This is a genomic window from Xenorhabdus littoralis, assembly GCF_033949345.1.
GTDB classification, from domain to species: domain Bacteria; phylum Pseudomonadota; class Gammaproteobacteria; order Enterobacterales; family Enterobacteriaceae; genus Xenorhabdus; species Xenorhabdus littoralis.
In genome coordinates this window covers 1-57,671 of record NZ_VCDP01000033.1, presented here as the reverse complement: position 1 = coordinate 57,671, position 57,671 = coordinate 1, and the positions used below count along the sequence as shown (strand labels likewise).

General features: G+C 42.6%; 53 protein-coding genes and 1 pseudogene (1 of these 54 running past the window's edge). 19 read left to right on the top strand and 35 right to left on the bottom strand.

Annotated features, from left to right (window positions below; translation table 11 throughout):
- Together FE394_RS09860 and FE394_RS09855 are read left to right on the top strand one after the other, a co-directional pair.
- Positions 1 to 1,650: the 3' portion of a fimbria/pilus outer membrane usher protein gene (locus FE394_RS09860; RefSeq protein WP_319926212.1), read on the top strand. It extends 918 nt beyond the left edge of the window; only the last 1,650 of its 2,568 coding nucleotides appear in the window; its start codon lies beyond the left edge, outside the window; the stop codon is at positions 1,648 to 1,650.
- 48 nt (positions 1,651 to 1,698) lie between these two features.
- Positions 1,699 to 2,709, top strand: coding sequence for a fimbrial protein (locus FE394_RS09855; protein ID WP_319926211.1), 1,011 nt, complete (start codon positions 1,699 to 1,701; stop codon positions 2,707 to 2,709).
- A gap of 183 nt (positions 2,710 to 2,892) precedes the next feature.
- On the opposite strand, the gene hrpA is transcribed toward FE394_RS09855, so the two are convergent.
- On the bottom strand, positions 2,893 to 6,813 hold the full coding sequence (gene hrpA, locus FE394_RS09850; RefSeq protein ID WP_419836326.1) for an ATP-dependent RNA helicase HrpA: 3,921 nt from the start codon (positions 6,811 to 6,813) through the stop codon (positions 2,893 to 2,895).
- 266 nt (positions 6,814 to 7,079) lie between these two features.
- On the opposite strand from hrpA, the gene FE394_RS09845 reads away from it, so the two are divergent.
- A complete protein-coding gene (locus FE394_RS09845) occupies positions 7,080 to 7,718 on the top strand; it encodes an FMN-dependent NADH-azoreductase (RefSeq protein WP_319926210.1) in 639 nt (212 codons plus the stop codon).
- Between the two features lie 28 nt (positions 7,719 to 7,746).
- On the opposite strand, the gene FE394_RS09840 is transcribed toward FE394_RS09845, so the two are convergent.
- Genes FE394_RS09840 through FE394_RS09830 form a run of 3 tightly spaced genes read right to left on the bottom strand, consistent with a single transcriptional unit; the run spans position 7,747 to position 10,950 of the window.
- Positions 7,747 to 8,067 carry a YdbL family probable chaperone protein gene (locus FE394_RS09840; RefSeq protein WP_319926209.1) on the bottom strand — a complete coding sequence of 107 codons (321 nt, stop codon included), beginning with the start codon at positions 8,065 to 8,067 and terminating at the stop codon, positions 7,747 to 7,749.
- Between the two features lie 10 nt (positions 8,068 to 8,077).
- Positions 8,078 to 8,257 carry a YnbE family lipoprotein gene (locus FE394_RS09835; RefSeq protein WP_319926219.1) on the bottom strand — a complete coding sequence of 60 codons (180 nt, stop codon included), beginning with the start codon at positions 8,255 to 8,257 and terminating at the stop codon, positions 8,078 to 8,080.
- Between the two features lie 41 nt (positions 8,258 to 8,298).
- Complete coding sequence (locus FE394_RS09830; RefSeq protein ID WP_319926208.1) at positions 8,299 to 10,950, bottom strand: YdbH family protein; 2,652 nt, start codon at positions 10,948 to 10,950, stop codon at positions 8,299 to 8,301.
- A gap of 245 nt (positions 10,951 to 11,195) precedes the next feature.
- On the opposite strand from FE394_RS09830, the gene FE394_RS09825 reads away from it, so the two are divergent.
- Entirely contained in the window at positions 11,196 to 12,191 is a 996-nt protein-coding gene (locus tag FE394_RS09825) for a 2-hydroxyacid dehydrogenase (protein WP_319926207.1), read from the top strand.
- Between the two features lie 24 nt (positions 12,192 to 12,215).
- Entirely contained in the window at positions 12,216 to 12,650 is a 435-nt protein-coding gene (locus tag FE394_RS09820) for an META domain-containing protein (protein WP_319926206.1), read from the top strand.
- Positions 12,651 to 13,381: 731 nt separating this feature from the next.
- Here the strand turns inward: FE394_RS09820 and ghoS are convergent.
- The 5 genes from ghoS to FE394_RS09795 all read right to left on the bottom strand — a co-directional run bounded on the left by ghoS (position 13,382) and on the right by FE394_RS09795 (position 16,429).
- The gene (ghoS, locus tag FE394_RS09815) at positions 13,382 to 13,693 is read right to left on the bottom strand and encodes a type V toxin-antitoxin system endoribonuclease antitoxin GhoS (protein WP_319926205.1); all 312 of its coding nucleotides are present in this window, start codon (positions 13,691 to 13,693) and stop codon (positions 13,382 to 13,384) included.
- A 155-nt stretch (positions 13,694 to 13,848) separates the two neighbouring features.
- A complete protein-coding gene (locus FE394_RS09810) occupies positions 13,849 to 14,286 on the bottom strand; it encodes a YcgN family cysteine cluster protein (RefSeq protein WP_319926218.1) in 438 nt (145 codons plus the stop codon).
- A gap of 18 nt (positions 14,287 to 14,304) precedes the next feature.
- A complete protein-coding gene (locus FE394_RS09805; protein WP_319926204.1) occupies positions 14,305 to 14,961 on the bottom strand; it encodes a fumarylacetoacetate hydrolase family protein in 657 nt (218 codons plus the stop codon).
- 64 nt (positions 14,962 to 15,025) lie between these two features.
- A complete protein-coding gene (locus tag FE394_RS09800) occupies positions 15,026 to 16,111 on the bottom strand; it encodes a lytic murein transglycosylase (protein WP_319926203.1) in 1,086 nt (361 codons plus the stop codon).
- Positions 16,112 to 16,156: 45 nt separating this feature from the next.
- Positions 16,157 to 16,429 (bottom strand): YcgL domain-containing protein, encoded by a 273-nt coding sequence (locus tag FE394_RS09795; protein ID WP_319926217.1) that lies wholly within the window; start codon positions 16,427 to 16,429, stop codon positions 16,157 to 16,159.
- 159 nt (positions 16,430 to 16,588) lie between these two features.
- Here FE394_RS09795 and minC point away from each other — a divergent pair, with 159 nt between their 5' ends.
- The 3 genes from minC to minE are packed head-to-tail and all read left to right on the top strand — an operon-like array spanning position 16,589 to position 18,381.
- A complete protein-coding gene (gene minC / locus FE394_RS09790; RefSeq protein ID WP_319926202.1) occupies positions 16,589 to 17,272 on the top strand; it encodes a septum site-determining protein MinC in 684 nt (227 codons plus the stop codon).
- 23 nt (positions 17,273 to 17,295) lie between these two features.
- On the top strand, positions 17,296 to 18,108 hold the full coding sequence (gene minD / locus FE394_RS09785; protein WP_319926201.1) for a septum site-determining protein MinD: 813 nt from the start codon (positions 17,296 to 17,298) through the stop codon (positions 18,106 to 18,108).
- Between the two features lie 3 nt (positions 18,109 to 18,111).
- Entirely contained in the window at positions 18,112 to 18,381 is a 270-nt protein-coding gene (gene minE, locus FE394_RS09780) for a cell division topological specificity factor MinE (protein WP_010845755.1), read from the top strand.
- A gap of 127 nt (positions 18,382 to 18,508) precedes the next feature.
- Here minE and rnd read toward each other — a convergent pair whose 3' ends face one another.
- The 7 genes and pseudogenes from rnd to FE394_RS20115 form a co-directional block, all read right to left on the bottom strand.
- The gene (rnd, locus tag FE394_RS09775; RefSeq protein WP_319926200.1) at positions 18,509 to 19,639 is read right to left on the bottom strand and encodes a ribonuclease D; all 1,131 of its coding nucleotides are present in this window, start codon (positions 19,637 to 19,639) and stop codon (positions 18,509 to 18,511) included.
- Positions 19,640 to 19,810: 171 nt separating this feature from the next.
- Positions 19,811 to 21,502, bottom strand: a complete 1,692-nt coding sequence (fadD, locus tag FE394_RS09770; RefSeq protein WP_319926199.1) for a long-chain-fatty-acid--CoA ligase FadD — start codon at positions 21,500 to 21,502, stop codon at positions 19,811 to 19,813.
- A 382-nt stretch (positions 21,503 to 21,884) separates the two neighbouring features.
- Positions 21,885 to 22,469 carry a Slp family lipoprotein gene (locus FE394_RS09765; protein WP_319926198.1) on the bottom strand — a complete coding sequence of 195 codons (585 nt, stop codon included), beginning with the start codon at positions 22,467 to 22,469 and terminating at the stop codon, positions 21,885 to 21,887.
- Positions 22,470 to 22,602: 133 nt separating this feature from the next.
- Positions 22,603 to 23,298, bottom strand: coding sequence for a tRNA (adenosine(37)-N6)-threonylcarbamoyltransferase complex dimerization subunit type 1 TsaB (tsaB, locus tag FE394_RS09760; protein ID WP_319926197.1), 696 nt, complete (start codon positions 23,296 to 23,298; stop codon positions 22,603 to 22,605).
- Positions 23,299 to 23,362: 64 nt separating this feature from the next.
- On the bottom strand, positions 23,363 to 25,279 hold the full coding sequence (locus FE394_RS09755) for a DNA repair helicase YoaA (RefSeq protein WP_319926196.1): 1,917 nt from the start codon (positions 25,277 to 25,279) through the stop codon (positions 23,363 to 23,365).
- A 106-nt stretch (positions 25,280 to 25,385) separates the two neighbouring features.
- The gene (locus FE394_RS09750; RefSeq protein ID WP_474068163.1) at positions 25,386 to 26,177 is read right to left on the bottom strand and encodes a Thoeris anti-defense Tad2 family protein; all 792 of its coding nucleotides are present in this window, start codon (positions 26,175 to 26,177) and stop codon (positions 25,386 to 25,388) included.
- A pseudogene (locus FE394_RS20115) lies at positions 26,169 to 26,450 on the bottom strand (Thoeris anti-defense Tad2 family protein); the annotation flags it as partial. The pseudogene FE394_RS20115 and the gene FE394_RS09750, both read right to left, overlap by 9 nt.
- Positions 26,451 to 26,942: 492 nt before the next feature.
- On the opposite strand from FE394_RS20115, the gene FE394_RS09745 reads away from it, so the two are divergent.
- A complete protein-coding gene (locus tag FE394_RS09745) occupies positions 26,943 to 27,287 on the top strand; it encodes a RidA family protein (protein ID WP_319926194.1) in 345 nt (114 codons plus the stop codon).
- Between the two features lie 108 nt (positions 27,288 to 27,395).
- On the opposite strand, the gene mdtI is transcribed toward FE394_RS09745, so the two are convergent.
- The 4 genes from mdtI to zwf all read right to left on the bottom strand — a co-directional run bounded on the left by mdtI (position 27,396) and on the right by zwf (position 30,962).
- Positions 27,396 to 27,728 (bottom strand): multidrug/spermidine efflux SMR transporter subunit MdtI, encoded by a 333-nt coding sequence (gene mdtI, locus FE394_RS09740; protein WP_319926193.1) that lies wholly within the window; start codon positions 27,726 to 27,728, stop codon positions 27,396 to 27,398.
- Position 27,729: 1 nt separating this feature from the next.
- Positions 27,730 to 28,116, bottom strand: a complete 387-nt coding sequence (gene mdtJ, locus FE394_RS09735) for a multidrug/spermidine efflux SMR transporter subunit MdtJ (RefSeq protein WP_319926192.1) — start codon at positions 28,114 to 28,116, stop codon at positions 27,730 to 27,732.
- 439 nt (positions 28,117 to 28,555) lie between these two features.
- Positions 28,556 to 29,287: a hypothetical protein gene (locus FE394_RS09730; protein ID WP_319926191.1), complete on the bottom strand. Its 732-nt coding sequence runs from the start codon at positions 29,285 to 29,287 to the stop codon at positions 28,556 to 28,558.
- Positions 29,288 to 29,486: 199 nt separating this feature from the next.
- The gene (gene zwf, locus FE394_RS09725; RefSeq protein ID WP_319926190.1) at positions 29,487 to 30,962 is read right to left on the bottom strand and encodes a glucose-6-phosphate dehydrogenase; all 1,476 of its coding nucleotides are present in this window, start codon (positions 30,960 to 30,962) and stop codon (positions 29,487 to 29,489) included.
- Positions 30,963 to 31,389: 427 nt separating this feature from the next.
- Here zwf and FE394_RS09720 point away from each other — a divergent pair, with 427 nt between their 5' ends.
- On the top strand, positions 31,390 to 32,238 hold the full coding sequence (locus FE394_RS09720) for a MurR/RpiR family transcriptional regulator (RefSeq protein ID WP_319926189.1): 849 nt from the start codon (positions 31,390 to 31,392) through the stop codon (positions 32,236 to 32,238).
- A 225-nt stretch (positions 32,239 to 32,463) separates the two neighbouring features.
- Positions 32,464 to 33,906, top strand: coding sequence for a pyruvate kinase (pyk, locus tag FE394_RS09715; RefSeq protein WP_319926188.1), 1,443 nt, complete (start codon positions 32,464 to 32,466; stop codon positions 33,904 to 33,906).
- Between the two features lie 69 nt (positions 33,907 to 33,975).
- Here the strand turns inward: pyk and lpxM are convergent, their stop codons facing one another.
- The 3 genes from lpxM to znuA form a co-directional block, all read right to left on the bottom strand.
- The gene (gene lpxM / locus FE394_RS09710) at positions 33,976 to 34,944 is read right to left on the bottom strand and encodes a lauroyl-Kdo(2)-lipid IV(A) myristoyltransferase (protein ID WP_319926187.1); all 969 of its coding nucleotides are present in this window, start codon (positions 34,942 to 34,944) and stop codon (positions 33,976 to 33,978) included.
- A gap of 123 nt (positions 34,945 to 35,067) precedes the next feature.
- On the bottom strand, positions 35,068 to 36,381 hold the full coding sequence (gene mepM / locus FE394_RS09705) for a murein DD-endopeptidase MepM (protein ID WP_319926186.1): 1,314 nt from the start codon (positions 36,379 to 36,381) through the stop codon (positions 35,068 to 35,070).
- 20 nt (positions 36,382 to 36,401) lie between these two features.
- Complete coding sequence (znuA, locus tag FE394_RS09700) at positions 36,402 to 37,358, bottom strand: zinc ABC transporter substrate-binding protein ZnuA (RefSeq protein ID WP_319926185.1); 957 nt, start codon at positions 37,356 to 37,358, stop codon at positions 36,402 to 36,404.
- A gap of 77 nt (positions 37,359 to 37,435) precedes the next feature.
- On the opposite strand from znuA, the gene znuC reads away from it, so the two are divergent.
- Positions 37,436 to 38,194, top strand: coding sequence for a zinc ABC transporter ATP-binding protein ZnuC (gene znuC / locus FE394_RS09695; RefSeq protein WP_319926216.1), 759 nt, complete (start codon positions 37,436 to 37,438; stop codon positions 38,192 to 38,194).
- Positions 38,191 to 38,976 (top strand): zinc ABC transporter permease subunit ZnuB, encoded by a 786-nt coding sequence (gene znuB, locus FE394_RS09690; RefSeq protein WP_319926184.1) that lies wholly within the window; start codon positions 38,191 to 38,193, stop codon positions 38,974 to 38,976. The genes znuC and znuB overlap by 4 nt, the downstream gene beginning before the upstream one ends.
- A gap of 204 nt (positions 38,977 to 39,180) precedes the next feature.
- Here the strand turns inward: znuB and ruvB are convergent, their stop codons facing one another.
- The 6 genes from ruvB to aspS form a co-directional block, all read right to left on the bottom strand.
- Positions 39,181 to 40,188, bottom strand: a complete 1,008-nt coding sequence (gene ruvB, locus FE394_RS09685) for a Holliday junction branch migration DNA helicase RuvB (RefSeq protein WP_319926183.1) — start codon at positions 40,186 to 40,188, stop codon at positions 39,181 to 39,183.
- Between the two features lie 16 nt (positions 40,189 to 40,204).
- Complete coding sequence (gene ruvA, locus FE394_RS09680; protein WP_319926182.1) at positions 40,205 to 40,822, bottom strand: Holliday junction branch migration protein RuvA; 618 nt, start codon at positions 40,820 to 40,822, stop codon at positions 40,205 to 40,207.
- Positions 40,823 to 40,902: 80 nt separating this feature from the next.
- Positions 40,903 to 41,424, bottom strand: coding sequence for a crossover junction endodeoxyribonuclease RuvC (gene ruvC, locus FE394_RS09675; protein ID WP_319926181.1), 522 nt, complete (start codon positions 41,422 to 41,424; stop codon positions 40,903 to 40,905).
- 106 nt (positions 41,425 to 41,530) lie between these two features.
- Positions 41,531 to 42,274, bottom strand: a complete 744-nt coding sequence (locus FE394_RS09670) for a YebC/PmpR family DNA-binding transcriptional regulator (RefSeq protein WP_319926180.1) — start codon at positions 42,272 to 42,274, stop codon at positions 41,531 to 41,533.
- A 30-nt stretch (positions 42,275 to 42,304) separates the two neighbouring features.
- On the bottom strand, positions 42,305 to 42,739 hold the full coding sequence (gene nudB / locus FE394_RS09665; RefSeq protein WP_319926179.1) for a dihydroneopterin triphosphate diphosphatase: 435 nt from the start codon (positions 42,737 to 42,739) through the stop codon (positions 42,305 to 42,307).
- A complete protein-coding gene (gene aspS, locus FE394_RS09660; RefSeq protein WP_319926178.1) occupies positions 42,739 to 44,508 on the bottom strand; it encodes an aspartate--tRNA ligase in 1,770 nt (589 codons plus the stop codon). Before aspS ends, nudB begins: the two co-directional genes overlap by 1 nt.
- Positions 44,509 to 44,776: 268 nt before the next feature.
- Here aspS and FE394_RS09655 point away from each other — a divergent pair, with 268 nt between their 5' ends.
- The 3 genes from FE394_RS09655 to cmoB all read left to right on the top strand — a co-directional run bounded on the left by FE394_RS09655 (position 44,777) and on the right by cmoB (position 47,113).
- A complete protein-coding gene (locus FE394_RS09655; protein WP_319926177.1) occupies positions 44,777 to 45,175 on the top strand; it encodes an MAPEG family protein in 399 nt (132 codons plus the stop codon).
- Between the two features lie 181 nt (positions 45,176 to 45,356).
- Entirely contained in the window at positions 45,357 to 46,145 is a 789-nt protein-coding gene (gene cmoA, locus FE394_RS09650) for a carboxy-S-adenosyl-L-methionine synthase CmoA (RefSeq protein ID WP_319926176.1), read from the top strand.
- Entirely contained in the window at positions 46,142 to 47,113 is a 972-nt protein-coding gene (gene cmoB / locus FE394_RS09645) for a tRNA 5-methoxyuridine(34)/uridine 5-oxyacetic acid(34) synthase CmoB (RefSeq protein ID WP_319926175.1), read from the top strand. Before cmoA ends, cmoB begins: the two co-directional genes overlap by 4 nt.
- 103 nt (positions 47,114 to 47,216) lie before the next feature.
- Here cmoB and cutC read toward each other — a convergent pair whose 3' ends face one another.
- Together cutC and FE394_RS09635 are read right to left on the bottom strand one after the other, a co-directional pair.
- Positions 47,217 to 47,969 (bottom strand): copper homeostasis protein CutC, encoded by a 753-nt coding sequence (cutC, locus tag FE394_RS09640; RefSeq protein ID WP_319926174.1) that lies wholly within the window; start codon positions 47,967 to 47,969, stop codon positions 47,217 to 47,219.
- A gap of 378 nt (positions 47,970 to 48,347) precedes the next feature.
- Positions 48,348 to 48,902, bottom strand: a complete 555-nt coding sequence (locus FE394_RS09635) for a VOC family protein (RefSeq protein WP_319926173.1) — start codon at positions 48,900 to 48,902, stop codon at positions 48,348 to 48,350.
- A 266-nt stretch (positions 48,903 to 49,168) separates the two neighbouring features.
- On the opposite strand from FE394_RS09635, the gene argS reads away from it, so the two are divergent.
- Entirely contained in the window at positions 49,169 to 50,899 is a 1,731-nt protein-coding gene (argS, locus tag FE394_RS09630; protein WP_319926172.1) for an arginine--tRNA ligase, read from the top strand.
- Positions 50,900 to 51,314: 415 nt separating this feature from the next.
- Here the strand turns inward: argS and murJ are convergent, their stop codons facing one another.
- Together murJ and rimJ are read right to left on the bottom strand one after the other, a co-directional pair.
- Positions 51,315 to 52,850 carry a murein biosynthesis integral membrane protein MurJ gene (gene murJ, locus FE394_RS09625; RefSeq protein WP_319926171.1) on the bottom strand — a complete coding sequence of 512 codons (1,536 nt, stop codon included), beginning with the start codon at positions 52,848 to 52,850 and terminating at the stop codon, positions 51,315 to 51,317.
- Positions 52,851 to 53,016: 166 nt separating this feature from the next.
- Positions 53,017 to 53,604, bottom strand: coding sequence for a ribosomal protein S5-alanine N-acetyltransferase (gene rimJ / locus FE394_RS09620; RefSeq protein WP_319926170.1), 588 nt, complete (start codon positions 53,602 to 53,604; stop codon positions 53,017 to 53,019).
- 173 nt (positions 53,605 to 53,777) lie between these two features.
- Between rimJ and mdtH the strand changes: the two genes are divergently transcribed.
- Together mdtH and FE394_RS09610 are read left to right on the top strand one after the other, a co-directional pair.
- On the top strand, positions 53,778 to 54,983 hold the full coding sequence (gene mdtH, locus FE394_RS09615) for a multidrug efflux MFS transporter MdtH (protein ID WP_319926169.1): 1,206 nt from the start codon (positions 53,778 to 53,780) through the stop codon (positions 54,981 to 54,983).
- A gap of 29 nt (positions 54,984 to 55,012) precedes the next feature.
- Positions 55,013 to 55,597 carry a lipoprotein gene (locus FE394_RS09610; RefSeq protein WP_319926215.1) on the top strand — a complete coding sequence of 195 codons (585 nt, stop codon included), beginning with the start codon at positions 55,013 to 55,015 and terminating at the stop codon, positions 55,595 to 55,597.
- 170 nt (positions 55,598 to 55,767) lie between these two features.
- On the opposite strand, the gene FE394_RS09605 is transcribed toward FE394_RS09610, so the two are convergent.
- Together FE394_RS09605 and ghrA are read right to left on the bottom strand one after the other, a co-directional pair.
- A complete protein-coding gene (locus FE394_RS09605; protein WP_319926168.1) occupies positions 55,768 to 56,310 on the bottom strand; it encodes a TorD/DmsD family molecular chaperone in 543 nt (180 codons plus the stop codon).
- Between the two features lie 84 nt (positions 56,311 to 56,394).
- On the bottom strand, positions 56,395 to 57,336 hold the full coding sequence (gene ghrA, locus FE394_RS09600) for a glyoxylate/hydroxypyruvate reductase GhrA (protein ID WP_319926167.1): 942 nt from the start codon (positions 57,334 to 57,336) through the stop codon (positions 56,395 to 56,397).
- Positions 57,337 to 57,671 lie beyond the last annotated feature (335 nt).

Below are 57,671 nucleotides of genomic sequence, written 5' to 3'. Positions count from 1 at the left end.
AATGCCAAAGTAACCATTAAACAAAATGGTTATATTATCTATGAATCTTACGTTTCTCCCGGACCTTTTGTGATCAATGATCTTTATCCAACAACGTCCACCGGCGATTTAGAAGTCATCGTCAAAGAGGCTGATGGGAAAGAACATCGTTCTGTGCAAACTTTCTCTACTGTACCTATCATGTTACGGGAAAATAGCCTGCGACATTCCTTAACGCTAGGAAAATACAAATCCAACTCTCATCGTGGCAGAGAACCCTATTTTATGCAGGGAACGGTGATATATGGTATTTCCAATCATGTCACTGCATATGGCGGGACGACAATCGCAAAAAATTATCAATCTGTCGCTTTGGGGACGGGCTACAGCTTTTCTGATTGGGGCTCTCTTTCTTTTGATGCAACCTACGCCAAAACCAATTCAATATCCAACGGCAGTCATTATGGTCAATCTTATCGTTTCCAATATGCCAAAGATCTCACTCAAACCGGCACTAACCTTACTCTGGCAGGTTATCGTTACTCAACTCACAATTTCTATGATTTTAAAGAAGCAAATGAATCAGATGTTATGAATGGTGAGAGTCTCCATAATAGCATCAACAAGCGCAGCAAATTACAGCTACACATTAACCAGACTATGGGTGATTGGGGTGCCGTCTATTTATCTGCTTTACAGCAAGATTATTGGCATCAGAAAGGTTATGAAAAAAGCATCAGTGCAGGTTATAGCACAAGTTATAACTCAATCAATTATAACCTGAACTATTCCTATAATGCTTTCCCAGGCGCAAATCACAATGAACAGATTATTTCATTGAGTGTTCAAATCCCTCTGGAGCGTTGGCTGAAGAACAGCTGGGTAAGCTATAACATGACTAACAGCAAAAACAGCGATACTTCTCACCAGCTCAGTTTGACTGGTACTGCTCTTGAAGATAACAAGCTAACTTATAACATTCAGCAAAATTATACTAACCATAATAAAAATAGCGGCGGAAATATCAGTACTGAATACAAAGGAGCATATAGCCAAGTTAACGCAGGTTACAATTATGATAAACACTCCAGTCAGCTGACTTATGGCTTAAATGGAGGGATCGTGGCCCATCCTTATGGTATTACTCTCGCTCAATCTTTGGGAGACACGCCGGTATTGGTACGTGCCAATGGTGCTAAAGGTGTTAAAGTGCAAAATTACGCTGGTGTTAAGACTGACTGGCAAGGTTATGCCATCGTCCCTTATGTCAGCAGTTATCGAAAAAATCGCATTGCGCTGGATACGAATTCAATGGGCAACAACGTTGATATTGATATCAACACCCAAACCATTATCCCAACCCGTGGTTCATTAACTCTGGCCAATTTCCAGACTCGCATTGGTCATCGCGTTTTATTAACTATTACCCATAAAGGTAAAGAAGTTCCCTTTGGTGCAACGGCTACATTGGAACAAAAAAATGAGATAGATGAACCCAATAGCGCCATTGTCAGTAATGATGGGCAAGCTTATCTCAGTGGTATTCCTGATTCAGGCCAGATATGGGTGAAATGGGGTCACAAAGAGGCTCAAAAATGCCATGTTAAATATCAACTTCCAGACCAAATGCCCGAATCTGGTCTGTACACGCTGAACGCATCCTGTGAATAACAAAATCAACCACCTTTTTGATATTTTTATATATTATGGAAATTATTTATGGCTAGCAGATTAAAATTATTATTAGCGGGTTTATTTATCGTCGGCATGATAAGTAGTTTTGCCAGTCAAGCAGACAACCGTTGTGACTATTATCCAGGTGTTACCGCCAAAACAGCGGTAGTCTCTTTTGGTACTATCGTAATCCCTCGGGATCATCCTATCGGAACACACATTAAAGAAATTAGGTTGGATCAAGTCGATACACAAGGCAATCTGGCCTATTGCAATTACCAGCCCCAAGCCACATGGGATAAACCCGATTTTGAACGAGCACACTACAACTATGACTCGATTTATGAATCCGGAATACCCGGTGTTGGCATACGTATCAATACTTGGACTCAGGGATCCAATTTTGGCATTGATTGGTTTCCCAGAACTGTAAATCCTGCATTCAATTGTCACCTGTCACAAGAACCGCCTGGTAAGCTACAATATTGTGGTAAAACATGGGGTTATTTAACAGTACAATTAATCAAAATTGCCCCTATTACAGACTCAGGTAAAATTCAAAGAAAATTATTAACCAGAGCGAGATTAGGTAGTGATATTGCTATTCATACTTTTTATTTGGCAGATACTAACATTGTGACTCAAGGTTGTTCTCTCAAACAAACCACAACATTCGTTGATATGGGAAATATCAAAACCAGCGAGTTTAGCGGTATTAATAGTACAACCGGAACAACAGGTTTCGACCTGACATTGGATTGTGATGCAAACCTGAGTGTCGCGGTTTCTCTGGATGGACGCCCGGCCAAAAGTAACTCAAATAATATTTGGGCGCTAGATTACAGTAGTGACAACGTCACAGCAAAAGGGATTGGGGTGCAAATTTTGTGGCTCAATCGACCGTTATCGATGCGTGAACCTTTTATAGTCCGCTCTGGCCAAAAAACGATAAGACATTTTTCTCTTCCAATGCAGGCTCGTTATATCCAGACTGAGGCGAAAGTCATTCCCGGTAAAGCGGATGCGACAGCAGCAATTACGCTGACTTATCAATAATTCACTATTGCGGCATTGCGATATTTAGGGTGGTAGCTCACCCTTTTTGTTTTTTTAGATTATTAGTGTAGTGCTGATAAGTATAGTTTGTTTAATATAGAAGTATGTTGTAACTATACTTTGGTATCAGGCAACTATTTAGCGAGGCGGTAGTAAATAATAATCACTACCGCCCACAACATATTATGATGCTATATTTTCCATTACCTGAAAAATACGTTTGTCAGATATCGGATATGCAGTACCTAATTGTTGGGCAAACAGGCTAATCCGAAGTTCTTCGATCATCCAACGAACTTCTTTTACTTCCGGCAATTGTTTCTGCTGAACAGACAGTTTCGCCAGCCATTGTTGCCACTGACGCTGGATATGCTCAATCCGACTCATATGCGCCCTATCCTTGTGAGGATCAACCGCCAGTTTTTCCAACCGACGCTCAATACCATTCAGGTAACGCAGAACCTCCGCCAGACGCTTCCAGCCGTGAGAGGTAACAAATCCAGTAAAGACCAGACCGGAGATTTGTTCTTTAATATCAGATAATGCCAGTGCGAGTGAAATATCAATCCGCCCTTTCAGACGTTTATTAATGTTAAATACCGCCGTCAGGATCTGTTCCACTTGTTTGGCAATATCAACAACCGCCTCGTTCAAATCAGCACGCACTTTATCCTGCAAACTGGAAAATGCCTGTTTATTCCACGCAGGCCCACCATTTTCAGCGATTAATCGATCGACGCCGCAAGAGATACAATCATCGATCAAATCCAATACTTTTCCATATGGGTTGAAGTACAGACCCAGTTTAGATTTGTTGGGTAATTTTTCATGCAGATATTTAATAGGCGATGGAATGTTCAGCAATAACAGGCGGCGCGTTCCTTCCCACATGGCATTTTGTTGTTCGGTTTCAGTTTCGAACAGTTTAATGCCAATACTGTCTTTCTCATCCACCAGAGCCGGAAATGCTTTAACGGAATAACCGCCGCGTTTTTGCTCGTAACGCTCAGGTAATTCACCAAAGCTCCAGATATGCAGGCCACTTTGTTCAATACCATCATCTGCAACCGCCGAAAGTGTTTCCTGAACTTTCCCTTTCAATTTGAGTTTCAGTACTGATAAATCTTTTCCTTCCGCCAATGCCTTATTTCTCTCACCCGTTTTTTTCTCGCCAAGAACGCGGAATGTTATCTTCAGATGATCAGGTACTTGTTCTAACTGCCAGTCATCACGTAACACGGTCACACCCGTCATGCGACGTAATTCTTTTTCAAGGCTATCCAATAGTGTCGCTTGGGGTTGTGTAATCCGCTCTAAAAATGCTTGTGCATAATTAGGTGCTGGGACAAAATTACGGCGTATTGGTTTTGGCAGTGATTTGATCAACGCAATAACTAATTCATGACGAATACCCGGAATTTGCCAGTCGAACCCTTCATCTTTAACCTGATTCAATACTGGTAGTGGGATATGTACCGTAACACCATCCGCATCAGTGCCCGGCTCAAATTGATAGCTCAAGCGGAATTTTAAATTATCCTGATGCCAGTAATTAGGGTAATCCAATGCACTGACTTTATCTGCATCCCCCTTAATCAACATGCTCTTTTCAAAGTTGAGCAATTCCGGCTGATCTTGGCTTGCCGTTTTCCACCAGCGATCAAAATGACGAGATGAAACAACATCTTTGCCGATTCGTTGATCATAGAAACTGAACAGGGTTTCATCATCCACCAAAATATCCCGGCGGCGAGATTTATGTTCCAGTTCCTCAACTTCTTCACGTAATTTCAGGTTAGCGCGAAAGAATGAATGACGAGTCTGCCAATCCCCTTCAACCAGCGCATGACGGATAAACAGTTCACGGCATAACATTGGATCTATCTGGCTATAATTCACTAAACGTCCTGCTACAATCGGTAAGCCATATAACGTGACTTTTTCCGTTGCCATCACCGCTCCCTGAGATTTTTGCCAGTGCGGTTCATTATAATGGTGCTTAATTAAATGTCCGGCCAGCGGCTCTATCCATTCAGGTTCGATACGCGCGGCAGTACGTCCCCACAATCGGCTGGTTTCCACCAATTCAGCGACCATTCCCCATTTAGGGGGCTTTTTAAATAAGCCAGAGCCCGGAAAAATAGAAAAACGGGCATTACGTGCACCAGTATATTCCTGCTTATCCGTATCTTTTTGTCCGAGATGGGATAGCAAGCCGGTCAGCAAGGCAATATGGATACTACGATAATCTGCTTCCTGACTGTTGATTGGTAATCCAATTTCTTTAACGACTTGTCGGAGCTGGGTATAAACATCCTGCCATTCTCTGACACGAAGGTAATTCAGATAATCCTGACGACAAAGTTTGCGGAATTGGGAACTAGACAGCTCTTTCTGCTGTTCCACCAGAAAATCCCACAGCTTCAGGAATGCAATGAAATCCGAATCTTTGTCTGCAAAGCGACGGTGTTTTTCATCAGAAGCTTGTTGCTTTTCGAGCGGCCTTTCTCTTGGATCTTGAATCGATAACGCCGAGGTAATGACCATCACTTCACGAACGCAACCATATACTTTGGCTTCCAGCACCATGCGGGCCAGACGTGGATCGATAGGCAACTGCGCTAATTGACGCCCCATTGACGTTAATCGGTAAGCACCTTCTGACAGGGATTCCGGATCTATAGCGCCCAGCTCTTCCAATAAGCGAACACCATCTTGGATATTGCGTTTATCTGGCGCTTCAACAAACGGAAATGCGCTGACATCGCCCAATCCAATAGAAGTCATCTGTAAAATAACAGAGGCCAGATTGGTGCGCAGAATTTCCGGATCAGTAAATTCTGAACGTGATAAATAATCATCTTCGGAATAAAGACGAATACAGATCCCGTCAGAAACACGACCACACCGCCCTTTTCGCTGATTGGCAGATGCCTGGGAAATAGGCTCTATCGGCAAGCGCTGCACTTTGGTGCGATAACTGTATCGGCTGATACGCGCATACCCGGTGTCGATCACGTATTTGATACCCGGTACAGTCAACGATGTTTCAGCTACGTTGGTTGCCAATATAATTCGACGACCAACATGGGATTGAAATATCCGGTTTTGTTCGCTGTTAGACAATCGTGCAAAGAGTGGCAGAATTTCGGTATGTAGGAAATTTTGCTTGCTGAGTGCATCCGCTGTGTCGCGGATTTCCCGCTCTCCACTCATGAAAACCAGTATATCGCCCGCGCTTTCACGCCCCAACTCGCCCACAGCATCAATAATGGCTTCAAGCTGATCGCGATCACTGTCATTATCATCACCCGCCACTGGGCGGTAACGCACCTCCACCGGATAGGTACGCCCCGACACTTCAACAATGGGTGCATTGTTAAAATGACGAGAGAAACGTTCCGGATCAATCGTTGCAGAGGTAATGATGACTTTCAGATCAGGACGTTTTGGCAACAACTGACGCAGATAGCCAAGAATAAAATCGATATTCAGGCTCCGTTCATGAGCTTCATCGATAATGAGCGTATCATATTGCAGCAACAAGCGATCTTGTTGTAATTCCGCCAGCAAAATACCGTCAGTCATCAACTTGACCAATGTATTTTCACTTACCTGATCATTAAAACGGACTTTGTATCCGATCGTAGAACCAAGTGGCGTCTCCAATTCATCCGCAATACGGTTGGCAACTGAACGGGCGGCCAAACGACGGGGTTGGGTATGTCCGATCAGCCCTTTGATCCCTCTACCTAATTCAAGACAGATTTTTGGGATCTGGGTAGTTTTCCCTGAGCCGGTTTCACCCGCAATGATAACAACCTGATTATCCCGAATCGCTTTATAAATATCGTCTTTTTTCTGGCTGACAGGTAAGTTTTCAGGGTAGTTAATTGAGGGACATGCGGCTTGGCGATTAATGACTTTCTTCTTTGCGGTGGTTATATCCTCGGAAATGGATTGTGCCACGGCCTGCAAAGAAGCTTGATTCTTAATTTTTGCTGCTCCATGCAGGCGTTTTCTCAAACGGAACTGATCGCGCAACATTGCGTGATCAAGTTCAGCGAATAATTCAGCAAATGGTGCTGTCAAAGGTGATTCCACTGTGATAAATCCTTGTGACGTTCTTAAACTGGGTAGCGCTGTCTTTGCAGGCTCAGAGGATAGTTTCTTATGAGTTAATCCTTAGAAGTGTAACATATATTGTTCAATTCCATGTACTTCATATATATCCTTCAATCATTCAGTGAATTTGAATGCTTATCTCAAAATATTAAGTTATTGCCTGAACAATTTCTTGTATAAGATACTCCACACAGCAAAATAATTAACTAAATTATAGTATTGATAGTTAACGAAGGAAGTAAAGAATGAGTAAAGTACTGGTTCTGAAATCCAGCATTCTGGCCCAATATTCCCAAAGTAATAAAATGGCCGACTATTTTGTCGAAAAATATCTGGCTAACTATTCAGATAGCGATATCACCATCCGTGATTTAGCAGAAAACCCAGTTCCGGTACTGGATGGTGAGTTAGTCGGGGCCTTGCGTCCAAGTGACGCAGAACTGACGGAACGCCAACAATCAGCTTTAGCTCTGTCTGATGAGATGATTGCAGAATTAAAAACACACGATGTTATTGTAATCACCGCACCAATGTATAACTTCACTATTCCAACTCAGCTAAAAACCTACTTTGACCTGATTGCCCGTGCCGGCATGACGTTCCGCTATACTGAAATAGGTCCCGAAGGTTTGCTGAAAGGCAAAAAGGCTATTGTCTTGACTAGCCGTGGAGGTATCCATAAAGGCAATCCAACCGATTTGATGACACCCTATTTGCGCGTTTTTCTTAAGTTTATCGGCATTACAGACGTAGAGTTCGTATTCTCAGAAGGTTTGGCACTGGGTGCGGAAGCAGCCAGCCAGACTCATCAAGATGCCCGTGATGTGATGGATGATATCATAGAGAAAATGGCACAAATACAACCCGAAGAAACTGCCGCTTAATCAAGACTGAGTGCGCCAGACGGCGCGCTTATTTTTTTACCCAATTACCGTTGATACCAAGCACATATTCCCCCGATGCCGCGCGATTTACCAGTTTTTCGCCCGCCATTTTCGCGACTTGGTTCGTTGTCATGTTATTTTGGGCTGCAATTTCAGAATATTTCTTTTCCCGCTCATCATTAATTACTTTGACCATAGATAGAGCATCTTGGGTTTTTTTTACGGGTGCCAGATAGCCACTGAACGTTTCTCCTACCAGTCCTTTCTGTTTTGCTTCATTTAATTCCATGCCCACAGCAAAAGAGCTGAACAGCAGACTCATCAGAAATACCACTCCTGCTTTTTTCATATTCTAACCTTTAGAATAAATTAGAGTTATTCTTGAGCATATCTTCAATTTGCCGATCAACTTTAATATGAATCTCATGCTCAATTTTCACGTTCATGTTGATATTGATAGGCTTATCCGGCGTCGCCATTTCCAGCCTGATACACCCTGTCAATGCCATATTGAATAACATCATACCAGCTAACATCATGCTGACCCTGACGGTCGGCAACCCGAATCTAATTTTTGTTATCATTCATCACTCCCGCTCATTACAGATATATTTTTCTGTAACCACTCTTCCAGATTACTGCCAAAACGCAGACTACGCCACAATTGAAAAATGTTCTCCTCATGGCGATAGTTAAGCCTGACTTCACGCTTTTTATCTACCACGGGGTTAACCCCGCTGATCTCTGAAGATAATGTCAAGATCCCCAGATTATTGAGAGTTACATATGCCTTTAAACGCTCGATTTCTAAATAACGTAGCCAGTCCATTGCGATACCTGCCGATAAATCATTTTTTCCTATGGAATCGACAGTATCTTTATCCAGTCTCAACGTCAGATAGTCCTCATTGGATACCCATCCTCGTTGAATAATCCAATTTTGATCATTTAGTAATACTGGCAGTTCACCGCTGATCTTTCCTGACATCGCCATTTGCTTGACTTTTAACACGCCAAACAATTTGCTCAGATTCAGTTTGTTAAATCGCAATATAGCGGGTTCTTTTTGTGGGAGCTGTAATTTATTCATTCCCAATTTTCCATCCAGAATATCAGTATGCACATTAGTCAGCGCCAATGGCTGTGTATCAGTCGGAGGATAAAAACCCATCAGATCCGCTGTTACATTTTGCAAATCAAATAGTCCCTTAATTGCTTTGATTCGAAGCTGAACTGGTGATGCCAATCCCAGTTGCCAAGTCTGTTCCTGCAAACGCCAGGGCAAAATAAAATCCAGACCATCTACTTCCCCATTTTTCAGCCACATGCCCGCATTTTTCACTACCCAATGACCACCAGCACGAAATCCTTGTCCTTTTGCTGCTGAAAAAGCAGCTTGTGCATAAATATCCCCACTACGTACCGTAATACCCAGATCTGGCGGAATAAACGACTGGAATGCCAATAAAGATTGTCGTGGCCAACGGGCTTCCCCCCTTAATCGCTCTCCATCCCAGCGCCCATAAAATGGAATGGGGCCAATACCTTTGGAATGCAATGTACCATTTAGCATAAAATTATCGGGTGACTGCCCAATCAATGTGGCCTTAAAGTTAAAAGGAGGCAGGAAACCACCAGAACGAAATTCTGTTCTCTGGGCAGATAACTGCAAATCCCCCATTAACTTAGCGTGATTTACTCCGCGCTCCCAAACTAACGGTTTGGTTAGTTTTAAACGCGGGGTTTTCATCTGTACAAGACCATATTGAATAAGGTCAAACCCCGTGTTTAATGAATTCACTGTTATCTGTGATTGATTCCAGTTTCCTATGCCAGCAATATCCCATTTGGCTTGTAACGGAGGTAAATTCCCATCCCCCCAATAGCGCCATTTCCAATTTCCCTGATCAGGCATAAAATCTTCAGCATACCCATCCAGATGTAATTTAAATTTTCCCCAATAGCTGTCCTGCGCCGTCACTATGGCTTGAAGACGTCCGGTAAAACCCTCGCGCGTCAGGTAAGTCCCTGCTAAAGGCAATCGTGCCTCTTTCACGGTAAACGTTTCACTGACTTTTCTCCATGCCCGAAACAGTGCCCCTGTCCGAAAGGTAATTTTAGGTGCAACCAGTGATCCTGTTATGACAGCAGGTAATGACATCGTCATGGTCATCTGTCCGCTATTCATCTGTCCGGTTAACTGAAATGGGATATGAGCATCAGTGATATTGATTGGCGTCGGTTGCACTGAAAGTACGACATTACCTTTACCCTGCCCATTTTGAGTAACCAGATTAATCCGTCCGCTAACAGACATCCCTGACAACCCCTTTTTCCATTGAAAAAGCGTAAGATTAACGCCCCCAGATAATGGCTGACCAGCTTCCAACCATTGCCATTTCCCCCCCGTTATCTGAAATTGCGATTCATTGATTGACCAGGGTAATTCCGCCAGTATGTGTTTTTTCTTTTCGCCAATAATTTTATTTTCTTCAATAACAATGAATTGCCCGCTTTTCCCCTGCCATGTCAATGTTACCTGTAGCGGCTCCGGATATTGACTGAGAGATAAATGCGCGGTGATTTGTCCTTTTTCAGGCAGTTCTTCAATATTCAGCGGTAATGCAACATCCCCATTCAGATTAATTTCCTGATCAGGCAATTTCACATAAAGATTATGAATAATAAGAGTTTTGTTATCTTTAATATGCGCATTCAGTTTTAACTGTTCACCTTGGTAAGAGAATAATTGCCCCTGAGCTGACGAACTAAATTGAAAACTACCGGCGAAATCCGGCCACGGCATAAGAGCTATGTGATCAACAGTAAGCCTGACCGAAAGTATAGAGGATAATATTTCCTGAACAGATAATGGTGGTGACTGTTTTTCCGCAGCAGAGAGAGCAGGAAGTTGTGACAGGCACTGGCTTTGGCTGGCAATATTGGCAACATGAATATTCCAGTCATGGCCTTCAGTATTTTCCCAACGTGGATACTCCACCAATAAGCCAGATATGCGAATCCAATCGCACTCTTTTGCTTTCAATGAAATCCCATCCAACCATAATCCACTCTTTTTCAATTCAGGTTGCGTCAGAGAAAGGGTGACACCTTGTGGCAACCAATGACCGGCAAGCAATGGAACCCAGCGTGGAAGTGTATACCAACCTGCCAATACCAGTAACACCAACAGTAACATCATCACTGAGAGCACTTTTAATATTTTGGTCATCAATCCTTATCTCTTCTTTGCAACCTTATAGCAACTTCCTGTTATGATAGTCTCATATCAGGCTCTAAGCCGATTTATTATACAGGCTATTACTATGAATAGCTTATCAGGCGATTTATTCGAGTATAGCGAGATATAACGCTTAGAACCTTCAGTAGATGTTATTATTGCAAACAGTTTTCAGCAATGTGAACTCATGAATGGCTCGGATGATTCTACAGTTACTGTATGGCGGAGATATTGTTATGAAATTGGTTGTTTACAGTACAAAGCAGTATGATCGTAAACATTTTGAAATGCTCAACCAAAAACTTGGCCTTGATTATCATATCGAGTTTTTTGATTTTCCTCTGAGTGCACAAACTGCCAAAAATGCCGTTGGCGCAGACGCTGTCTGTATTTTTGTCAATGATGATGGCGGACGCGAAGTTCTGCAAGAATTAGCAGAGATGAATATCAAAGTATTGGCATTGCGTTGTGCCGGATTCAACAATGTCGATCTGGATGCAGCAAAAGAATTGGGTATTCAGATTGTTCGGGTACCGGCTTATTCACCTGAATCAGTAGCTGAACACACCGTTGGATTGATGCTGTGCCTGAATCGGCGCATTCACCGTGCTTACCAACGCACCCGTGATGCCAACTTTTCCCTTGAAGGCCTGACAGGTTTCAATATGTATAAACGTACGGCCGGTATTGTTGGTACGGGAAAAATAGGTCTTGCTACTCTAAGAATTTTGAAGGGTTTCGGTATGCGTTTATTGGCACATGATCCATATCCAAATCCAGAGGCTTTAGATATGGGTGTGACATATGTCGATTTAGATACTTTATACTCTGAATCTGATGTTATTTCCCTTCATTGCCCTATGACACCAGAAAACCATCATTTATTAGATGAAACGGCATTCAATAAAATGAAAGATGGTGTGATGATCATCAATACCAGCCGAGGTGCACTAATCGATTCCATTGCTGCGATTAACGCATTAAAACAGGAAAAAATCGGGGCATTAGGCATGGATGTTTATGAGAATGAACGCGATTTATTCTTTGAGGATAAATCAAATGACGTTATTCAAGATGATATTTTCCGCCGTTTGTCTTCCTGTCATAATGTACTGTTCACTGGTCATCAGGCGTTTTTAACAGAAGAAGCGTTAACGAGTATCAGTGAAACGACTTTACAAAATATCCAGCAATTAACATCCGGAAAAATTTGTCCGAATATTGTTGGATAATTTCAGAGAACATCAGGAGATAAAATGAAAAAAGCGATTCCGTTAGTGGTCGCCACCCTGTTACTTACAGCATGTCAATCTTCGGGGGTTAGCGCTACGGGAAATGTCAAAACCAGAGATCTACAAAATCATCATTTTGCTTTGGTCAGCGTCAATAGTGAGAATATCTCGAATAAAGAAGACAGCAAGCTTTCGATTATATTTGATGAAAACATGCATGTCTCAGGCACTATGTGTAACAATTTCATGGGATCTGGCAAATTAAAGAACAACGTACTGACTGTCAAAAATTTAACCAGAACCCAAATGTACTGCACCAAAGAAAGACTCAATCAGTGGGATCAGGTGTTTAATGGCATGTTGACTAAAGGTGCAAAAGTCAGCTTAAAAGGTAAAAAACTTACATTGGTTAATGGCCAAAACACGTTGGTTTATACTTTGCGGGATCTTGACCAATAACCCAATGATATTTTTTCTGCTTACATGAATTTGATTACCCAGCATGATACTGGGTAATCTGTTAAAACGGTATTTCAATTAATATCCGCATAAGCGAAGTTATCCAGTTGATTCCAATCTTATATTTTTATGACAACATAACACCAATTATCAGTGTGATAGCAATCCAAACCCCTACAAACGTTATATAGCTCATCCATCTGTTGTTCATTTTAACTTTCCCTCATTATCAGACAAATTTCCATAGCTGCACGGTAGTGGCTTTGACTGTCTGGCACAGAAAGAGCACCAACAGTCTCTGATATATATTAGGTAAGCAGCATAAGTACCATTCTAATATTTATTACATATCGTTATGGAATTGATTGAGTTGTTGTAAGAATGGAACAATATTCTTGCCAGAATCGGATTCAGTGTGCTATTTCGGAATATAATGATGCCCAATTTATTTTTTAAAGGCCACGCCGGAGCGTAACCTTAAATTAAATATATAAATTTGAATAATTTATTCATCACGCCAGTTAATATAAAAACGCTTGGTTACTCCCGCCTGCTTCATTACTATACCTAATTACTATACCTAATTTTTTTGCGTCAGGGGTGGTTTGGCTATGGTATTCGTAGTTTATTATAAAATGTGAGTTTTTACTTCAATCAAATACCCTTGCGTAGCAATGAATATCATTTGATATATGATAGGTACTCGATTAAATTATCAACCTGATCACTATTCACTCGCCAAAGCCAGATTCCGTGTGTTGTTTCTCGGGATAGAGTGACGCACTCCAGTTACTGTAAGTACAAACAAATATGGCAGGATCTTTATTTGAGAACGGCGTAGCCATAGATTTAATTTTTTCCGCCAAATCAATGGATTCTAATGGAGAATTACCAACATAAGTTCCAGTGGGAAGGCGGTGCCATTTTCCGTTAGGAAAACGGATAGATTGATTGAACTGATTCGCTGTCATCCTTTTATGCAATTTTTCATAGCCGTCAGAACCCGTACCATAAAGCTCCACACGAATCAAATAGCTTGCCATTTCTCTTTCCTTGTATTGACTATTGAACAAACAAGTTATCAGTTTTTCTTTATAGTTTAAAGTCGGAAAAGCGGGAGGAAAATTCGATATTAATGGTATATCGGAAATTGCATTACCATGATATAAAATCCCTTTCATATCAATCAATAAAATAACTATTCTGGTTTATTCAATATATGGTCTTCCCAATCTACCACATCTGCTTCACGCACAGCAATATACCTGACAGAAATGCGCTCCGCATGCATGGCCGATTTTGAACCACTGACCAATGGATGCCACGGCAGAAGTTTTTTCCCTTCACCAATCAAACGATAAGCACAAGTCTGCGGCAACCATGCAAAAGTAATCATATTCTCACGGGTCAATTTGATGCAGTCAGGCTCATATCTGAAACGATCTTCGTAATTCTTGCACTGGCAGGTTTTGATATTCAGTTGATTGCAGGCAACATTGGTGAAATAAATTTCATCAGTATCTTCATCCATCAACTTATGCAGGCAGCACTGACCGCAACCATCACATAGTGCTTCCCACTCCGGGTCTGTCATTTGTTCTAAGGTTTTCACCTGCCAGAAAGGTTGAGACATAATTTCTGTCATTCCTCGTGGTTAAATCACTCTGGTGGTCAAAACGTGCTCATCAAGAGAAACGTTTAATACATCACCAGATTGTAGTGGCCCCACACCTTCAGGCGTTCCCGTCAAGATGATATCGCCGGGGCGCAGGGTAAAAAAGCGTGACATATAGCTAATCAACGGGATGATAGGCATGCGCATGTCACTCGTATTGCCGTTCTGGCGCAATTCGCCATTTACTGTCAAAGACAGTTGAGTATTTTGTGGATCACCAAAGGCATTCACAGGAATAAAACCTGATATCGGGCATGAACCATCAAATGCCTTACTTTTTTCCCACGGTTGTCCTGATTGTTTAAATTCTCGTTGCAAATCACGCAATGTCAAATCCAGTGCAACGGCAAAGCCCGCAATAGCCTTACTGACTCGTTCCTCATTAGCATTCTTGAGTGTAGAGCCAATCAAAACAGCCAATTCAATTTCATGGTGCACTGAACCTAACGAGTGCGGGATGGAAACAGGCTGGCAGAGATCACAAAATGCGGTTTCAGGCTTGATGAATATCACTGGTTCTTCAGTTGATTGAGAACCCATCTCTTTCATATGACTATCATAATTGCTGCCGACACAAACGACTTTATTGGCAGGAAAATCTAACAGTACGCCCTGCCAATCACGATGCTGGTACATAACATTCTCCGTTATCTGTTTTCAATCCGCTTATTTCAACACCTGAAGTTTAGAGATCCGATTTTCAGTGAGTAAGGAAATGAGTTCGCTGCGTGATACCATCTGCCATCATACCAACACTAAGGGCAAAATAGTAAGAACGATTCCAGTGCATAATAGTACGGAAATTTTGTGTTACCCAAAATGCTCTCTGTGTTGGTTCATCAGGGATCACAATCCAGCCTTTGGTGTTTACAGGTAGTTTAGCAAAATGCGGGGATGAGATCCCTAATGCCTGCCACTGGTCTATCGTTTTACCCTGCTCAGGCTTAACACCTTCCAGTGTCGCGTCAAAACCCGCAGGCAGGGAAATGGCATATCCCCACGGTAAACCTTGTTGCCACCCTTCCTTGGACAGATAATTTGCGGTCGAGGCAAAAACATCGTCTTTATTGTTCCAAATATCTATTTTGCCATCTCCATTGCCATCCGCGCCATAAGTCAAATAAGAGGTTGGCATGAATTGGCTCTGGCCCATTGCACCCGCCCACGAACCTTTTAGGGTTTGGTCTTCATCAATATATTGGTTTTGCATAATTTCTAGCGCAGCCAATACCTGTTTGATGAAAAACACCTCCCGGCGACCTTCAAAGGCCAGCGTGGATAATGCCGAAATGACATCTTCTTTTCCCTGAATTTTGCCAAAACCGCTTTCCAACCCCCACAAAGCAACAATATAGGCTTTCGGTACACCGTATTTATGACTGATTGTTTCTAACTGAGGAAGATGGCTTTCATATTGTGCGGCACCCTGATCAATTCTCCAGGTTGGCAAGACGCGATTCAGATAATCATCCAACGTAACTTTCTTTTCCGGCTGATTACGGTCAGCCTTAATGACTCTCGGAATGAAATGAATATTAGCAAATGCCCTGTCCAGTGTTTTCTCACTGAAACCTTGCTCTCTCGCTTGCTGTTTCAGCAATGCCACGTAAGCAGGAAATTGTGATGGTTCACGGGAACTCAATGGAAAATCGCGATCCAAAGCCCTGACTTCTGTTTGGGAGCGAGCGGTCAGCGCAGATGGGTTGTACAATTGTTTACCACCTGATGCACTGCATCCTGCCAACAGAGTTGCCGCCAATAAAGTCATCCCAGTGATTAATTTCATAAATCAGCTCCTCGGTTCAGGATCAGGCCGTTGCCAGATATTTTCTTATTGCTTGGTTGATGCCAAATGGTCATTAATCAAACTTTCTACTGGCGGTGGCACTTGTAAGTAAAATCCTTGTTCACTCAACGCCATTTTTACTTTTTCAATATCTGCATTGGCGAGTTTTTTTCTTTCTGATAACGAAATCATCATTGAATATTGAGGTTCACCAAATGTTTTTAACAACTCTTCAGGAACGCGCGAGAAATCACCTCTTTTTTCAACATAAAGATATGTTTGGTCACGTTTTAGGCTTCTGTAAATTACACAAATCATTGTCATAAACTCTTTTAAATTAACTCTGCGGCTTGCTTGAATAATTCACTAACTATAACATGCTTATTATATTTAAGAATATCGTCTCCCAGATGTTGTTATAGAAAACTATTCTAGGTAATCACTTGGGAAACTTAACCTTGCTGAGTCAAAATATCGATGCCACAGTCGCCAATTGAGCTAAAAGGTAGTAATTTTACGCTTTCGGTCGTTCATTTGCATAATGACCAGCCGGAAGTCATTCACAAAGCTATGCGGGAAAAAATGGAGCAAGCGCCTGAATTTCTGAAGAATGCTCCTGTTGTTGTCAATATAGCCAATCTCCCTGTTGATGCAGACCTACTCGCTCTCCGCCATTCTATTGAATCGGTAGGCTTGCGTATTGTTGGCATCAGTGGCTGTCAGAATGAAGAACAACGAAAAATTGTTTTAAAATCTGAACTCCCTTTATTGAAAGAAGGTAAAAGTCAGAAAGTTCTTACTCAAGAAAATAAACCGACCGAACCTATTTTCAAAAAAACTCGTATAATTAATACACCTGTTCGTTCAGGACAAAGAATTTATGCGCCAAATAGCGACCTCATTGTGACAAGTAATGTGAGCGCTGGTGCTGAATTAATCGCTGATGGAAATATTCATATATATGGTGTGCTACGTGGACGAGTATTGGCAGGCGCATCTGGCGATCAAGAAAGCCAGATTTTCTGCACCCATTTAAATGCTGAACTGACATCTATTGCAGGCCAATATTGGCTCAGCGAAAAAGTTCCAGAGGATTTTGTTGGAAAAGCAGCAAAATTACGTCTGGTAAACAATGAATTAACTATTGAAACCTTAGTCTAGCCCTTATAACAAGGAATCGCTTCATGGCACGCATTATTGTTGTTACATCTGGAAAAGGTGGCGTTGGCAAAACCACTTCAAGCGCGGCCATTGCTACCGGTCTGGCCCAACGAGGGAAAAAAACCGTCGTTATCGATTTTGATATCGGTCTACGGAACCTCGATTTGATCATGGGCTGTGAACGCCGAGTGGTCTTTGACTTCGTAAACATCATTCAAGGTGATGCCAGCTTAAATCAGGCGCTTATCAAAGATAAGCGCACAGAGAATCTCTACATTCTGCCTGCCTCTCAAACCCGCGATAAAGAAGCTCTCACCCGTGATGGCGTCGAGAAGATTCTGAATGAATTATCTCAACTGGGATTTGATTTTATTATCTGTGATTCACCAGCAGGTATTGAAAGCGGCGCATTGATGGCACTCTATTTTGCCGATGAAGCAATTATTACGACAAACCCGGAAGTTTCATCTGTCCGTGACTCTGATCGTATTTTAGGGATTTTAGCGTCTAAATCACGCCGTGCAGAACAAAGTGAAGAGCCGATTAAAGAGCACCTGCTATTGACTCGTTATAATCCAGGACGTGTGAACCGAGGTGATATGCTCAGCATGGAAGATGTACTGGAAATTCTGTGCATTCCTTTGCTTGGAGTTATCCCAGAGGATCAATCTGTTCTCCGTTCATCCAACCAAGGTGAACCTGTTATTCTGGATAAAGAATCTGATGCTGGTAAAGCATACGAAGATACCGTTTTACGTTTACTCGGTGAAGAACGGCCTTTCCGTTTCATCGAAGAAGAAAAAAAGGGCTTTTTAAAACGCCTGTTTAGGGGGTAACGCATGGCTTTGTTAGATTTCTTCCTGTCGAGAAAAAAACCGACAGCAAATATCGCCAAGGAGCGGCTACAAATCATCGTGGCAGAGCGGCGCCGTGGTGACTCTGAGCCTGCCTATTTGCCTGAAATGAAGCGAGATATTCTGGCTGTGATTTGCAAATACGTACAAATCGATCCGGAAATGCTTTCTGTACAATTTGAGCAAAAAAATGATGATATCTCTGTACTGGAACTTAATGTAACATTACCAGAGATTGAGGAATCGCTAAAATAACAGCATCAAGTGATGCTATTTAATTTAACACGGTAATTCCTCAAGAATATATCGGGATGTGGTAGCATCCCGATATAAAATCCAAACCGAAATGTTTAAACAGAGTAGCGGATGTTATTTTGCTGAATTATTGTGCTGAATAATGACCCAATATTTCGGCAACAGGTTCAGCCAATAACTTCCCACGCCAACCACTGATTAACTCAGGCTGATACTCCGATGATTTCAGTTTCCAATGCCAATTGAGCAGTTGGTTGATTTGTCGGCGAGAAGCCAGCAACTCCGCGCTGAAATGATAGGATTCACTCACTTGAGTGACCAGTGACTTAATGTCTTTAAAAATCTTGCGATAGCCCGGATAATCAATCAGACTCATAATTTGAGCCGGATACTCTTCTTCTGGAATATCTTTGCAGTCTACAACCATCGCCAACAAACGACGACCGTGACAACGAATTTCCTGCCCACTCAATCCCAAGGCATTCAACTCACCCAGAGATGTCGGCATATAGCGGGCAATCTGCCATAAGTTCTCTTCACGCACCACAAAATTAATCGCCAGATCACGTTCCCGTGCCTGATTTAATCGCCATGCTGCCAATTTTTTCAGACAAGCCAACTGCTTGGGCCGCAACTGCCATGCGTTACCAATATCCTTGTAAGCGAATTCGGGTTTCACTATTTCTTTACGGCGTCGGGCAATCAGATCACTTTCATCTTTTGCTGCATCGATATACCCAGCCTGCTCTGTTTTCTCCATCAGAATATCGGCGAGTGGCAATAAATAATAAACATCTGCTGCTGCGTATTCACACTGCTTTCCACTTAACGGACGCGCCAGCCAATCGGTACGAGATTCGCTCTTATCCAACTCTACATGCAAATACTCATCAACCAACGTTGCAAAACCACATGACATTGGATGACCAATAAATGCAGCCAATACTTGAGTATCAATCATGGGTTCAGGCAAGCACTGGAAGCTATTGCTAAAAACTTCTAAATCTTCACTGCCGGCATGGATAAATTTTAATACACTTGGCTCCGTCAATAATTCTCTGAAGGGCTGCCACTGCGAAATTTCGAGGGGATCAATCAAAGAAAGCTGCTCACCATCAAACAGTTGTATCAAACCTAATTGGGGATAATACGTCCGTGTACGTACAAATTCGGTATCCAGTGCAATTTTTGCTTGTTTTTTAGCCCGCTCACAGACTGACTGTAATTGTGCATCGGTAGTAACTAGCTGATAATTCAAAACATAATTCTCTTAGCCATTCATAATGACACGCAAAATAACGCCGGTAAAAACCGGCGTTATTAATGTGATAGGCAATCTTAAAACTTTTATTTTACCTTTGTACCCTTCTCTCCCAAGCGTCTGTTCTATTAGCGCCGGTAACTAAAGATAGTTTGGGTATTAACATAATCAATTTATAGCAGCATTATTCGCTTTTGCTAACTCTTCGTTACGAAGCTCTTTGCGAAGAATTTTACCTACGTTGGATTTAGGCAACTCATCACGAAATTCAATGAGTTTTGGCACTTTATATCCCGTCAGGTAACGGCGGCAATGTGTTTTAAGCTCATCCTCAGTTAAGCTTGGGTCTTTACAAACCACAAATACTTTAACAGTTTCTCCTGAGTTTTTGCTCGGAACACCCACTGCTGCCGACTCTAACACTTTAGGATGGGAAGAAACAATATCTTCCACTTCATTTGGATAGACATTAAAACCGGAAACCAGAATCATATCTTTTTTCCGATCAACGATATGGAAAAAGCCTTTTTCATCTATGTTGGCAATATCCCCTGTTGCCAACCAACCGTCTTTCAATACTTCATCCGTAGCTTCAGAGCGGTTCCAGTAACCTTTCATCACCTGTGGCCCGCGTACCCACATTTCACCGGCTTCTCCCAGTGGAACTTCATTACCGTCTGCCCCGATTAGCTTGATTTCTGTCGAAGCAACGGGGAAACCTATACTACCACTGTAGTGAGCCAAATTATGGGGATTAGCCGACACCAGAGGGGCACATTCTGTTAGACCATAACCTTCCAGCAAGTGACAACCTGTCAGATTTTCCCATTTGTCAGCGACCACTTTCTGCACCGCCATACCACCACCAACAGATAAACGTAGTGAGGAAAAATCCAGCTTGTGGAATTCTGGATTATTCAGCCAGGCATTGAATAACGTGTTAACACCTGATAACGCAGTAAAGCGATAACGCGATAATTCTTTGACCGTACCATTAATGTCACGAGGATTGGTAATCAGCAAATTTTGCCCACCCAGCTCAATGAAGAACAGGCAATTTATTGTCAGGGCAAAAATATGGTACAGCGGCAATGCCGTTACCACAAGCTCCTGACCAGCCTTCAGCAATGGAGCGTAACTACCTTTAGCCTGTTCAAGGTTTGCCAACATATTTCGATGAGTCAGCATGGCACCTTTTGCCACCCCGGTCGTCCCGCCTGTATATTGCAGAAAGGCCAAATCTTCACCATTCACATCGGGTTTGACATACTGCATACGGTAGCCTTTATGCATTGCACTACGGAATGAAATCGCATCCGGTAAGTGATACTTTGGTACTAGCCGCTTAACGTATTTAACAACGAAATCAACCAGTGTTCCTTTTGGACGGGAGAGTTGATCACCCATGCGTGTCAAAATAACGTGCTTGATTTGTGTATTGAAGACAATCTTTTCTAAGGTATGTGCAAAGTTAGAAACAATAACAATGGCTGATGTCCCACTGTCATTAAGCTGATGTTCTAATTCACGCGGGGTATAAAGCGGATTAACATTTACCACAGTCATCCCTGCACGTAAAATGCCAAACAGTGCCACAGGATATTGCAGTAAATTCGGCATCATCAATGCCACGCGATCGCCTTTTTTCAGCCCCAGTCCATTCTGTAGATAAGCGGCAAAGGCACGGCTACGCTCTTCCAGCTTACGGAAAGTCATTACCTCGCCCATATTGATAAATGCGACTTGATCGGCATAATGAGTCACAGCATTTTCAAACATTTCAATCAACGACGCATAACGGTCGGGATCGATTTCTGCCGGAACATCTGCCGGATAATGTTTTAGCCAGACTTTTTCCAAGTTGAATACTCCTGAAATCTAATTGCGATGTAATCACTGACAATAAAACAAACCAGATCTGTATATTTAACAAATTATTAACTCAGCGTACCAGTTTGAAAAGAAACAATGTTCAGGTTGGCGATACACATCACTAATTTAATACAATTCATTACTGCAAAAAAATAAGGCAGCTTCTGCCGCCTACATGTTTTTATTAATTATCAATAAGTTACTTAATTAATAAACACTTTTATTTATAATTCGTTGATTATACACTGATTTACTATTTTTTGATTTAAAAGTCACATCATTATTCCAAATAGTTATAATAAAAGTGCCTCAATAAAAGATAATTATTAAGATATGACATCAGGATAGAATTTTTGATGAGCAGATAGATTTAATCAGTCAAAATCGGTTCAACTGGTGCAGATTGAAGCGGTGAATAGACTCTCCAAATAGGATCATAAGGGCTACCATAATAGTTCCATGGATCAGCGCCAAGAGATGGAGGCAAAATCACTCGTTGAGATTCATGCCAAAGTTTCAACCCTGTTACAGTAATCGCAACGTAATTATATGGGCTATTACCTACTTTGCCTTTTTCAAGGCCAGTAATTTTCCCCACAACTGTCACATAATGATCTTTAAAATCACTGGGCTCTAAAAAATTATTCACATAAGCATAAACACGTCCCAGAGAAGAAGTTTTCAAACGCGGGACAGCGTTGCTTGCCAGTGGCATAGCGGAAATTTCCAATCTGGTCTGGTCTTTTTCATTTAAAACACTGAGTACTTTCCCACCAAACCGGCCTTCATGCCCAATATATAATTCAGGCCTATTTTTGACAGAAACCAGATTTTCTTCAGGTGCCTTGGTTGTTCCTTTGATGATATCAGGAACCGATGCACAACCTGCAAGTATCATCGTTCCCAATAGAGCCACCGCTTGTAACATGCCTCGATAGTGTGTTCCGTTGAGCATAAATCCTCCACCTCGGTATAAAATTGATCATGTTAACTATAACCAACTATTTATATTCATGGATACCGCAGCCTGTCACAAGTGGCATTTTATAATTTTATATTTGCTATTTATTTCACCAAGCAAAAGCCCATTAGCGGCCCGGTAATTTTTTCCATGTCACTTCGTTGCGCAGGTATACAGGCTCAGCCTCTTCAACTGCTGTCGCCTCTCCGTCTTTCCACATCTTCACCGCCAGCGGCAGCATATCTTCCGCATAAGGTAAAGTAATATCGCTTGCTAACAGTGTTAAAGGGCTGTCCAGCAATTGAGGATAAGCCTCCCAACCGGTACCAGCAATCGCCCACTCACCAGACAAGGAACTCATCATCGCTTGCACCTGTTCAGGTTTCAGAACAGCCTCTGTTTCATCGCCCTGCCATTCACCCAGAGAATTACGAGTATATTGTCCCCAATAGACTTCCCCCATACGAGCATCAATGGCAACCAAAACATTTGTTGCTTCTTTCAGGCGAAATGCACCCTGGGCCATCGTTTTCAGGGAAGAGACACCAAGCATGGGTAATTCAGCACCCAATGCCAGTCCTTGTGCAATCCCAACACCAATCCGTACTCCCGTAAAACTGCCCGGTCCACGACCAAATGCCAACGCGTCCAGTTCTTGCAGGCTTACATTGCTTTTCGTCAGTACTTTTTGCACCATCGGCAAAATACGTTGGGTGTGCTCTCGTGGAGAAATTTCAAACTGTGCTTCAACAGCACCTTTATTCCAAAGTGCAACAGAACAGGCTTCAGTTGCAGTATCAATAGCTAAAATCCGCGTGGACATGCCTTAACTCCGGCAAGAATAGAATTCGAAACAAGGGGGCTATACTACCATAGCCCCGATAATTTTACTCTGACTGTGATGGACGTGATTTCAGAAAGGCTACCGCTTTTGATAAATCACGGGTACGGGATGCTGGAGGCAAGCTATTAAGAAAAACCTCACCGTATGGGCGCATCACCAGCCGATTATCACAGATAACAACAACACCGTAGTCATCAATATCACGGATCAGGCGTCCAACTCCTTGTTTCAAGCTGATAACTGCATCGGGAAGTTGCACTTCATTAAAGGCATCGCCTCCTTTAAGCTGGCAATCTTCAATACGTGCTTTAAGCAGGGGATCATCCGGTGCGGTAAACGGTAATTTATCAATAATGACACAAGACAATGCATCACCACGAACATCTACCCCCTCCCAAAAGCTGCCTGTAGCCACCAGCAATGCATTACCCGCAGCAACAAATTGTGACAATAATTGTCCTTTGCTCGTCTCCCCCTGCACCAAAACAGGTAATGTCATACTGGCACGAAACTCTTCCGCCAGACTGCGCATCATTTGATGAGAAGTGCAAAGGAAAAAACAGCGTCCTTTATTGCTTTCAATCAATGGTTTCAGCATACGGGCCAGCCATTTCGCCCCACCATTCTGGTTAGGGGATGGTAAATGGCGCGGAACACACAATAGCATCTGACGCTGATAATCAAAGGGACTGGGCAGAAGCAGCGTCCGGGCTTGTTTCAATCCCAAACGTTCCGTGAAATGTTCGAGCTGTTCGTTGACCGACAGAGTTGCCGACGTAAACACCCAACACCCTGACTGTTCACGAATCATCTCACTGAATTTATCAGAAACAGATAATGGCGTTAATGCCAGCAAAAAATGTCGTCCATAACTTTCGAACCAATAACTGTAATTAGGGACGGTAACATCAATCAGCCGCTTAAGACGATGACGATAGAGAGTTGCCCGTTCAAAAGCCGCATCCAACATAGCTGAACGCCCCAAAGAAAGCTTCATTACGTCATAACAAAGTTCCAGAGCATCATCTAATTTCACCAATGAACGTTGAATGTGCTGCTGTTGCAAAGCTTCCCGGAGATTACCCCGATAACTGCTTTCTCCCAGCGACAGACGAAAATCCTGTGCACTTTGGCTGAGACGGTCTGCACTTTTTTGCAACTGAGCCTGATCCCGCACTTCGATACGGTAAGCCATGATGATATCGCGCGATAAATCCATCAATTGGCGGCTACTAAGCTGCTGACCAAAATATTGACTGGCGATATCAGGAATTTGATGTGCCTCATCGAAAATCACCACATCAGCCTTCGGAATTAATTCCCCGAATCCAGTATCCTTAACCACCATATCCGCCATGAATAAATGATGGTTAACGATCACAACATCGGCTTCCATTGCTGTACGGCGGGCTTTCAGGACAAAACATTCCTGATAGCTCGGACAATCACTGCCGAGACAGTTATCATTAGTGCTCGTGACCAACGGCCAGACGGCACTATCTTCTGCCACATGATGGCAAGTGCTGATATCGCCCCCTTCTGTCTGACTTGACCAATGTTTCAGTTTAACCACATCCGCCAATATCTCAGCTTCTAACTGAGAATTACCGATTGATTGTTGTTCCAGACGCTCAAGACATAAGTAATTAGAACGCCCTTTTAACAGTGCCTGATTACCCGTAAAACCTAAAGCATCAACAATCGTAGGGAGATCCCGACTGTAGAGCTGATCTTGCAACGCCTTCGAGCCAGTGGAAATAATTACTTTTTTACCGGAACGTAAAGCCGGCACCAGATAAGCATATGTTTTACCGGTTCCCGTACCCGCTTCCACCACCAATTGCTGCTGTTTTTTGATTGCAGCTGTAATAGCTGAAGACATTTCCCGCTGAGCGTCACGCGGCTTAAAGCCCGGTATGGCTTTGGCAAGCACCCCATTTTTCGCAAAATCGTCTGACACGGACTGTCTCTTTTCAATGAAATTGATTTGAATAATAAAATAAATTCTCCAGAAAGCAAAAAGGCCACGTCGGAGCGTAGCCTTGAATTCAGGGTGTAGATTTGGGTTATTTCCAGTTGAAGCAAAAATGCAGTGTATTGTCTACGTTTTGTTTCAACAAAGTAGTCAGTTTTGTTGCATCATCGTTAGTATACAGTCCAGTGAATTCGTATTTTTTTTGCCCAACCTTAAAACCTTCTTTGGCACGTCCAAGAGAATAAGATACACCATTGGCAATTACAGTTAGCTCTTTTCCGAATAATTCTTTCATCTTCTGATAACCTTCTTGATTGTTACCAGAGGAGACTCTAACATCAATTTCCGTGCCATTACCCCATCCTACGAAAAATGGAAAACTCTTAATATCTGTTTTATTTTGGAAGTTAGTCAAATCACCAAAAGGAGGTATTTCCTCAAGTGTCAGCTCCTCGTCAGCAAGATATCCCCAAAGTTGCTTCGCAACATCCTCAGTAGCAATCTTAGTCCCTACCTTAAGATCAAAAGACAGCATGCAATCAACAGGCTTTGGTTTAATGTCCTCTGTCTTTACCAACTTCCAATCACAGGCCATCAAGTCTTCTTGCGTTGGCGTCCAGGATTCAAAATGACCATCTTTAGGCATGATCTCTATATGGGCGTTTTCTTCGCCCCCATCAGGTCTTTTTCCTTTAGGGACAAAATAGAGATATTCATCGGGGCTATGCCAACCATTGCGATGCACTTTCTTCCCTAAATACATCTGGATAAACGCCCAGGGCAATGAACCTTCAATGGCGGCCAACTTGTATTGACTTGGGTTAAAGGGGCATTGGATATCAGGTTGACTATCCGCTTTGAGTAAGTCCCAATCACATTCCACCAGATCATCTTGGATTGGCGTCCAAATTGTAGGACCATCTTCTTTATCATATTTCTCAAGGAGTGGCTTGAATCCTCCCGATGCAGGAAGGAGGCGAATATATGCATCAGCCACATCCCAGGCACGGCGATGTACTCTTCTTCCCAAATATATCTGAATCATCGCCCACGGGAATGAGCCAATGGGGACAATTTCATTACTCTTATATTGATCAGGGTTCAATGGACATTTGAGAACAGTTTGTAAATTATCTGGCTTATTAATTTCAGACATAAATCCCTCACTTATTATTTGTTAAAGTTCAAGGTCATTTATCTTACTAATAAACAGCCAGTCAATATTACTTAAGTCGGATTTTTACTTCAACCTAATACCATTAAACAGATATTAATACGTCTTAATATCGGGTGACGTATTATAAAATCTGACTATCCGCAGTCATGATCATCGGTTGGGGTGTAAATTCAAAGTTTGCTGCTGATAAAAAAGCTTCGCGTGATTAGCGAAGTCTTGAATATGTGCCATGCCGGCCATTAATCAGATGGTAACTGGGTTGAACTAACCAGAATTACCGGAGAGTTGGAAATCATTATCCGTGATAAAAAGTGATATTCATCTAAACATTCCGGATTCTTGTGGTATTTTGAACTACTGCATTTTTTACAGGCGTTGAGTTTTCAATAAAATGTGGCAAAATTACGCCAATACTGAGTTGTAATAGCTACTCAATTCAGTAAAAAATTGTGTGAATTAACAGGAAATTTAATGACTATTAAACGTATTGATCCAGACACCCGTTGGTCAGAAGCGGTCGTTTATAATGACACCATTTATTATACCAGCGTGCCAGAAAAGCTGTGCGGTGATATTACAGAGCAAACCGCCGATACACTGGCAGCCATTGATACCCTGTTGCACCGCCTTGGATCAGATAAAAGCAAAATTTTGGATGCTACAATTTTTCTGGCAGATAAAACTGACTTTGCGGGCATGAATGACGCTTGGGATGCATGGGTTGTTGCCGGAAGCGCACCTGTCCGCTGTACCGTTCAGGCTGAATTGATGAATCCAGAGTATAAAGTCGAAATCAAAATTATCGCCGCTTTATAATCTACTCTCATCACAACTCAAATGGCATTGAGTGAATGATAAGGCACTCAATGCCATTTGGGATGGCTGAATTTAACGCACTTAAACGTAATTTCACCGTATAAAAAATCAGGCCATTTTGATCATTACCATGCCAATCAGCAGCAGCATAATACCGCCCCATCCCTTAATATTCAGTCTTTGATTAAACATGATCCAGCCTGCTGCCACCGTAGCGATAATACCAAATGCTCCCCATAGAGCATAAGCGATAGAAAGCTCAATACCTTTAACTGCCTGAGCCAACGCACTAAATGCACCCAAAACAGCAATCAAAGATAAAATACCCATCCAAAAACGCTGAAAACCATTAGATAGCTTTAGTAAAATGTTCGCAATAATTTCCAGAAAAACAGCCAAAATCAAGAATGCAGCATGCCACCATTCAAATTGCGTTAACATATCATGCCTCCGTGATTTGTTTGTTAGTGGTGCTGACTGATAGCTTGTCTATACTCTCATCCGGCGCTTTTTTTGATCCTATTTTAATCAGAATAATTCCAGCTATCAGCAGTATCAACCCACCTATTTTCATCAATGAAAGTGACTCGTTGAACCACATGACACTAAAAGTAGTAATACACAGGATACCTATGCCTTCCCATAAGGCATAAGCCACTCCCAACGCTACTTTTTTCACAGCAATTGCCAGTAAAATATAAGACGTTGTGATCATGGTATACATCACAAACATACCGGTAAAATCACCTGAAATACTGGCTTGTTTCATTGACAGAGTACCAATCACTTCTGTCACAATCGCCAGTGCAAGAAATATCCAATAAATCATTTTTTTCTCCTGAACACACTATAAGCATGCCAAGATATCAAGCAATAAATGTCACAAGATCAGCGGTAAACACAAGGACGTGATATCAGGATCAAACTGACGTTTTAACGAAATATTTTGGCAAATGGGAATCGCCGGTAAAAAAACCGGTTAACAGGAGAAGGCCCTAAAGGGCGCCGCACCAGTAGTGCTCACTGGATAAGATAGTTGAGAGGAAGAAAACGTGGGTACAACGTTGAATTTTATTACTGTGTTGAATGTTGACGCTTTTGGCGCTATTCATGATATTTTATTCTTACATCACACGATAATCACTGTGCGATATACTACGAACCCTCATGTTAGTGGTATTAATAACTGGCATACTTTTACCATAGCCCGAAATAAAAAGCAACAAACTATCAATACCTCAGTAAGACTATAAAAAATAATTTTATAATTAGACCAGTCTGAACAGTTTTCGAGGCAATATATGATCAGTGGCCTTAAATTTTAATACTGGATCACCACGAGGACGATAGTGACCACTGCGGTTATTCCACATTGTTAATTTACCATTCATGAAAAAAAGCTCTCCCGCTAACAACACCGGGTATTGGGCATAATCAATTTCTTCATTATTTATCTGGGAAGTATTGCCATCACAGCGATATAGTAGAAGTCTGGCCTTGATTACCGATGAATGTCCCAACATTGGAAACGAAGTACCATCACCACGGCAACATACGATTATCTGGGAAAGATCAGAATAGATAACATATAAATAACTCCCGTTTGGGACATGTGTTTCTATTTGATTCACGCATTTCATACGATAATAAGCATCATTATTTTCTTCTGAATAATGGTGAATACGTTCAAGGATATAAATTTCATCCAACGTTGCGTGTGGTTGTTGCGGCTTTAACGGCCATTTTCCCTTCTCTCCATTGCGTTTGGTATCAAATAAGTCTAAACAATTATGGTTGATTATATTCATCTTATTTTCATAAACTTCAAGGAGGCTTGTAAGTGGCTTTTTGGGGGCATCTTTATAATAACGCTTAATCCGGTTAGATGCCCACTGATCCCCAATACTTTCACCATTTTCTCCTCCTGCGCGATTTCCCAATCCACACGTCAATAGCCTCCGGGTACACCAGGATTTTCTGTTGTTATTATCATTACGCATATTCTCTACCTATTGAATCATACTCAAGTGATGGCTGATTAATAACTCAACGAAACTTATTTTCATGTGATGAATATCAAAACATTTAAAAAACATTCCGGAATAAAAAATAACCATAAACAAAAACAGCCGGACATTAAGTCCGGCTGTTTAAATATTTTTGCTGAGTAAAATGAGTTCAGACTAAATAATATGCTAGTTACTCAAATTCATTCCAAGAGCGACCATCACGAGTAATTAGGGCAATCGAAGCCACAGGTCCCCAAGTTCCCGCCTGATAAGGCTTTGGTGGTTCATTATCCGATGCCCATGCTTCCATGATGGAATCTACCCATTTCCATGCTTCTTCTACTTCATCACGACGGACGAACAATGCCTGAATTCCCCGCATGGCTTCCAACAGCAATCTTTCGTAGGCATCGGCAAGATGTTTTTGATTAAATGTTTCGGAAAAACTCAGATCCAGTTTAGTTGTCTGCAAACGGTGTTTATGTTCCAGACCCGGTGCCTTATTCAGCACGTCGATATCAATGCCTTCATCCGGTTGTAAACGGATCGTCAATTTGTTCTGTGGTAATTGCTGGTAGGATTCTGCAAAAAGATTCAAAGAAGGCTCTTTGAAATAGACAACAACTTCGGAGCATTTTGCGGGTAAACGTTTCCCTGTTCTGAGGTAGAAAGGTACTCCAGACCAACGCCAATCATCAATATCGACACGAATAGATACAAAACTTTCTGTTTTACTGGCTTTATTCGCCCCTTCCTCTTCCAGATAACCAGGAACTTTTTTACCATGAACAAAACCGGCGGTATATTGGCCGCGAACCGTTTTTTCGCGCACGTTGGTATGATCAATCCGGCGTAATGAACGCAACACTTTCACTTTCTCATCACGAATGCGGTCTGCCGTCAGGTCAGCCGGTGGTGACATGGCAATCATAGTTAAAATTTGCAGAAGGTGATTCTGGATCATGTCACGCATCTGGCCAGCCTGATCAAAATAGCCCCAACGCCCTTCGATACCGACTTCTTCAGCAACAGTGATTTGCACATGATCAATCGTGCGATGATCCCAGTTATTAACAAACAATGAGTTAGCAAAACGCAGGGCCAATAAGTTCAGTACGGTTTCTTTCCCCAAGTAATGGTCAATGCGATAAATTTGTTTCTCATTGAAGTACTTAGCGACTTCATCATTAATGGCTATGGAAGAGTCAAGATCGGTTCCCAGCGGTTTTTCCATTACAACGCGGTTGGGTTCTTTATTCAGCCCCGCAGCCCCTAATCCATGACACACTGCGCCAAACGTACTTGGAGGCATGGCAAAATAGTGAATGGTCGGCAAATTATCCTTATCAAGAATTTTTGCCAATTGAGTGAAGTGATCCGTTTCATTAACGTCCAAATTACAGAATTCCAGACGTGAACTGAGCTTCTTCCACAATTCTGTGTCCAATTTTTCGGACATAAATGTAGTCAACGCTTCTTCAACAACTTTGGTATAGGCTTTTTTATCCCAGTCAGCACGGCCGACGCCGATAATCCGTGTATCTGGATGGATATACCCCGCTTTCTCTAACTGGTACAAGGAAGGCATTAATTTCCGGCGTGCTAAGTCTCCTTTCGCCCCAAAAATCACCAAATTACAAGCCTGAGCTGTAGACGTCACCGCCATGTTGCATCTCCTCAATTACGGAATATTGTAATTTTTTTACAAAATCTGCGGGTAATGTACTCTTTTGATTATAAGCAGTAAACACTGATTTCATGTATACCTTACGCCTTTCAAGCTACTGCTTTGTTGGTTTTCATGCGGAATCTATTGTCATGCAGGTTTACATTTTTCATTCCCCGCTTTACATTCACCACTGAAACATGGACAAAGTTTATACCGTACAATCAAAACAGATTGAAAATTTACAACGTTTAAGAAGTAATCTTACCAATTTGAAAGTTAGACACTTGTCATATTTTTATGAAAAATATCAAATTATCTGATTGTTTCCACTGCCAGCTTTCAGTAACAAGTAGTATATTTTCATCAAAATGACATGGATCTCTCCTGTTAAAGAAATCGTTAAAACCGAGGTGAACTGCGTTTTATGAATATACTGGAACGGCTCCAAAATAGTCTTGATATTTTGAGTAAGTCAGAAAAAAAGGTTGCGCAGGTTATCCTTGATTCACCACAAACGGCTATCCATTCAAGTATTGCTACTCTGGCTAAAATGGCGAATGTGAGTGAACCGACAGTCAATCGTTTTTGTCATCGCATGGACACCAAAGGATTCCCCGATTTTAAATTGCATCTGGCACAAAGCATTGCCAACGGTACGCCATACGTAAATCGCAACGTAGAGGAAAGTGACAGCGTCATCTCTTATACCAATAAAATTTTCGAATCAGTTATGGCGAATCTGGAAACAGTCAAAAGTAATCTGGATATTTCAGCGATTAATCGGGCCGTTGATTTATTGACCCAGGCCAGAAAACTCTCTTTCTTTGGCTTGGGTGCATCTGCCGCTGTTGCCCATGATGCCATGAACAAATTTTTTCGTTTCAATATTCCGGTAACCTATTTTGACGATATTGTAATGCAGCGAATGAGCTGTATTAACAGTACGGAAGGTGATGTTGTCGTATTGATCTCTCATACAGGACGAACTAAAAGCCTCGTGGAAATCGCTAAGCTGGCCCGAGAAAATGATGCAACAGTGATTGCCATTACTTCTACAGGTTCTCCGTTGGCACATGAAGCGAGCCTCTCCATTTTGCTCGACGTTCCCGAAGATACCGATATATATATGCCAATGGTTTCCAGAATTGCTCAACTTACCATCATTGATGTGCTGGCAACCGGTTTTACGCTACGACGAGGCTCAAAATTCAGGGGTAACTTGAAGAGGGTCAAAGAAGCATTACGTAATTCGCGGTTTGATAAACATGAATAAACCAGAAAAATAGACTGTGTTTTTGTTCACTATTTATCAACTCGCCAGACTGATAGCATATGTAGACTTACCCTTGTCTGCATATTTGCAGTACAGGATTAATAATCAATAAATTATATGGTTATCTTTCAGTAATCGAAAACTCATGTACCCAATGGATTTGAAGTTGCAACGCAATCAACTTGAAAAACAGCAGGTATACTTCACAGGTCAACGGAGTAATACATGTCCAGACGGCTCAGAAGAACAAAAATAGTCACTACACTCGGCCCAGCTACAGATCGTGACAATAATCTAGAAAAAGTGATCAACGCGGGTGCCAACGTCGTCCGCCTTAATTTTTCTCACGGTACTGCGGAAGATCATATCCAACGTGCTAACAAAGTGCGCGAAATTGCCGCACGTTTAGGCTACAACGTTGCTATCCTCGGCGATCTTCAAGGGCCCAAAATACGTGTATCCACCTTTAAGGAAGGAAAAGTATTCCTCAACATCGGGGATAAATTCCTACTGGATGCTAATCTGGGTAAAGGGGAAGGTGACAAAGAAAAAGTGGGTATCGACTATAAAGGTCTACCATCTGATGTTACGACCGGTGATATCCTGCTCTTGGATGATGGGCGGGTTCAATTGAAGGTCCTGGAAGTTCAAGGAATGAAAGTCTTCACAGAAGTGACTGTAGGAGGCCCTCTTTCTAACAATAAAGGCATCAATAAACTGGGTGGTGGATTATCAGCCGAGGCTCTGACGGAAAAAGACAAGGAAGATATTGTCACAGCAGCCAAAATTGGTGTTGATTATCTTGCCGTTTCTTTCCCGCGTTCAGGCGAGGATCTGAATTATGCCCGCCGCCTCGCACGGGATGCCGGTTGTGAAACCCAAATCGTCGCCAAAGTTGAGCGGGCAGAAGCGGTCAGCAGCGACGAAATTATAGATGAAATCATTCTCGCATCTGACGTTGTCATGGTTGCCCGTGGCGATCTGGGTGTTGAAATCGGTGATCCTGAATTGGTCGGTGTACAGAAAAAACTTATCCGTCGTGCCCGCCAACTGAATCGTGTCGTAATTACCGCGACACAAATGATGGAATCCATGATTACTAACCCCATGCCGACTCGCGCTGAAGTGATGGATGTCGCTAATGCCGTGTTGGATGGCACTGATGCCGTTATGCTCTCAGCCGAAACAGCGGCAGGTCAGTATCCAGCCGAAACCGTTGCCGCTATGGCACAAGTTTGTCTTGGGGCTGAAAAAATGCCAAGCATCAATATTTCTAAACATCGCCTGGATATCACATTCGAGAGCATCGAAGAAGCTATTGCCATGTCCACCATGTATGCTGCCAACCACTTGAAAGGCGTCAAAGCCATTATTGCCATGACCGAATCAGGTCGCACGGCGCGCATGATGTCCCGCATTAGTTCTGGCTTGCCTATCTTCTCCATGTCTCGCCACGAATCGACCTTAAACCGCACCGCTTTGTACCGTGGAGTGACACCCGTTTATTGTAGTACTCATACGGATGGGATCGCAGCAGCAAACGAAGCGGTAAATCGTCTGCGTGATAAGGGCTATCTCGTCTCTGGTGATTTAGTGCTGGTGACTCAGGGTGACCAGATGGGAACGATTGGCAGTACCAATACTTGTCGCGTACTTGAAGTAGAATAATCTAAATTCGATATCCCCCTAAGCAAAGAACAATTACTCATTAGGGGGATAAAAATTCAAATTATATAATCACAGGTCATTTCTCTTATAAGGCTCAACATCGCCTTCTTTCCTCGTCTTGAGCAATTTTAATATCCATGTGTATTGCTCGGGATTAGGGGCAACCAATTCCTCTAATTCCTCATTCATGCGACGGGCAATATAGGCATCATTCTGCCCTGCAATATCATCCATCGGCGGACGAATATAAATATCCAGTTGATGGGTCTGGCAATTATAAACCGGAAATAATGGCACAACAGCCGCGCGACAAACTTTCATTAAACGCCCAACCGCAGGCAGCGTGGCTTTATAAGTGCCAAAGAAGTCAACAAATTCACTATGTTCTTCGCCATGATCCTGATCGGGTAAATAATATCCCCAAAAACCATCACGTATTGATGCGATAAAGGGTTTAATCCCTGCATCACGGGAATGTAGCTGTCCCCCAAAGTGTTGGCGGGCTTTATTCCACAAATAATCAGCAACAGGGTTACTCTGATGGTTAAACATACCTGATATTTTGTAACCACGGGCGGCCAGAAGCATAGCAGGAATATCAATGGCCCAACCATGGGGAACCATCAGGATGACATTTTTCCCTTGTGCTTTTAAAGTATGAAAAATTTCCTCACCGTGCCACTGAGTACGCTTCAGCGTCGATTCAGCGCCTTTTAAACAAAGTTCCACCAGCATAACAAATGACTGGGGCGCACTGGCAAACATCTTGTCAATCAAGTCTTCACGCTGTTGTTCCGTTAATTCAGGAAAACAATAAATTAAATTGATCTTTGCCCTGCGGCGGGCACTTTTCGCTTTTCTGCCAGCCCAGACACCTATCTTAGCCAGGAATGGATCACGCCATTTTACCGGGATGTAAGCTAACCCGGCCAATACTCCCACGCCAGCCCACAGCCCCCAATAACGAGGATGCAAATAAGAACGATGAAACTTAGGGATATATCCCGATTTAATATCTGTATCTTTGTCTTTATTCATGAGCTAACTCTAATGATTCCAACTTTCGCTTTCAAGACTCAAATCTACAACAAAAAATAACACAAAGGCGGATGATACCAATCATCCGCCTTTGTGTCTGTCAATAATCGAAAGCCTGTATATTCAGTCTAACAGCAGTTGAGGTTTAATTTCCTTAACCATCGCTATGTATTCAGTACGATCTTGACCATTTAATCCACCAGAACGCGGTAGTTTCGCCGTTAGTGGGTTAACAGGTTGCTGATTGTCCCAGAATTCAAAATGTAAATGTGGGCCGGTTGAACGACCTGTATTCCCGGATAACGCAATACGTTCCCCTCGCTTCACTTTCTGGCCGGGTTTCACCAATAACTTTCTCAAATGCATATATCGGGTGGTATATTGACGCCCATGTCGAATTGCAATGAAATTTCCTGCCGCCCCATCAAATTTGGAGACGATCACTTCTCCATCACCCACTGCCAAAACTGGCGTTCCGACAGGCATAGCGAAATCAACGCCTTTGTGGGCAGTGATCCGCCCTGTAACCGGGTTTAAGCGGCGTGGATTAAAAGAAGATGATACTCTGAACTGTTTAGTCGTAGGAAAACGCAAGAAGCCACGCTCTAAGCCAGAAGCATTACTATCATAGAAACGGCCGTCGTCAGCACGGAAGGCATAATAATCAGTTCCGCCGCTCTGTAGGCGAACACCCAACAACTGACTCTGCTCACTTTTTCCATCAAGCATTTCACGAGACATCAATACAGAAAAACGATCACCTTTACGCAATTTACGAAAATCTATCTGCCATTGTAGTGCTTTCGTTACTTCTCTGGCTTCACCGCTCGTTAATCCAGCAGTAAGGGCACTTCCGTTAAAGCTGCCATCAACAAATCCTGTGATGACACTATTTTTCCATTCCCCTTTCTGGAATTCTTTTGTTTCCTTGAAAGTATCGCCTTCACGGATATATGTGCGGGTTTCACGCCGGGATATATCCCACGTCAGCGTTTTCAAATTACCATTATCATCAATACTCCATGTCAATGACTGACCAATCCCTAAATTACGCAACGATTTATATTGATTTGCCAGCAAAGCAACATCAGAGGAATCTATCCCAAACTGCGTTAAAATCGAGCTTAAGGTGTCACCATTGGAAACAACATATTGGTGAGGAACATTTGCGATTGCATCAGAACCGCTATCTTCATCCCCGATTCCCTCATCGGGAAACTGCTCATTCATATCCCCGACAACATCATCGGTCGCGTCCGGGATGGTACTGGGAGTACTGAGAATAATGCTATCTGTATGTTCTTCTCTCTCATGATAAACAACCGGCCGCCACACTGCGACGGCTAAAGTGACTAACGTCAAAGATCCAAGCATGATCTTGTGTGGTTTCGGCAGGTTGCTGTATACCAGAGCGATAGTTTTAGCTATCTGCTGCACTAATAAAATTCCTTATAGTACTAATTCAGGCAGCTCGCGTATTGCTTCGACAACTGAGTTATAAATTTCATATAGCTGTCCTTATTCAATACGATGCCACTTCCCAAAGGGTCAAGTGTTCCGATACGTACATCCGTACCTTTTGCTATGGCATGAATGACGGCTGGCCTGAATTGAGGTTCAGCAAAAATACACTTCACTTTCTGCTCAACCAATTGTGTTCGTATGTAATGTAATTTCTGTGCTCCGGGTTGTATTTCAGGGTTGACCGTAAAAACACCCAGTGGAGCCAGCTGATAATGTTTTTCAAAATAGCCATATGCATCGTGAAAAACAAAATATCCCTGTTTTTTTACAGGTTTTAAAATATTAGCAATATTCTTATCAGTTTGTATGAGCTGTCCATTGAATTTACGTAGGTTTACTTCTAATTGTTCCTTTTCTTGAGGATATTGCTCAACAAGTCGATCATATATTGCCTGAGCCGCTTTCTCTGCAATCTCTGGAGAAAGCCAAATATGCATATTATATTCACCATGATGATGATGTTCGTGATCTGATTCATGTTTATGCTGATTCGATTCACTTGAATCATTGCCATCTTCATCATTTTTCAATAATAGCGGTTTAATCGTTGATAATTCAGCCAATGCCAGTTGTTTATTCTGTTCAATTTTAGTTATCGGCTTCACCAAAAAATTTTCTATATCTGGACCGATCCAGACAAACAAATCAGCCTGATTAATTTTACGAACATCCAAAGGACGTAAAGCATAATCATGGGGTGATGCACCATCAGGCAAAAGGACCTCAGTGTTTGTTACACCATCAGCAATAGCTGCTGCAATAAAACCCAACGGACGAATAGAAGTAACAACATCTGCCTGTGCAGCGTTATTCACTCCAACTACCAATATAGTTGCCAGCGCAATTTTATTAAAAAACTTATGCGCGTATTTCTGTGGTTTGTGTAACATAATATGAATATTCCATGCAAAAAAATCGAGTAATGTTATACTATTACAATCAGATGATTCTGCAAGACACTTTTAACATATCAACTATGATCACCCTAAAAAATATTACGGTTGAGTTTGGTAACCGCAAGGTATTAAACAACATTTCTTTCAATCTCAAACAAGGAAAAATCCTGACACTCATTGGCCCCAATGGAGCGGGAAAATCAACGCTGGTTCGGGTCGTTCTGAATTTAATTCAACCCACCTCAGGCACTATCGAACAAAGCCAGGGATTGAAAATTGGTTACGTTCCGCAGAAACTGAACCTTGACCCCACTCTGCCCCTGACAGTTAAACGTTTCATGATGCTAAGACCCAACGTGAAATCAGCAGATATCATACCTGTATTAGATCGGGTCAAAGCTGCCCATTTATTGGCTCAGCCTATGCAAAAACTGTCAGGTGGAGAAACCCAGCGAGTTTTACTTGCCAGAGCCTTGCTCAATCATCCTCAGCTTTTAGTTCTTGATGAGCCAACACAAGGTGTAGATGTAAACGGCCAACTGGCACTTTACGATTTAATTAATCAAATCAGAACAGAACTTAATTGCGCTGTACTTATGGTATCCCATGATCTGCACTTGGTAATGGCTAAAACAGATGAAGTTTTATGCCTTAATCAACATATTTGCTGTTCTGGAACACCAGAGGTCGTATCAATGCATCCAGAATTCATCGCAATGTTCGGACGTCATGGCGCAGAGCAACTGGCGGTTTATCGGCATCATCACAATCATCAGCATGATCTGAAAGGAAAAATTATTTTGAAAAATGGCGGAGAACCACGTCGATGATTGAGTTATTACTTCCCGGCTGGTTAGCGGGTGTTTTCTTGGCTATTGCCGCAGGGCCTCTTGGTTCTTTCGTTGTCTGGCGCAAAATGTCCTATTTTGGTGACACACTGGCACATGCATCATTGCTGGGTGTCGCGTTTGGCTTCTTACTGAATGTGAATCCTTTTTATGCCGTTATTGCCGTCACATTAATATTGGCTGTTATTTTAGTCTGGCTCGAAAAACGCCCACAGCTTTCGGTCGACACATTATTGGGCATTCTGGCTCATAGTGCACTATCGCTGGGTTTAGTCGTCGTCAGCTTTATGACCAGTGTCCGGGTTGATATGATGGCTTATCTATTTGGCGATCTCCTGTCTGTCACTTATGAAGACCTCTGGCTTATTGCGACAGGCGTCGCGATTGTTGCCGGATTGCTAACATGGCAATGGCGGGCTTTACTATCAATGACAGTTAGTCAGGATCTGGCTTTCGTCGATGGCATTAAAATTCAACGCCTGCGTGTTTTGCTGATGCTAGTGACAGCACTAACCATCGGATTGGCAATGAAATTTGTCGGAGCCTTAATCATTACTTCTCTGTTAATTATCCCAGCCGCAACCGCACGCCGCTTCTCACGCACACCTGAGCAAATGGCTATTATCGCAATTATTGTCGGAATGTTTTCTGTTACGGGAGGATTAACTTTATCGGCATTTTATAACACACCTGCAGGGCCTTCTGTTGTGCTCGGTTCGGCTATGTTATTTGCGTTGAGTTTAATGTGTAAGACGAGAATTTAAGCAAAAAATACGATAGCATAATTGGCGTTATGCAGACGTCAAACAAAGGTTATGATTTAAAAAATCATAACCTTTGTTATAGTTGCAGATATTCTAAGGGATTGTACTCGGCGTGTATTTCTCCCATAAGCCAGCCCCGCTTTCTTCCCGTGGAACTCAGCTCTTTGGCTATTGAGCTGGCATGATATTATACAGAAACCAAGATTATTCGCTTTCTCTACTCAGACCAAAATGCCGATAAGCATGATTGGTTGCAATTCTTCCTCTTGGTGTACGCTGAATAAATCCTTGTTGGATCAAGAAAGGTTCCAACACATCTTCTATGGTTTCTCTTTCTTCACCAATCGCTGCCGCCAGGTTATCCACGCCAACTGGCCCGCCCATAAATTTATCAATAATGGCAACCAACAACTTGCGATCAAGATAGTCAAATCCTGCCGAATCTACGTTCAACATATTGAGGGCTTGCGCCGCAATATTACCATTCACTGAACCGTCACCTTTAACCTGAGCGAAATCACGCACACGACGAAGTAAACGGTTAGTAATACGGGGAGTGCCACGGGAACGCATTGCTATCTGCTTTGCCCCATCATCTGAGATACCCAGTCCCATATAATGAGCGCTGCGAGAAACAATGCTCTGTAAATCATCAACGTTATAAAATTCAAGTCGTTGTACGATACCAAATCGATCGCGCAGTGGCGACGTCAGAGAACCCGCGCGCGTGGTAGCACCAACCAATGTAAACGGAGGGAGATCAATCTTGATTGAACGAGCTGCCGGCCCTTCCCCGATCATGATATCCAGTTGATAATCTTCCATTGCGGGATAAAGAATTTCTTCCACAACCGGCGATAAACGATGGATTTCATCGATGAACAAAACATCATGAGGTTCCAGATTAGTGAGCATTGCGGCAAGATCGCCCGCCTTTTCCAGCACAGGCCCCGATGTTGTACGAAGATTAACACCCATTTCATTCGCAACAATATTTGCCAGCGTCGTTTTACCCAATCCCGGAGGGCCAAAAATCAGCAGATGATCCAACGCATCTCCACGTTGCCGGGCAGCCTGAATAAAAATCTCCATCTGTTCGCAAACATGAGGTTGGCCAACATATTCAGACAAAAATTTCGGCCGAATAGCGCGATCAATGGTTTCGTCATCTTGCAGAACTTCTGCTGAAACCAAACGGTCAGCTTCAATCATCAATTAACTCCTGCGATTACAGAGCCGCACGAAGCGCTTCTCGAATAAGGGTTTCACAATCTGCACCCGGTTTAGCAACCTTGCCCACCATTCGGCTGGCTTCCGGCGGCTTATATCCCAGAGAAACCAGTGCTGCTGCTGCTTCTGCTTCAATATCTGCATCGGAATTCGCTTGTTTGGTTGCAGCAGGTAAACTAATGTCACTACTTTGATTAAACAGATCGCCATTAAGCCCTTTAAAGCGATCTTTCATTTCTACCACCAGCCTTTCGGCTGTTTTTTTACCAACTCCCGGCAATTTAACCAAAGAAGCAATCGCTTCCTGTTCAATAGCTGTAACAAATTGTTGGGCAGACATGCCAGAAAGGATTGCCAGAGCCAGCTTTGGCCCGACACCATTCACTTTAATCAGTTCACGGAAAAGAGCACGTTCTTGTTTATCATTAAATCCGTATAATAACTGAGCATCTTCCCGCACAATAAATTGTGTAAATAAAATAGCCTCTTGGCCGATTTCAGGCAGTTCATAAAAACAGGTCATTGGCATATGAACTTCATAACCGACACCATTAGTTTCCAATAAAACCAATGGTGGCTGTTTTTCCAATACGGTTCCTCTCAAACGCCCTATCACTGTTTACCCCCTGAAAATAAAAATAAATCGTTCCGCTAGCTTATAGCACAAAAAAAACTGGACGTATATCCAGCACTCATTTATTTCAAACGCCCTCGCGTTAAATTTAATCGCACATCGCCAACCCGCAGTAGATTTTGATTGAGATGACAATGAGTAATGGCGATAGCCAGCGCATCGGCGGCATCAGCCTGTGGATTAGCAGATAATTTCAACATCGAGCGAACCATGTGCTGAATCTGGCTTTTTTCGGCCGCTCCCGTCCCAACTACAGTCTGTTTAACCTGACGGGCTGCGTACTCAAATACGGGAATAGATTGGTTAGCTGCGGCAACTATCGCTACACCACGCGCCTGCCCCAGTTTCAAAGCTGAATCCGGATTTTTCGCCATGAAAACCTGCTCTATTGCAAAAACATCCGGCTGGAATTGAGTGATGATTTCGCTAACTCCGGCATAAATCCTCTGCAACCGACTGGGTAAATCATCTACTTTTGTTCGGATACAACCGCTACCGAGATAAATAAGTTGTCGTCCCTGCTGGCGAATAACGCCATACCCCGTGACTCTGGAGCCGGGGTCAATACCAAGAATAATCGCCATATCGAACTATTCGCCCAGATCCCCGTCTATGATATGGGATAAAAACGTTAGAGAAAGTGCCCTGATACAAGGAACACTTTCTCTACGCTGTGAACCCTAATGACAATTACAACAGTGCCGCAACCTCATCAGAGATTTCACCATTGTGGTAAACCTCTTGCACATCGTCAGAATCTTCAAGCATATCGATCAGACGAAGTAATTTAGGTGCAGTTTCTGCATCCAGTTCCGCTTTGGTGGATGGGATCATGGAAACTTCAGCGGAATCAGCCTTAAAGCCTGCTGCATCCAAAGCATCTTTAACATCACCAAAAGTTTCAAATGTAGTATAGACGTCAATTGCACCATCATCATAGGTTTCAACATCATCAGCACCTGCTTCCAATGCAGCTTCCATGACTGCATCTTCATCCTGACCCGGCGCGTAAGAAATAACGCCTTTCTTGGTGAACAGATAAGAAACAGAGCCATCAGTTCCCAAGTTACCACCAGTTTTGGTAAACGCATGGCGAACATCAGAAACAGTGCGATTACGGTTATCACTCAGGCATTCAACCATAACCGCTGTACCACCAGGGCCATAGCCTTCATAAATGATGGTTTCCATGTTATCTGAATCGTCATTGCCAACACCACGAGCAATCGCACGGTTCAAGGTATCACGAGTCATGTTGTTGGACAGCGCCTTATCGATGGCTGCACGCAGACGAGGGTTAGAATCTGGATCGCCTCCGCCCAGACGCGCAGCCGTCACCAATTCACGGATAATTTTAGTAAAAATCTTACCGCGTTTTGCATCCTGCGCCGCTTTGCGGTGTTTCGTATTGGCCCATTTACTATGACCTGCCATGAAAATATCTCCGATAAAACATGTAATAGACTAAATAACAAACTCTTCGATTGCCTGCTGATTGCTCCATGACTTGGTCAGTCTGGCAGCCTCTTCAACTGCCAGCCATTGATAAGCCAGATGCTCAGTCAGCAAGATCTCTCTCTCCTCAGGTAACGCCAGCGAAAACCAGTGTTCTTTATTGCGCGTTATACCCGGAGCATATCGATGCCGCAGATGTGAGAAAATCTCATAATAGAGACAACGTTGACAATCTATCAGTTCAAGATTTTCATTGACAATATCAATGCCTATCTCTTCCTGCACTTCACGTAACGCCGCCTCAGACGGTTTTTCACCCTCTTCAAGACTACCCGTTACGGATTGCCAAAATTCAAGATCATCCCGTCGCTGTAACATCAGCACCCTTTTGCTGTTAACGGCATAAATCATAACCAGTACAGATTCAGGGCGCTTATAATCCATTATTCGCTCTCTTTTTTAACAACTGAAATGGCCAGTTCTTTCAGTGATGCCGGATTTGCATGACTTGGAGCATCAGTCATCAAACACGCCGCTGCGGTTGTTTTCGGGAAAGCGATCACATCACGAATATTATCGGTATTTGTCAACAACATAACAAGGCGGTCCAGACCAAAAGCCAAGCCTGCATGTGGAGGTGTTCCGTATTTCAGAGCATTCAGCAAGAAGCCGAATTTTTCCTGCTGTTCCTGCTCGTTAATACCCAGAATACGGAATACAACTTGTTGCATTTCACTACGATGAATACGAACAGAGCCACCACCCACTTCGTAGCCATTAATAACCATATCATAGGCATTTGCGGTAGCTGATTCAGGATTGCTTTCCAATTCAGCGGCTGACAGATCACATGGAGCTGTAAACGGATGGTGCATTGCCGTCAGACCACCTTCTCCGTTTTCTTCAAACATTGGGAAATCAACAACCCAAAGCGGCTTCCAACTGGCTAAATCAGTGATATTCAAATCACGCCCCAACTTCAGGCGCAACGCTCCCATAGCATCGGTCACTACACTTTTCTTGTCAGCACCGAAGAACAGAATATCGCCATCTTGCGCATTTGTGCGGGACAACAGACCTTCAACAACCTCTGCGGACAGGAATTTTGCAATCGGGCTTTGTACCCCTTCCAGACCAGCCGCGCGATTGTTGACTTTCATCCATGCCAACCCTTTTGCGCCATAGATGCCAACAAATTTGCCGTATTCATCAATTTGTTTACGGCTCAATTCTGCGCCACCGGGAACACAGATGGTAGCAACACGCCCTTTAGGATTATTTGCTGGTTCAGCAAAAACGGAAAACTCCACATCTTTAACCAGATCAGCAACATCCACCAATTCCAGTGGGTTACGCAGATCCGGTTTATCCGAACCAAAACGACGCATGGCTTCTTCGAATGTCATGATTGGGAAATTGCCCAAATCGACGCCGCGTACATACTGCCACAGCTCACGGATCATTTTTTCCATGATTTCGCGAACCTGTTCAGCGCTCATAAATGAGGTTTCAACATCGATTTGCGTGAATTCTGGCTGGCGATCAGCACGCAGGTCTTCATCACGAAAACATTTTACAATCTGATAATAACGGTCAAAACCAGACATCATCAGTAATTGTTTAAAAAGCTGCGGAGACTGCGGCAGAGCATAAAACTCGCCTTTATGAACACGGCTTGGCACCAAATAGTCACGCGCGCCTTCTGGCGTTGCTTTAGTCAGCATTGGCGTTTCCACATCAAGGAAACCTGCTTCATCCATAAAGCGACGAACAAAACTGGTGATTTTTGCCCGGGTCTTCAGACGATGTGACATTTCTGAACGACGCAGGTCAAGATAGCGATATTTCAGGCGCTGCTCTTCACTGTTGTTCTGATTGCTATCCAGCGGTAATGGCTCTGAACGATTGAAAATCATCAGGCTCTCTGCGAAAACTTCAATTTCGCCAGTTGCCATTTCTTTATTGATTTGATTATCAGGGCGCGCATGCACGACCCCAGTAATTTGGATACAAAACTCATTACGCAGTTCAGAAGCCTGAGCAAAGGCCTCTTTCTGGTCTGGGTCAAAAAAGACCTGAACGATGCCTTCGCGATCCCGCATATCGATAAAGATCAGACCACCCAAATCACGACGACGATTAACCCATCCACAAAGAGTCACTTTTTGGCCTTCATGGGCTAGGCTCAACTGCCCACAATAATTAGTACGCATACAATATCCTTTTACTCAGCTTGTTATGCTTTCTGCTGCGGAAATTTTGGCATTGTTCTTGTTAGGAAGAATTGTCAAAAAAGGTGGACATTATACTGGAAATTCTGGCCAGAGATAAGGCCATAACACCTTTCTTAACAAGACAATTTTTTGCTATCTGATAATATTCATGGGATCTATGATTGAATACTATGATTTATAGCGACAGTTTTCTGTTTGAGGTTTATTATCATTTCGCCGTTTTTTAGGTTAGGCAATGGAGTTAAAAATGGTTAGCTCGCTTTATATTGTACTGGGCGCACTATTACTGATTAAGCTATCTTTAGATGTAGTCAAATTAAGAACACAATATCGGGTAGCCAATGGCGATGGCGGTTTTTACGAATTGCAGACTGCCATTCGGGTCCATGGTAATGCGGTTGAGTACATTCCCATTTCAATGCTGTTATTGATTGTCATGGAAATGAATGGAGCAGCAGTCTGGATGCTGCATATCTGTGGATTAGTCCTCCTTTCTGGCAGAGTATTACACTATCTGGGCCTTCGCCATCGAGAGATACGCTGGCGGCGCATGGGCATGGCCGCAACCTATATCTCAATGTTAATAATGATTATCGTCAACATTTATTACTTGCCGTGGGAGCAGATTTTCTCTCTCTACACATAATATACACGTAATACCCCTGATAGATTTCATATTACATTGTGATGTCCTGACATCAAATAAGTCCATCGTTGCCCAAGGCGGTATTATTGCCGCCTGAGGGTTCTGTTGATTATCCCTTTCTGCCTTTTCCCGCATTCTGTTAGAATGTCCGCTTCTTATTGTTTCCAAAATCAATGCTGTTATGTCAAATCAAGATCCTCACAATCAACAAGACAGTCTGTTATCTGCCCCAATTGCCAATTTAGGTGACTGGAATTTCGATGAGCGTGTTGCCGAAGTTTTCCCTGATATGGTGAAACGCTCTATTCCCGGTTATTCCAATATCATCTCCATGATAGGGATGCTGGCAGATCGTTTTGTAACGCCAGACAGTCAAATTTATGATCTCGGTTGCTCCCTCGGTGCAGCCACATTGTCTATCCGTCGTACGATCAGCGCCAATGAACACAGTGCCGGTGATCGTAATGCAAATGGTTGTCGTATTATTGCTGTCGATAATTCATCTGCAATGGTCGAACGTTGCCGTCGTCATATTGACTCTTTCAAGGCCAGCATTCCCGTTGAGGTGATCGAACAGAATATTCTTGATACCGACATTCATAATGCATCAATGGTAGTGCTGAATTTCACATTACAATTTTTGCATCCCGATGAACGACAGAAGATGCTGGATAAAATCTATGCGGGATTAAAACCCGGTGGTGTTCTGGTTCTGTCTGAGAAATTTAATTTTGAAGATGATCAGATTGGTGAGCTATTGTTCAATATGCACTATGACTTCAAGCGAGCCAACGGTTACAGTGAACTGGAGATCAGTCAAAAGCGCAGTATGCTGGAAAACGTTATGCGGACAGATTCGGTTGAAATCCACAAATCACGACTTAAAAAAGCAGGATTCCAGCATGTTGAAGTCTGGTTCCAATGCTTCAATTTTGGCTCCTTATTAGCAATAAAAGGAGCTGACCAATGATTGATTTTGGTAATTTTTATCAATTGATCGCCAAAAATCACTTAAGCCACTGGTTGGAATGTCTGCCTGCACAATTAAACAGCTGGCAGAAAGCATCTCTGCATGGTCAATTCAGCTCATGGGTAAAAGTTCTGGAACGTCTGCCTGAAATCCAACCCTCTCAACTCGATCTGAAAAATGGCGTCATTGCCACTCTTGAACCGGAGCTGCCAAACGGCGAAAAAGCCCGCATTCACAATATATTGAAAATATTCATGCCGTGGCGCAAAGGCCCTTTTTCGCTTTATGGTGTTGAGATTGATACTGAATGGCGTTCTGATTGGAAATGGGAGCGTGTTCTTCCCCACATATCGCCTTTAGAAGGCAAAACCGTACTGGATGTCGGCTGTGGTAGTGGTTATCACATGTGGCGCATGGTCGGTGAAGGTGCACAGTTCGTCGTTGGTATCGATCCAACCCAACTTTTCCTTTGCCAGTTTGAAGCTGTCAGGAAGTTACTGGGTAACGATCAACGCGCCCATCTTCTTCCTTTGGGCATTGAGCAATTACCAGAACTTAAAGCCTTTGATACTGTGTTTTCCATGGGGGTTCTTTATCATCGCCGTTCTCCTCTCGACCATATCTGGCAATTGAAAAACCAACTGGTTTCCGGCGGAGAGCTGATTTTAGAGAGCTTAGTCATTGAAGGAGACGAATATCAATGTCTCATTCCGGGTGAACGTTACGCTCAAATGCGAAACGTCTATTTTATTCCTTCTGCCGAGATGTTGAAAACTTGGCTGGAGAAATGTGGTTTTGTGGATGTCAGAATTGTTGATCAGGCGGTGACGACTCTGGATGAACAACGCCAGACAGAATGGATGAAGACTGAATCATTGGCAAATTTCCTTGATCCAAACGATCAGAGTAAAACGATTGAAGGTTATCCGGCACCATTACGAGCCGTCCTCATCGCTCGCAAACCATAATCCCAGAAGAAGTGAACTGCCCGTTATGGCAGTTCATTTTTTTAATGGAATAGCCCCATTCAATAACTTAATCTTATTTTCCCTAAGTAAAATAAGTCGGACCCTACTTTTTCCGTTTGACAAGACTGATAACTCCCTTCATCGATTCGACCAACTGCCCATCGACACTGTAGTAGGAATATTCATCTACATCTCGGTCGTCAGAACTCATCGTCACACCTGCTTTTCGATATTTAATGGAAGAAGGCACAATTTTGCCTGCTGAACTATGAATTTCTATCATTCCATTCTCCAGAAATTTGCTGATATTACTCATTCTAACACCCGCTCCCGGCATAATGATTGGCCCTTGACTAGCTTGTACCAATTCTTTTAACAAGGGCAAACCCAACTCAGCATTTTGCTGCTGGCCTGAGGTTAAAATACGCTGTACACCCAATTCTGTCAGTTGTAGCAACGCCACATGCGGATCAAAGCACATATCAAAAGCACGATGAAAAGTGACCGCCATATCGCCTGACAATGACATCAGTTGCCTCATACGAAGCCTGTCGATATAACCTTCTTCATTCAAAACCCCGAAAACAATTCCCGGAAATCCCATATCTCGGATACGGGAAACATCATTTTTCATGACGTCAAAATCCGTGTTGCTGTAACAAAAATCTCCCCCTCTTGGCCTAACGATAGGATGCACAGGAATAGACAGCCGCTGTAATGCCTGCTGTAACGCCCCAAGGCTGGGCGTCACGCCTCCTTCCAAGGGACCCGAACATAATTCAATACGATCCGCTCCCGCCTCTTGTGCAACCAGAGCACAACTTATGCTATAGCAGCAAATTTCCAGCTTTATCATTCAAAGCCTCTCAAAATAAATACACAATAACCCATTTATATCCAATGGATTTCGAATTACAGCGTAGCCAACAGAGGCTACAACTTGAAACCTATAGGAAGCACTCAAATCATCAGGGCTTCTGTCTCTTACTTCTCTATATTAGACATATAGTATTAGAGATGTAGTATTAGACATGTAGTATTAGACATGTTTTCCGCTTATAGCAACGTTGGAAGGCTCACACTATGAAACATTAGGTGAACATTTAATGCGATAAATATTAAATTGCGTGATAATCATCAAGTTAATTACACTGAATGTTATTCAGTAAATGGAGGGATAAATTTTAATGCACAATAAAGTCATCAGGAATTTTATCGCAGAATTAATTACCGACTAAACCTCACTTTTGACAATTTCTTTAATAGAAAAAGGATGAAACTTAATCGTGATTTCACCATTTGTTACTGCTAACGTTGGATTTGGTAATCTTTCATTATCTCCTTTAGGATGACTCTCTTTTGTACGAAAGTTGTCAGGCAGTGGATCAGGCAATAACTGATAGGCTTCATATATAAGTTGCTCTGGTTTCGTTGGCAGAACGAGCTCGACATGTTCCCAACCCTGATGAACATATTGCTTTTGACTCGGGTAAGGTAACTCAACACAATCAATTTGCCAGCCAAGTACAGTTATCGGTTGTTCCAATTCGAACAGACAGATCGGGCGACCATTAATAATACTTTCGGACATCAACTGACCACATTGTAGAAAACCCTGACGCCAGTTATCGGCTATTGATACGTCATTGCAACGCAGAGAAATATGATCTGCCGGATATTGCGTAAAATGTAAATCAAGATGCTCACCAAACTGTTTTAGCTTTTGCTCAAATAGTCCTAAATCAGCAACCAAACCCTGTAATTCAGAAATTGTTGAAAAATGTGCCATCGTATCCCCATCAAAAGAACATCAAACTTATTTCCCGTCTGCGCGGAATAACTCGACAGACTACAATCGGAATGAAGGTAAATCGCCTGAAAGACAAGCTGAAAATAAAAAGTCATACTACCAACGGTGGCTGATAGTAGCATGCTGGATGCTGAATATGATATAAAACCCGCTGTTTTCTCATAACCCACACGCTTGAAAATATTTGCATATGCCCAATGGATTTCAAGATGCAGAAGTTTTCGTGCGTAACTTAAGGTAACACGGTGAATATTCAGGTTCTTCTTTCAGAAAAAATCGGCTATGCGCTGATCGCAGCTGGTGCTCCAGCCGACAGTGAAGCTCACGTCCGTCAATCTGCAAAAGCCCAGTTTGGTGACTACCAAGCAAATGGTGTCATGGCGGCCGCTAAAAAAGTGGGCATGCCACCCCGACAATTGGCAGAAAAAGTCGTCAGCTTGCTGGATCTGCAAGGAATTGCCAGCAAAATCGAAATCGCAGGACCCGGTTTTATCAATATTTTTCTGGATAAAGCATGGGTTGCCGCGAATATCGAAACTGCACTGAAAGACGAAAAACTGGGCATCATGCCAGTAGAACCGGAAACCATCGTTATCGACTATTCCGCACCGAACGTCGCAAAACAGATGCACATTGGCCATATCCGTTCCACGATCATCGGTGATGCCGCTGCGCGGACTCTGGAATTTTTAGGACATAAAGTCATCCGCGCCAACCATCTTGGTGACTGGGGAACCCAATTCGGGATGCTGATTGCCTATCTGGAAAAAATGCAGAATGAAAATGCCAGTGAAATGGCGCTGGCTGATTTAGAGGCTTTCTATCGCGAAGCGAAGAAAACTTACGACGAAGATGAAGACTTTGCCGTTCGTGCCCGTAATTATGTTGTAAAACTGCAAGGTGGCGACGAATATTGCCGTACTATGTGGCGAAAATTAGTTGATATCACCATGTCACAGAATCAGGAAACCTATAATCGCCTGAATGTGACCTTGACAGAAAAAGATGTCATGGGTGAAAGCCTGTATAATGACATGCTGTCGGGTGTTGTTGCAGACCTGAAACAGCGTGGACTTGCCGTTGAGAGTGATGGCGCTACTGTGGTTTACCTTGATGAATACAAGAATAAAGAAGGCGAGCCAATGGGGGTTATCATCCAGAAAAAAGATGGTGGCTACCTTTACACTACAACAGATATCGCCTGCGCTAAATACCGCCATGAAGTTCTGCACGCTGATCGGGTTCTCTATTACATCGATTCACGCCAGCATCAACACCTGATGCAAGCTTGGACGATTGTACGCAAAGCGGGTTATATTCCTGAATCCATGTTACTTGAGCACCATATGTTTGGCATGATGCTGGGTAAAGATGGCAAACCATTCAAAACTCGTGCGGGTGGGACAGTAAGGTTATCTGACCTGCTGGATGAAGCCATTGAGCGCGCAGATGCCCTGATCCGTGAAAAAAATCCAGATATGCCCGAAGACGAACTGAAAAAAGTTGTCGAAGCTGTTGGTATTGGCGCAGTGAAATATGCGGATCTTTCCAAAAGCCGTACCATCGACTATGTCTTTGACTGGGATAATATGCTCGCATTTGAAGGTAACACCGCACCTTATATGCAGTATGCCTATACCCGCGTAAATTCTATTTTCAAACGTGCAGAAATCAATGAAAGCAGCCTGACACAGCCTGTTATTCTGAACGAAGAACGTGAACAAACTCTGGCAACCCGCTTGCTGCAATTTGAAGAAACCATCACAACCGTTGCCCGCGAAGGTACACCTCATGTAATGTGTGCTTATCTGTATGATCTGGCAGGCTTGTTCTCTGGTTTCTATGAGCATTGCCCAATCCTGAACGCTGACAGCGAAGAACTGCGTCAAAGCCGCTTGAAATTGGCTCTGCTGACGGCGAAAACCTTGAAACAAGGTCTTGATACTTTGGGTATCCAGACGGTAGATCGGATGTAATCATTCCGCTCAAAAGCTGGCGTAAAATTTTTTTGCGCCAGTAAATTTTACTTTCTTTGCTTGATATAAAAACCTTCCATCTAAAGCTAATTTTTTCTATTTTATTCAATCGGATTAATTTCAAAACCCAATTTATTTCGATTTCCAGAACAAAATTAATTAATCTTATATACTCGTCGTACTTCAAGATGCATTTATGTTCGCCGCGGGGAGAACATAAGCTGCTTCCTGCAATTTGAAGTTAATTGCGTATATTTAGGTTATCACTTTTACAGATCGATAATTTATCTTTTCTTCTAAACAGAAAAAACCAAATCTTTAAAAAAATTATTAATATAATATCAGCATTAAAAACAAAGCCGTCTAGAAAAACTGGACGGCTAATATTATGGAATTGTTATAAATTAAGTGATGCCTACAATCCCCGTTGAGCAAAATCTTTCAGTCTGAATCCCATCAAAGCCAAAGCAGCAAAATAACTACCCGCTCCCGCAATCACAACGCCCATCAATCGTAGCAGTCGCATAGCCATATTACCCTGCTCCCAAGCTGGCATAAACCACAATATTGTCAGTAATACCCCAACCATAACGACAATTGCCACAGCTAATTTCAGCAGAAATACACTCCATCCTGCCAGCGGCTTGAAGATCTCACGCTTACGCAATTGCCAATAAAGCATACTGGCATTGAAACAGGCAGCCAAACCGATGGAAAGTGCTAACCCCGCATGTTTCAACGGCCCAATAAAAGCAAGGTTCATTAACTGAGTTAAAATCAAGGTCGCAATCGCAATCTTGACAGGTGTTTTAATATCCTGACGAGAATAAAAACCAGGAGCGAGGACTTTGACGACAATTAATCCCGTCAACCCAAAACAATAGGCAATTAATGCCCGCTGAGTCATTTCTGCATCAAAAGCAGAAAAGTTACCATATTGGAAAAGTGAAACCGTCAATGGCTCAGCCAAAATGCCCAACGCTACCGCACTAGGTAAAGCCAACAAAAAGCAAAGACGCAATCCCCAATCCATTAATCTACGGTACTCTTCATGATTACCGCTGGAAAAACTCTTCGCCAATGAAGGTAATAAAATTGTGCCTAACGCAACCCCCAGAACCCCGGAAGGTAACTCCATTAAACGATCGGCGTAATACATCCATGAAACTGAACCCGAAACCAAAAACGATGCGAAAATGGTATTGATGATCAATGAAATCTGACTCACTGATACCCCCAGAATCGCTGGCCCCATCAGACGAATAACACGCCAGACTCCACTGTCACGGAAAGAAATCCGTGGCAGCACCAGCATTCCAATTTTTTTCAAATGAGGAAGCTGATAAGCCAATTGCAGAATACCACCGGCAATAACCGCCCAACCCAACGCCATCACAGGTGGATTACAATAAGGTGCCACAAATAATGCAAAAGCGATCATACTGACATTGAGTAATGTCGGCGCAAAAGCCGGTACAGAAAACCGATTCCATGTATTGAGAACCGCCCCCGCCAAAGAAGCCAGAGATATTAAAAAGATGTAGGGAAATGTAATTCTGAGCAGATCGCGGGTTAAGGCAAATTTATCCGGCGTGTCCGAAAAACCCGGCGCGGTCACATAAATCACCCACGGAGCAGCAATCACCCCGATGACCGTGACTACCGCCAGAATCAGTGTCAACATGCCTGACACATACGCAATGAACGTGCGAGTTGCCTCATCACCCTGCTGATTTTTGTATTCAGATAGGATAGGAACAAATGCTTGCGAAAAAGCGCCCTCAGCAAAAATACGACGCAATAAGTTAGGCAATTTGAAAGCAACAAAAAATGCATCTGTCGCCACACCTGCACCAAATATGCGGGCAATGATGGCATCACGAATAAAGCCCAGAACGCGGGAAAACATCGTCATTGAGCTAACCGCTGCCAGTGATTTGAGTAAATTCATGGTGTTATTTTAAAAATTGTTTTTTTATGAAATGAACATAAAAGATGTAAAGCTATCATCAAGAAGCCATAAAAATGACAGGTAAAAATATCCTGGTGAGATAGCAACCGTGCTTAAAGTCTAACAGACAAAAATCATCTCTACATGAGTTATATACACAACAGACTCATAAAATTATCTTGCCCCAGGTGTCATCAGTCAATGATGTCAGTACGTGATCTTGCCAGATACCATCGATCAATAAGTAATTCTTGGCATAACCTTCCTGTTCAAATCTCAGTCTCTTAAGTAAATTCCCGCTGCGAAGGTTATGTGGCATGTAATTAGCCATAATCCGGTGCATTTTCTGATGGCGCTGCATATAGCGAATTGCGGGTTGCAATCCCTCATACATTATTCCTTTCCCTTGCCATTTTTCGCTTAACGAATAACCAAGATAGCAAGAATGAAATGCACCACGCACAACATTGGTAAAATTGGCTACTCCCATAACTTCATTTTCATCAGTATCCAATAACAAAAAATTAAATGTCGCTTCCTGCCGCTGTAATTCAGCGATATAACTCAATCTATTTGTCCATCCAGAAGGTCGATAAAAACTACCATCCCTTGTTGGCTCCCACGGCTTAAGGAAATCTTTATTTTCAGAATAATAGTCAGCCAACCTATAGGCATCTCGTTCATATACCAGACGAACAACCATTCTATCCGTAATGAATCGTATTTTGGGCGATGCAGAACGATAACCAAACATGCCTTCTCCTGATAGTTACATTTAAAAAACTTGCAATAATTTAGCTTTTATAGAAATAATTATCACCCACTCACGATAAAAAAATATCATCTATATTCTCCTACCTTAAAGATCAGATTAAGTCCAAAATAACAAAAATTCATACTCCTTCTTTCATATTTTAATGGTGCAAAATGTCATCGGTTTCACAGGCACGTAGCTTGGGTAAATATTTTCTTTTATTTGATAATCTGATCGTCGTTTTAGGTTTTTTTGTTGTTTTTCCCTTAATCTCCATTCGATTCGTCGAACAACTTGGCTGGGCTGCTGTTATTGTTGGTTTCGCGCTGGGTATGCGCCAACTTGTACAACAAGGACTGGGCATTTTTGGCGGAGCAATTGCAGACAGATTTGGTGCAAGGCCAATGATTGTCACCGGAATGTTGTTACGTGCGCTGGGATTCGCGTTGATGGCGATGGCATCTGAGCCATGGATACTTATCTTTTCCTGTGTTTTGTCTGGATTAGGGGGAACATTATTTGATCCTCCCAGAGCGGCGTTAATCATCAAATTAACCCGTCCTCACGAGCGTGGGCGATTTTATTCACTTTTATTGATGCAGGACAGTGCTGGTGCCGTCATTGGTGCGCTAATAGGAAGTTGGTTGCTGCAATATAATTTCAATACTGTCTGCTGGATTGGTGCGGCTATTTTCGTACTGGCCGCACTATTCAACGCCTGTTTTCTGCCGGCATACCGCATTTCTACTATCCGCACGCCTATCAAGGAAGGTATGAGCCGCGTCATCAAAGATCGTCGGTTTTTTTACTACGTGCTGACGTTGACGGGTTATTTTATTCTCACAGTGCAAGTCATGCTGATGTTTCCGATCATTATCCATGAAATTTCCGGCACTCATACTGCTGTTAAGTGGATGTATGCTATTGAAGCATTGATTTCCCTGACACTGCTGTATCCTATCGCGCGCTGGAGTGAGAAGCATTTCCGACAAGAGCAGCGTTTGATGGCGGGTCTGTTTTTAATGAGCATCTGCATGTTCCCAATCGGTTGGGTCAGCCAATTGCACCTCATATTTGGCTTATTATCCCTGTTTTATTTAGGGATGGTAACAGCAGATCCTGCACGTGAAATGCTGAGCGCTTCACTTACCGATCCACGAGCGCGGGGCAGTTACATGGGGTTCAGTCGTCTGGGTCTGGCATTCGGGGGCACACTAGGCTACACCGGCGGTGGCTGGCTCTATGACACAGGCCGAAATTTGAATATACCGCAATTACCGTGGATTTTGCTGGGATTAGCAGGCTTAATCACCATTTATGCCCTTCATCGCCAATTCAACCAGAAAAAAATAGAGCCTATTATGATTAACAGACATTAATCATTAAATGGATGGTGTAAAATCCGTCCATTGAAAATAAAAGGAGACAGTATGAGAAGATTTTTTTAGGAGCCGTCTTAGTGCTGGTTGGGTTAGTCAGCGGCTGTGATCAATTCAAGGAAGTCAGTATTAATGAAGGCTTGCTTAATGATTATTTATTAAAAAGAGTCCATTATCAGAAGCAAATTATCCTGTCTGGTGCTGCCAAAGCTAATATTACGTTGGGTGATTTAACCAGTCAGGTAGGTCGTAAAGACCCTGAAAAAATTGAACTTTCAACTCAGGCAAAAGTTCAGTTGGCAACCTTACTGGGATCAATTCAGGCTGATATGAAGCTCACTATCAGAGCTAAGCCGATATTTGATGCAGAAAAAGGGGCCATTTTTATCAAAGGGCTGGAAATCGTGGACTACCAGACAACCCCAGAAAAAGTTGCTACTCCGATTAAGGCATTGATTCCTTATCTGAATACTTCTTTAAGTGAATTTTTTGATACTCATCCGGTTTACGTGTTGAATCCAGAAAAGAGCAAAGCTGAAGCGGCGGCGTCAAAACTCGCCAAGGGATTGGAAATTAAGCCAGGGAAATTAGTCATTGGTTTAGCTGATAAATAATTTTCATTGAAGCTGAAATAGTAAGGGCAAATTATTAATTAATAATTTGCCCTTATTTTCTCTATGACTTTATCTCGTGTTTATCAATGTTCTTGTATGACTGCTCTCCGCCCTATTGAGGATTTACGGCAGTTTTCGCTAATTGAAGCAGGTACAAGAACGTGACATTGTCACTCCGGTTCAAGTTCTTCACGCAGTGCTTGTAATGCTTCGCGAGCTACAATCGCCAAAGTGCGATAAAAACCGCTGGTTGCATGAGCCTCTACTTTACCGAGGAATTGTCCACACCAGGGCAGCAAATACTCATCAAACAACGTAATTTGAGCCTGAACCTCGTCTTCTGCTGCCTGATCTTCTAACCATGACAAAGCCAGTAATAAAGAACCGAATTGATCGGTCGGAGCCTCCGATAAAGGCATTCCTCGTTCTACTAAAAACTGGCGGACTTCACTTTCATCTCTATCAGTATAATCAGAGCGACAAATAGCAACCCCAGCAGACTCTCCGGTAAACAAGACGTGATAATCAGCTTCGATGACTGATAATTCACTGTTTTGTTGCAATCGATCCAACAATTCATCTTGTTCCAAAGGCCATGCTTGCTTTAATTTTCCCTCAGCAATCAGAGTAATCAAAGGTTGCAAAACAGGATCTTGTGGTGCTCGGTTAAACAATGTTCCTAAAATCCGGCAAACAATGGAAAATTCGTTCATGACTCAATCTAATCCCAATAACTTATCTAGCATAATGAATACTGTTATTGTCCCTAATCGTCTGCCTTGCTGTAAAGCAACTTGTTAATACCCGAGAGCAATATCAACGAGACCTGAAGGTGACTCCCCTTTTTCCATCCGTTGAATATTTTTGCAAATAGCGTCCATCGCTTCATCAGGGATTGTATTTGCAGCAATATGCGGAGTGATATTAATTCGTGGATGAGTCCAGAAAGGATGGAGTTTTGATAAAGGTTCCTCCATGAATACATCAAGAGTCGCACCGGCAACATAACCTTTATCGATAGCCACTAACAAATCCTGTTCGACAAGATGAACACCTCGTGCCACATTAATCACATATGAGCCGGGTTTTAACTGACTAAATAATGAAAGATTGAGGATACCTAAAGTTTCTGGTGTATTTGGCAAGACATTAATCAATACCTTACATCCAGAAAGAAAATCACCTAATTGTTCTTTGCCGTAAAAACTTTCCACATTATCAATTTGTTTTGGCATTCGACTCCAGCAGCGCATATTGAAATCAAATTCTCTTAATTTTTCAATAATACTGCATCCTAAAACGCCGGCACCTAAAACACCAATAACAAAATCTTTTCGATTATAGGGAACTAAAGGTTTCCAAAGGCGCTGTTCCTGATATTGTTTATATTCATCCATTCGGCGGAAATAGTGTAAAACAGAGGTAACAACATACTCTTGCATCTGCCTTGCCATTCCTGCATCTACAAGACGTATCAGTGGAACACCCGCGGGTAACGTCCCCGGATTTTTCAATTCTTGTTTGAGGATAGAATCCACACCTGCACCAAGTGAAAATATACCTTTTATTCCCTGACGATTAGCCAGCATTTCATGGGGAGGTAACCAAACTAAAGCATAATCGGCAGGAGCATTATCGCCACGGAGCCATTGACGGACATTAGCATCAGGTAATCTATCTCGTATGCCCTGAATCCACGGTTCGGCATTAAAAGAAGGATGAAAAAAGATGATATTCATAAAATCTTATTCCTTTTTATTTTTCTGATAGGGTTAACTTATTGCTAAAAGGTTGCAAGTCTCTAATGAACAGACTGGAAAGAAAATATTAATAATGTTATCTGGTTAACAAATTTGCCATGACTCATTGCCAAAAATAGAGATATCACTTCCTTAATTGGCTATCAGGCGCACAAATTGTTTTTTATTTGTCTAATCAGTCAAAAATCCTGAAAAAAATCATCATAAGTCTGTTGACGCCTGCCCTGCTTTTCCCTATAGTAGCGCCCCGTTGCAGCGACGAACTCACGCGAAATCACTGTAACAACAAAATATGGTGAGGTGTCCGAGAGGCT

Coding starts and splice junctions, on each gene's coding strand:
- FE394_RS09855 (WP_319926211.1), top strand. CDS start 1,699: ATGGCTAGCAGATTAAAATTATTATTAGCGGGTTTATTTATCGTCGGC.
- FE394_RS09845 (WP_319926210.1), top strand. CDS start 7,080: ATGAGTAAAGTACTGGTTCTGAAATCCAGCATTCTGGCCCAATATTCC.
- FE394_RS09840 (WP_319926209.1), bottom strand. CDS start 8,067: ATGAAAAAAGCAGGAGTGGTATTTCTGATGAGTCTGCTGTTCAGCTCT.
- FE394_RS09835 (WP_319926219.1), bottom strand. CDS start 8,257: ATGATGTTAGCTGGTATGATGTTATTCAATATGGCATTGACAGGGTGT.
- FE394_RS09830 (WP_319926208.1), bottom strand. CDS start 10,950: ATGACCAAAATATTAAAAGTGCTCTCAGTGATGATGTTACTGTTGGTG.
- FE394_RS09825 (WP_319926207.1), top strand. CDS start 11,196: ATGAAATTGGTTGTTTACAGTACAAAGCAGTATGATCGTAAACATTTT.
- FE394_RS09820 (WP_319926206.1), top strand. CDS start 12,216: ATGAAAAAAGCGATTCCGTTAGTGGTCGCCACCCTGTTACTTACAGCA.
- ghoS (WP_319926205.1), bottom strand. CDS start 13,693: ATGGCAAGCTATTTGATTCGTGTGGAGCTTTATGGTACGGGTTCTGAC.
- FE394_RS09805 (WP_319926204.1), bottom strand. CDS start 14,961: ATGTACCAGCATCGTGATTGGCAGGGCGTACTGTTAGATTTTCCTGCC.
- FE394_RS09800 (WP_319926203.1), bottom strand. CDS start 16,111: ATGAAATTAATCACTGGGATGACTTTATTGGCGGCAACTCTGTTGGCA.
- FE394_RS09795 (WP_319926217.1), bottom strand. CDS start 16,429: ATGATTTGTGTAATTTACAGAAGCCTAAAACGTGACCAAACATATCTT.
- minC (WP_319926202.1), top strand. CDS start 16,589: ATGCCACAGTCGCCAATTGAGCTAAAAGGTAGTAATTTTACGCTTTCG.
- minD (WP_319926201.1), top strand. CDS start 17,296: ATGGCACGCATTATTGTTGTTACATCTGGAAAAGGTGGCGTTGGCAAA.
- minE (WP_010845755.1), top strand. CDS start 18,112: ATGGCTTTGTTAGATTTCTTCCTGTCGAGAAAAAAACCGACAGCAAAT.
- FE394_RS09765 (WP_319926198.1), bottom strand. CDS start 22,469: ATGCTCAACGGAACACACTATCGAGGCATGTTACAAGCGGTGGCTCTA.
- tsaB (WP_319926197.1), bottom strand. CDS start 23,298: ATGTCCACGCGGATTTTAGCTATTGATACTGCAACTGAAGCCTGTTCT.
- FE394_RS09745 (WP_319926194.1), top strand. CDS start 26,943: ATGACTATTAAACGTATTGATCCAGACACCCGTTGGTCAGAAGCGGTC.
- mdtI (WP_319926193.1), bottom strand. CDS start 27,728: ATGTTAACGCAATTTGAATGGTGGCATGCTGCATTCTTGATTTTGGCT.
- mdtJ (WP_319926192.1), bottom strand. CDS start 28,116: ATGATTTATTGGATATTTCTTGCACTGGCGATTGTGACAGAAGTGATT.
- FE394_RS09730 (WP_319926191.1), bottom strand. CDS start 29,287: ATGCGTAATGATAATAACAACAGAAAATCCTGGTGTACCCGGAGGCTA.
- zwf (WP_319926190.1), bottom strand. CDS start 30,962: ATGGCGGTGACGTCTACAGCTCAGGCTTGTAATTTGGTGATTTTTGGG.
- FE394_RS09720 (WP_319926189.1), top strand. CDS start 31,390: ATGAATATACTGGAACGGCTCCAAAATAGTCTTGATATTTTGAGTAAG.
- pyk (WP_319926188.1), top strand. CDS start 32,464: ATGTCCAGACGGCTCAGAAGAACAAAAATAGTCACTACACTCGGCCCA.
- lpxM (WP_319926187.1), bottom strand. CDS start 34,944: ATGAATAAAGACAAAGATACAGATATTAAATCGGGATATATCCCTAAG.
- znuA (WP_319926185.1), bottom strand. CDS start 37,358: ATGTTACACAAACCACAGAAATACGCGCATAAGTTTTTTAATAAAATT.
- znuB (WP_319926184.1), top strand. CDS start 38,191: ATGATTGAGTTATTACTTCCCGGCTGGTTAGCGGGTGTTTTCTTGGCT.
- ruvB (WP_319926183.1), bottom strand. CDS start 40,188: ATGATTGAAGCTGACCGTTTGGTTTCAGCAGAAGTTCTGCAAGATGAC.
- ruvC (WP_319926181.1), bottom strand. CDS start 41,424: ATGGCGATTATTCTTGGTATTGACCCCGGCTCCAGAGTCACGGGGTAT.
- FE394_RS09670 (WP_319926180.1), bottom strand. CDS start 42,274: ATGGCAGGTCATAGTAAATGGGCCAATACGAAACACCGCAAAGCGGCG.
- nudB (WP_319926179.1), bottom strand. CDS start 42,739: ATGGATTATAAGCGCCCTGAATCTGTACTGGTTATGATTTATGCCGTT.
- aspS (WP_319926178.1), bottom strand. CDS start 44,508: ATGCGTACTAATTATTGTGGGCAGTTGAGCCTAGCCCATGAAGGCCAA.
- FE394_RS09655 (WP_319926177.1), top strand. CDS start 44,777: ATGGTTAGCTCGCTTTATATTGTACTGGGCGCACTATTACTGATTAAG.
- cmoA (WP_319926176.1), top strand. CDS start 45,357: ATGTCAAATCAAGATCCTCACAATCAACAAGACAGTCTGTTATCTGCC.
- cmoB (WP_319926175.1), top strand. CDS start 46,142: ATGATTGATTTTGGTAATTTTTATCAATTGATCGCCAAAAATCACTTA.
- cutC (WP_319926174.1), bottom strand. CDS start 47,969: ATGATAAAGCTGGAAATTTGCTGCTATAGCATAAGTTGTGCTCTGGTT.
- FE394_RS09635 (WP_319926173.1), bottom strand. CDS start 48,902: ATGGCACATTTTTCAACAATTTCTGAATTACAGGGTTTGGTTGCTGAT.
- murJ (WP_319926171.1), bottom strand. CDS start 52,850: ATGAATTTACTCAAATCACTGGCAGCGGTTAGCTCAATGACGATGTTT.
- rimJ (WP_319926170.1), bottom strand. CDS start 53,604: ATGTTTGGTTATCGTTCTGCATCGCCCAAAATACGATTCATTACGGAT.
- mdtH (WP_319926169.1), top strand. CDS start 53,778: ATGTCATCGGTTTCACAGGCACGTAGCTTGGGTAAATATTTTCTTTTA.
- FE394_RS09605 (WP_319926168.1), bottom strand. CDS start 56,310: ATGAACGAATTTTCCATTGTTTGCCGGATTTTAGGAACATTGTTTAAC.
- ghrA (WP_319926167.1), bottom strand. CDS start 57,336: ATGAATATCATCTTTTTTCATCCTTCTTTTAATGCCGAACCGTGGATT.